Below are 57,671 nucleotides of genomic sequence, written 5' to 3'. Positions count from 1 at the left end.
GGAACGGGGGTGCAGAATGATGTTGAGCTTACCGGCCGGTTTCCGCTGTAGCTGCTCCATCACAGATACTGCTAACGCTTCGGAAGCCTGCAGTTTTCCCAGGGGCACCAGTTCTTCCAGGGCTGGCACAGCCTGCAAACCCAATGGGCGCAGCAGCAGCATGTTGAGCTGCGCTTCGTGCCAGGGCGAGTGGCGGCGGCTCAGGCTCACCAGTCGGTTGCACGTGAGCCAGTGAAACCATCGGTTACGGGTTCCTATCCGGACGGGTATTTCAACCTCCTTGGCTAGCCGGGCCAGCCTTCGACTGGGAAATACGTGCAGAATAACATCGGCCTTGACTGCCTGCATGCGGGCTTCCTGAGCTTGGCTGGGCAGCACCATCAGGTCGTCGTCACTCAGAAAACCATCGACAAAAGGACTGGCGGTAGCTACTTCCCGGGTGTAGTTGCGGCCCAATACCACCACTCGGCAGCCCGGGAACTGTTGCTTTAGCCAGCCGGCCATAGGCAGCGTCAACACTAGGTCGCCGATGGCATCAGTGCGGCTGATCAGAAAAGTCTTCATGCCGACAGATTTTTGTTGAGTGCCCGCAGCTTGGCGTATTTCAAAAATACGCCCCAGGCCGATAACGCGGCGATGCACAAGCCGGCAAAGCCATCCTGCCAAGCTCCCCGCAGCAAGTACAGGTGCCAGAACTTGCCAACCGGTTTCAGCGTGAGGTGCCACCACTTAGCATTGCGGCCTTTGTTTGCTAGTTCCTGCGCGCCAATAGTAGTGAAGCGGTTGAGCTGGTGCACGTGGCTTTCGACAGAGGGGTAAGAATAATGCAGCAGGTCGCCGGCCAAAGGCAGCGGCGTGGGCTGGCCGGGTGCTAACTCGTACCGCTCGTGCAGCAGCTCACCCTGCCACTGGCCCAGGCGTCGGTCGTAAAGCCGAAGCTTTCGGTCGGGGTACCAGCCGCCGTGGCGCACCCAGTGGCCGCAGTAGTTGGTGAGGCGGGCCAGCGTGTACCCACCACCCTGCCAGTTGGCTTTGGCTTGGAGCAGGCTCTGCTGCAGCGCTGCCGTGAGTACTTCGTCGGCATCCAGCTGCAGCACGTGCGGATGCCGGGCCTGCGCCGTGGCAAAGTTCTTTTGCTGCACGTAGCCCTCAAAAGCGTGCTGCACGACCCGGGCGCCCATTGCCTGGCTGATAGCCACCGTCTGGTCTGTCGAAAAACTATCGACTACCACCACATCATCGGCCACACCGCGCACTGCTTCCAGGCAGCGGGCAATGTTGGCTTCTTCGTTGAAAGTGATGATGACGACGGACAGCGGAACGGACGGCATAGCGGGGCAAATATCCGCATTTTGGCGCGCCGCACCATACTGGGTTACGTTTGGCCAGTTGGGTGCATTCAGGATAAGCCCTTAGTGTTTCACCTAGCCTGCTTAGCTCTATGCAATTATCAGCACTTCTTGGCCTGTCAACGCTTGCGTTGCTGAGCAGCTGCGACGGCACAATGCCCACCGCGCGCTTTGATGCCTTTCCTATCAGTCGGCCGCAAAATCTAACGCGGTTGCTGGGCTCCAGGGTTACGCTCATCAGCCCGCAGGACACGCTGGCTCTGGAAATCACCTTCGACCCGCATACGGGCCTGAACACGCTGCGGCAAGGCGCTACCGATACTATGCTGACCGCTGATGTCTTTCGTTTCAGGGGGCTTTACTACTTCGTCGAGAGCTTAGGGGACTCCAGCTGCTGGGTGCACGCAGTGCGTATTGAGCGCGGGCAGGTGCAGGGCCTGAACACCGGTTATTGGCAAATGGACAGCCTGACCTCCTTGGTTAAGCAGAACGCTTGGCCCGAACTGGTACGCTACCACAGCGCTGCCCGGGACAGTTTCCGCCTGCGCTTTGACCGCCGCGTGTTACGCAAGTTTTACGCCGGCCAGCCCGGTATCTTCCCCATATACCGGGTGCAGCCGCAGAGTACGGCTCAACGGGCATTGGTAACGCAGCCTCACACCACCGCGCCCGACACTAGCATCAGCCTCTATCCCAACCCTGCTTCCCGGCAAGCCACGCTGGATTTCGGCACTGCTGCTGACCGTGAGGTGCAGGTATACACAACTCAGGGCGGGCTGATAAAAACTTATTCCGTTAAGGCCAGCCTCTTTGTGTTGCCCGTAGCAGAGCTACCCGCGGCAACTTATCTGGTACGCATTACTTCGATGAACTCATCTAAGCCCGGCCGTACGTTGCGTTTGCTCGTGCAGCATTAGGGTAGCGAACCTGAGCTTGACGAAGCAGGAGGTTATCTTAAAACCGCGCCCCCACTACCACCGTGCGCTTGTACTCGCGCTTGTCGCCGCCGCTGGGCCGGAACAGCTCGATGTGCAGCACGTACACGCCCACGCCGGCTTTGCGGCCCTGGTCGGTGAGGCCGTCCCACTGCACAAAGCCGCTGGTGGCCAGCGTTTGGTTGCGCACCAGCTTGCGCACGGGGCGGCCCTGCGCGTCGTAAATGGTCACGCTGGCGGCGTAGCCGGTTTGGTCGAGGGTATAGTTGAGAGTGGTAAAATCCTGCTGGCCATCGGCATCGGGCGTGAAGACTTCGGGCTCCAGGCTGAAGAGCTTGGTGCCGGTGGGGTCTTCCTGCAGCTGGGAGTTGCGGCGACCCGGCGTGGCGTAGCCTACGCTGCCCGCTGCCGAGTGAAAATTGCTGGCCTCGTTGCCGCCCGCGGCCCGAATCCGCTCCAGCGACACGCCGTTCACATCATCGAGCAACGCCAAGTGTTGCTTGGCACTGTACGGAACACGCTCCAACGGGGCCCCGGTTCGGTCATATAGTGTTACAATACCAGCGTCATCGGGGAAAGTGGGCAGGTCGGCTAGCTCCAGGAAGGCAGCTGGCTCCGAACTGGTCGGATATTGGGCCTGCACCACATCGGGCCGCTCCGTGAGTGCCACCAACTGGCCGGGAGCCAGCACGTACGCCTCACTGCTGATAGAAGCCGCATCCACGCTGCCATCGGGCTTTTCGTTGCCGATCTGCCAGCCCTGCAGGTTGATGTACTTGGCGGAGCGGTTGAGCAGCTCCACAAAATCGTAGCCGCCGGTGCGGGGGTTGAACAGGATTTCGTTGACGACTACATCCCCGCTCACGGCCACCGACGGCAGTGCTACCGTAGCGGTAGCCGCCGCGCCGGTGGCATTGCCTACGCAGTCGGTGGCGCGCTGCACGCTCACGGTCACTGGCTGGCTGGGCTGCAGGGCCGTTCCCAGCGTCAGATCCACCACCCGAAAATCGGGGCTGACGGCAGCTACCCGCGTGATGGTGTTGCCCGCAATGGTGTAAAGCGCGGAGCTGCTGGCGGCCACACTGTCGAGCTTCTCGCTGAAATACAGACGTACCAACGTAGCACTTAGCGCCAACGCCCGTTGCAGGGCCGGGGGCCGACTGTCAGCGTTGGCAGTGCGCACGGCGTTGGCACGCCCGGGTGTGCCGCCGCTGGGGTCGGCGCTGGCCGTCCAGTTTTCGATGCCGCCGCAGGGGTTGGCCGGGTCAATCATTTCCAGGGACCAGCCTCCTTCCTTTTTCTCGGCGTCTTTGTACCACGTATCCGAGTAGCGGATTTCGTAGAGCGTCTGGCCGGCAGGCGCGCGCAGCACCAGCTGGTCGCCGCCGTTGCTGAGGCTGGGAAAGTTGCTCACCCCGAAGACTTTGTTCACGCCGGCAAACAACTCTACCCGCGTGCTACCGCACACTACGGCGTACTCCCCGGGCAATAATGTGGCCGTGGCCGGAAATACCGCCGGGTTGCCGCTGCTGCCGGGCTTAAGCAGCCGGACGCCGCCCAAATTCAGAATGTTGGTCGTGGGGTTGTAGATTTCCAGGTACTCCGAGGCTGGCAGGCCAATCACCGGCGTTTCATCGGCCAGAATTTCGGTGATGAGCAGTTGGTTGACGCCGGGCGAAATAGCAAAGCCGCTGTTGGTAAAGCCCAGGTTGAACGGCCCCGTCAGCACGTTGCCAAAAACGTCGGCCACCGAGCGGATGACCAGCGTGTTGGCGCCCGTGGGCAAATCGGCGGCCAGCGTGAGGTGCACTACGTTCTGGTTTTGCGCGTCGCGGGTAGCGCTGATGATGGCCGGGCCGCCGCTGAGCTGGTAGCTGCCCACGGCCTGGGTTTCGCTCACGGCCTCATCGAACACCACATTCAGCTGGCGGGCAGCAGTGGGCGTGGCCAGCACCAGACCGGGCGCCTGTTGGTCCGTCACTTTGAAATCATCAAACAGAAAGCTGCGGTTGTTGCTGGACGAGTACGTGACGATGACGCCCAGATAGCTGCTTTGCAGGTACGTGTTGTCTTCGCCGATGCCTTCGAGCTGGTAGCTTTGGCCGGTGCCGGTGTAGTCTACCTCCAGGGTCCAGCCATCGGCCAGGGAGCGGGTCACGCGCACGTGGGCCAGGTTATTGGTGGTGGAACTCAGGCTTTGGTCGCGGCCATTTACCACATACACGGGACTGCCGGTGGCATCTTTCCGGAACAGACTTACCTCGTCGGGGGTGCCGCCCAGGCGCACGAAGTAGCCGCGGTTACCGGCGCCTTTCAAATCAGCCTGCTCCGAGAGCAGCCACACGTCGGCGTAGTTGCCGGAACTGGTGGCCAGCTTCAGATTTGCATAGAACTCCCAGGTGGCGCCGTTGGCGGCGGTGCTGGCCGTAGCCAGCTGCAGCACGGTGCCGGTGGTGGCGGGCCCGTTGGTCTGGAGCTGGAGCTGCGCGTTTACTTCAAAGCCGGCCGCGTCGCCCGTCCAGGCGGGGTTTTGGGTGAAGTTGCCGTCGGCGAAGGTTTCGGTGAGCTGAGCAGCGGCGGGCAGCGCCAGAAGTGTGAGCAGGCAACAGATAAAGATGCGCACGGGACGGCAGTTAAGGGTAGCGGATGCGTCGTTAGAAATCGGAAACGGGAGAAATATACCGAGAAATCAATCCTGATGCTAGTGTACATTTACGGCCGACAAACCTTGTAACTCTTATGAAAGTAGCTGTCGTTGGTGCCACCGGCCTGGTCGGGGGTGAAATGCTGAAAGTACTGGCAGAGCGCCAGTTCCCCGTCACGGAATTGATTCCGGTGGCTTCCGAAAAATCGGTGGGCCAGGAAATTGAGTTTCTGGGCAAGAAATACAAGGTGGTAAGCATGGACGACGCCATTGCGGCCCGGCCGGCTGTGGCCATTTTCTCGGCCGGCGGCTCCACTTCCAAGGAGCACGCCCCGCGCTTTGCGGCCGTGGGCACCGTGGTTATCGACAACTCCTCGGCCTGGCGCATGGATCCTACCAAAAAGCTGGTGGTGCCTGAAATCAACGCCAAGGACCTCACGCCCGAAGATAAAATCATTGCCAATCCCAACTGTTCCACCATTCAGATGGTGGTGGCCCTCAACAAGCTGCACGACACCTACAAAGTGCAGCGCATTGTGGTGAGCACCTACCAGAGCGTAACGGGCACCGGCAAAAAGGCCGTGGATCAGCTTATGGAAGAGCGCGCCGGTCAGACGGCCAGCAACCCCGCCTACCCTCACCGCATCGACCTGAACGTGCTGCCCCACATCGACGTGTTCGAGGAAAACGGCTACACCAAGGAGGAAATGAAGATGGTGAAGGAAACCAAGAAAATCCTCGGCGACGACAACATCCGGGTGACGGCCACCACGGTGCGCATTCCCGTGATGGGCGGCCACTCGGAGTCGGTGAACGTGGAGTTTGAGCGGGAATTTGAGCTGGAAGACGTGGTGCGCATCCTGCGCGAAACTGAAGGCGTGGAAGTGGTGGACGATGTGAAAAACAACGTATACCCCATGCCCAAGGATGCCCACGGCAAGGACGCCGTGCTGGTGGGCCGCCTGCGCCGCGACGAAACCCAGCCCCGCACCCTCAACATGTGGGTGGTGGCCGACAACCTGCGCAAAGGCGCCGCTACCAATGCCGTGCAGATTGCCGAAAAGATGCAGGCCATGGGGCTGCTGGGGTAGAAATTACCTGGCTCCGCTTTATAGGCCCCGGGGCAGCTGCTCCGGGGCTTTTTTGTGTCTTTGTGCCAATTCCGGCATCTTTGCTGGCCTTATCACCTCACTCTCTATTCTGTAATGTATCATTTTCGTTGGCTGGTATTCGTAGCCTTATGCAGCGCCACAACTGTCCAGGCGCAAACCACCGCTCAGCCCGCCCATTTGCCCGTCTACACCTATGTGGAGCAAATGCCGGTATTTCCGGGTGGGCAGGCCGGCTTGCTTGAAACACTTGGCCAGACCATTTACTATCCCACGGCCGCCCTGGAGCAGGGCATCGAAGGCCAGGTGTTTGTGCAGTTTATAGTAGGCACGTCAGGCAGCGTTGAGGACGTGAAGGTGAGCAAAGGCACGCATCCGCTGCTGGATGCCGAAGCTGTGCGAGCCGTAGAAAAGTTACCCGCATTTACACCCGGTCGTCAGGTAGGCAAACCGGTGCCGGTGTCTTTTACTTTGCCTATCAAATTCCGGCTGCCCCCAAACGTGAAGGAAGTACTGGCGGCCCGCGCCGCTGGTACCGATACCAAAACGGAGTTAGCCCGTTTCAGCGGTGGGCCTGAGGCACTGAGTGCCTATCTGAGCAACCTCCCTCTCCCGACGGGCTACAACGCGCTACCAAATGCTACTCATCCGCCCCGCGTGTTTGTATCATTCGTGGTAGATAGTACCGGCGCTATTTCGAAAATAGAAGCTGTGCAGCAGCCCGCTGAAATCCGCCGTCGCCAGCGCTCTGCCATACCCGCTCCCGATGCAGCGCTGCTCGCCGCTGCTGTGGCCCACGTCAGCGCTATGCCGGCCTGGGAGCCAGCTATGCTTTATGGTAAGCATGTCAGCACGCAACACACCGTGCCAGTTACTTTCGGCCCGGCGGGTCCGGCACTTTCGTATGCCGACCAGCTACCGGTTTTTCCGCTACCGGGGGATGTGCTGAGCTTTACCGGCCGTCGGATCCGCTACCCGATAGCGGCTTTGCATAACAAGACGCAAGGGACCGTACTGGTGTATTACGAGGTAGCCGAGGATGGCCGCCTGGAAAATTCAGAAATCATCCGCTCCGTGTCGCCGGAAATTGATGCGGAAGCGCTACGGGTGTTTCGCACCGACTTCCCCAACTATAAGCCAGCCCGGCATCAGGGTAAGCCGGTTCGTGTGTTTTTCACTGTACCACTCACATTTAAGATGATGTAACCTGCCTCGGGTTTCAGGCAAGGTGCAGTCTGAACAGAGTAGGATCGGTAGGCGCACCTACACCCCAAACACCCCATTCGCAAAATCCACCACGGCACGGCGCGTCAGCTCCGGCTCCTCGAAGTAGCCGAGGTGGCCTACGCTATCCAGGAGCAGCGCGTGGCTTTGGGCCGGCAGCGCCAATTGAGGCAGCAGACTTTCCAGCGTAACGGCCACGTCGTCTTTGCCGGCAATGAATAAAACCGGAAACGCAGCCTCTTTGAGCACGTTGGTGCGGTCGGGGCGGGTTTTCATGGCTTCCAGGGCACCCAGCACCGTGGTTTCGGGGGTGGCGCGGCCAATATCCTCCAGCAACTGGCGCTGCTCCAGCATTCGCTCCCGGTTGGCCGGCGCAAACAAGGGCCGGATAAACGACTCCATGAATTTATCTACCCCGTGCCGGCGCACAAAGTCCATGTTTTTGTCGCGGTTGGCTTTCTTCTCGTCGGTATCCGGCAGAGCAGTGGAGTGGAAAAGCACGAGGCCCGCTACCATATCGGGGTAGCGCTCCGCGAAGGCCAGAGCCACGTAGCCGCCCATGCTGTGGCACACCAGCAGCGCCTTTTCCACCTGCTTTTGCCGCAGCTGCTCGGCCACGTAGCGGGCCTGGGCTTCCATTGAGTAGTCTCGGATGGCGTGTACGTTGGTACCGTGGCCGGGCAGATTGAGCGTGAGTAAGCGGTAGTGAGTCGGAACGCCGCGTGTGAAGTCTGTCCAGATTTCGCGAGATTCGGCGAAGCCGTGCAGAAATACAATAACCGGATGCGAAGAAGGCATAAGCAGAGGCAACACCAGGCCTAATCAGTTTCAGGCCCCGGCGGCCGCCAAATATAGAGGGCAAACCGCAGGCCAGGCCACGCATAGCAGCCGGGTCTGCCAATAAAGAGGGCTCAAGCTCTTAACGTCGGTTGATTTTTAGTATCTGCTGTTCGTTGCCCTGGCGCACGGTAAGGTAGTACACCCCGGCCCGTAGCGCGGCAGCTTCCGGTACGCTCACCTCCATAGCTTCCCCGCTGGCAGCGGTAGCCTGGCGCGTTGCCACGGTGCGGCCCAGCATATCCTGCACGGTAACCGTGAGGCCGCCCGCGCGCTGCCCAATGAGCGTCAGCGTGAGCGTCTGCTCAAACGGATTCGGGAAAGCCACTGCCCGCAGCGCGGCACTCCGGATGGCCGGGGTTACTTTGGCTACTTCAGAATACTTTACCGCACCCGAGAAGTCGGCTTGCCTGAGGCGGTAGTAGATGGTGTTCTGGCTCAGCGACCGGGCGCCGGCATCGGTGTAGCTATAGCGGCTTTCGGCCGTTGAGCTGCCTGCGGCCTTGCGGGCCCCAATTATCTGAAACTGCCTGCCATCCAGGCTGCGCTCAATACTGTATTCCTTGCTATTGCTTTCCGAAGCTGTAACCCAGAGCAGTTGCGTGCCGGCCTCGGTCCAGGTGGCGGCGAACTTGGTTAGCTCCACCGGCAAAAACTGGCTTACCGTTACAGTAACCCCCTGCGCATTGGTGCAACTCCCGGACGAGCTTACTATGGTGTAAGTGGTAGTGGTAGCCGGGGCTACCGCCAGGCTGGCAGTAGTGCCAATTACCGGTCCAGTCATGCCGCCGGTATGCCAGGTGTAGTCGGCGTTGGTCAGGTTGGAGGTAGCCGTTAGCGTGATGCTCTGGTTGGGTGTGATGGTACTAGCCGTGGGCGAAACAGCCAGCGTTTGGGCCGCCGCCGTCACCACAGCATCCGCCGACGTAGTGCAGCCGGTCGGATTGGTGCAAGTCACCCGGTAGGTTGTCGACACGCTGGGGTTCCTGGTCAGAGTTGGACTGGTTGCGCCCGAAATTTGGGTAGTCGTGCTGCCGCTTACCGTGTACCACTTATACGTGCCCCCTGGCAGATTGGAAGTTGCCGTCATGGTGATGGGCGTACCTGGGCAGATGGTATTAGCAGCGGGGGAAACGCTAAGCGTAGGCACTGTGATGGTAATGCTCTGGCTGCTTACGCCGCAGGTGGTGCCGGTGTTGGCCGTTACGGTATAGGTGGTGGTAGCCGTAGGCGACACAAGCAGGGTGCCCGCGTTGGTTACGGTAGTCATTCCCGGTGCCGACCAGGTATAGGAAGGAGACGTAGCCCCGGTAGCAGTCAACGTTGTCGAACTGCCAGAGCAGATAGTGGTGATGTTGTTGGTTGCTGAAACTTTGAGGGCTGGGTTGATGACAATAACGGCCAAAGTTGTTTTGTTGGGGCAGGTAGCGCCGTTTTGACCCGTCGTGACAACGCTCGTCAGCGTGTAAGTTGTCTGCTGGGCTGGATTAATCTGTAAGGTACTGACAGATAAACCACCTGTATCAATTGAGTTGGTGCCTGTAACAGCCTGCGCGGTCCCGGTCCCAACCTTCATAGTCCAGGTAAGTACCGCTCCTACGGTAGTGGACGTGCCCTGGATTTGAAAAGTGCTACCGGTAGGGCAGGTGGAAACAGTGTTGCTGTTACCATTGGTCCCCGTCACCGTTCCACCAGGGTAACTTATCGTTGATGCATTGTTGCATTGCCCGTGTGCCAGAACAGGCAACAGCAGTACAAGACTGAAAATCAGAAAGTAGGTGTGTTTCATAACTCGGTAGCGGTTGAGGGTGGACAATGGCAATTCCCTTGCTACCAAATATATATAGTAAATATATTATTGCATAATATCAATTATTAATTTAAATAAAATACTTTAATAACTCCTATAGCCGCGGATTAGTACCATGCTTTTTACGCAAAAGCCTTGACTTTATGGCTCAGTACACCAACAAAAAAGCTGCCCCGTAGTAGGGAGCAGCTTTTTTGTTGGTGTACTGAGCCAGTACCGTACTAGGCCTGCTTGGCAAACTGTACGCTGGCCAGCAGCTTCACTTCGTCGCTTACCACAATGGCGCCGGCTTCGGTAATACCATCCCAGGTAAGGCCAAACTCCTTGCGGCTGATCTTGCCGCTCACCTCAAAACCGGCCTTTTGGTTGCCGTAGAAATCGGTTGCTACCCCACCGTACTCCACGTTCAGCGTTACGGGCTTGGCGTTGCCGCGCAGCGTCAGAGTACCATGCAGCTTGTACTCGCCTTCACCGGTTTTCTGCATCGAGGTCGAGTCAAAAACGAGCTGCGGGTACGCTTCGGCGTCGAAGAAGTCGCCTGACTTCAGGTGTTGGTCGCGCTGCTCCTGGTTTGTGTCGATGCTGCTGATATCAGCTGTGAAATGCACCTTCGCCGTTTCAAAGTTGTCGTCTTCGGTTTCTACCTCCCCGGCAAACTGCTTGAACGAGCCCGTTACGGTTGAAATAACAAGGTGCTTCACTTTGAACTGAACTTCGGAGTGCGTGGGGTCAAGAACCCATTTAGTGGTAGCCATGGTGCTGGAAGTGAAAAGGAGAAGAAATGAAAGACTACGAGTGGTAAGCTGCAAAGGCGCTGCCTGATTGACGAGGCAAATATACAACTTATGTACATACATACATGTACCTACACAAATTAGTTTAATATTATTTTTCAACTTCCTTCTAACGCATAAACAGCTTCTTACAGTTACGAGCCCGGTACCTTACCACACGCATTCCGATTTTTTCCGGCTTCTTTCTTCAGCCAGCGCATAAATAGCCCGGCAAGTAGTACCTTACTTCTTACTACCCGCTCGTCTTGCCCCGCTCACTGCCTGCCCTGTTGCCTCGTGAATGCCCCTCCCCTCCTGTCTTCTGAGTCCTGGCAACGGGATTTTGCTCTTTTAGAAGAGGTCTTCGACGCCGTAGTGCTCCTGAACCAGGAAGGGCAGCTTACGTGGGCAAACGCCGGATTTGCTAACGTTTTCGGCTTTGGCAGCTTCCGGCAGGTGCCGGATTTACTTGTCAGCGCGCTGGCGGGCGCCGGGCTGGCCGACTTCCGGCAGCAACTGCAAGCCAGCCGGCCTGTGCGCGCTGAAGTTCCTTTTCAGCGGGCCGATGGCTCTTTGCGCTGGATGCGCCTGAAGCTGCAGCCGCTGGCCGCGCCTACCGCCGAAGCCGCCTTTATCGGGCTGCTGGAGGATATCAGCGAGTGGAAGCAGACGCTGCTGGAGCGCGAGGAGCAGATGCGCTACCTCACCGAGCATATCCCGGGTGTGCTGTTTCAATGGCGGGCCAATGATGACGGCACTTCGGGAGTCAGCTACATCGGACCCCAATTGCACAGTATCTTCGGCCTGACGCCGGAGCAGGCCCTCCATCTGGCCGATTTTGTGCACCCCGACGACCGGCCGCTGTGGTTTACGGCCCTGCGTCAGGCCCGCAAAGCCGGGGGCTCGTGGTCGTTTGAAGGCCGCCTGCAGGTGCCTGGCCAACCATTGCGCTGGTGCCGGGGCACGGCGGCCTGCTCGGTTTCGAATGCCAGCGGCCGGCTGTACAGTGGCATTCTGCTGGATATATCGGCGCTGAAAAAGGCCGAGGAAACCGTGCAGGCCAACGAGCACCGCTGGCGCTCGGCCATTGAGCGGTTTGGCGACGGAGCCTGGGAATTCAACTACCAGACGGGCGAGGAGTACTTCTCCGAAACCTACCGCACCATGCTGGGCTATAGTGAGGAGGAATTTGCCCTGCTGCCCACCTGGCAGCAACACGTACACCCCGACGACCAGCCGCTCAGCATACAAGCCTCCGATGCCTACCTGGCGGGCCGTACGCCCCTCTACACCGTGGAGCGCCGCCTGCTCTGCAAGGACGGCAGCCACAAGTGGGTGCTTACCCGGGGCCTCGTCACTACGCGCGACGAGCAGGGCCAGCCGCTCATCATGACGGGGATTCACACCGATATTTCGGCGGTGAAGCAGGCCACGGCCGATCTGGAAGCCAGCACCCTGCGCCTGTACACCACCATCTCCAACTTTCAGGAGGGTATTCTGCTGGAAGACGAGCAGCACCGTGTGGTGCTGGCCAACGAGGCCGTGTGCCGGATTTTCCAGCTCGCGGCCACGGCCGAGCAGCTCGTCGGCTACGATACCAGCCAGCTGGGCCAGGATATTGAGCACCGGTTCCGGCATCCGCAGGAGTTTCTGCAGCGCTACCACGCTATTGTGAATGCCCGGCAGCCGGTAACAGGGGAGCTGTTTGTGCTGGCAGACGGCCGCACCCTGCAGTGCGACTTTGCCCCGATTTTCGTGGAGAACCGCTACATCGGCCACCTCTGGAAGTTTCAGGACATTACGGCGCGCAAAACCAGCGAGGATTCCCTGCGCCGACGGGAAGAAAAATACCGGGGCATCATCGAGAACATGAACCTGGGTTTGGTGGAAATGGACCTGGACCTGCGCGTGACGTACGTAAACCAGGCGTTCTGCGACATTGCCGAGTACTCCCGGGAGGAGTTCGATGCCCAGCCCGTGATGTCGTACATGCTCAGCCCCACGGACCTGGCTCTGATGCGGGAGAAAGACCAGCGCCGGCAGGAAGGCGAGTCAGAAACGTACGAGCTGGCTATTACCAGCAAATCGGGCGAAGTAAAGTGGCTGCTGGTAAGCGCCGCCCCGCTCTACGACGACCACCGGCGCGTGCACGGCACCATCGGCATCACCCTCGACATTACGCCCCAGAAGCGCCTGGAAAACCACCTGCGGGCCGCCAAGGAGCAGGCCGAGGAGTCGGCACGGGCCAAGGAGCTGTTTCTGGCCAACATGAGCCACGAAATCCGCACACCCATGAACGCCATTCTGGGCATGGGGCAGCTGCTGGCCAAAACGCCCCTGAACGCCGAGCAGCAGAACTACCTGCGCGCCATTGCCACCTCCGGCGAAAACCTGCTGGTGATTCTCAACGACATCCTCGACCTCTCCAAGATCGGGGCCAGCCAGCTGCTGATTGAGCGCATTGGCTTCAGCGTGACAACGCTGCTGAAGCAGGTGGAAAAAAGCCTCCACTTCCGGGCCGAGGAAAAGGGCCTCAGCTTTGGCGTAGTACCCGATGAGCGGCTGCCCGCCGTGCTGCTCGGCGACCCTTACCGCATCACCCAGGTGCTGCTGAATCTGGCCAACAACGCCATCAAATTCACCGAGAAAGGCGCCGTGGCCATTACCTGCGAGCTGCTGGAAGCCACCGCCGAAGACGTGCTGCTGCGCTTTGAGGTGGCCGACACCGGCATTGGTATCGACGCCGACTACCTGGTGGATATTTTCAAGGAGTTCAGCCAGGAAGACTCCTCTGTGACGCGTAAATTCGGGGGCACCGGGCTGGGGCTAAGCATCAGCCGGCGGCTGGTGACGCTCATGGGCGGGCAGATCGAAATCGACAGCCTCAAGCACGTGGGCACCCGCAGCCAGTTTACGTTGCGCCTGCCCGTGGGCTCAGCCGCCGATCTGCCGCAGAAGGCCTTTATCACCTCAGCTACCCGCGAGAAGCTGCGCGGCCAGCACATCCTGCTGGTGGAAGACAACCACTTCAACCGCCAGATTGCCAAAGGCTTTCTGCAGAACGCGGGCCTGGAGGTGGTGGAAGCCGAAAACGGAGCCGCCGCCGTGGAGCTGGCCCGCACGCAGGTGTTCGACGCCATTCTGATGGACGTGCAGATGCCCATTATGAACGGGCTGGAAGCCACCAGCTACCTGCGCCAGCAGCTGGGCCTCGTCACCCCCATCATTGCCCTCACGGCCAACGCCATCAAGGGGGAGCGGGAAAAGTGCCTGAAGGCGGGCATGAACGACTACCTAGCCAAGCCCTTCCAGGAAGATGAGCTGCTGAAGCTGCTCTGCCTCTGGACCCTGGGCGACGACACGCTGGAAACCGCTGTGGCCGTGGAAGCGCCCGCCCCGTCCCCGGTCGAGCCGCCGCTCTATAACCTGAGCATTGTGCACCAGATCGGGCAGGGCGACGCCTCGTTTACGGTACTGATGCTGGAGTCCTTCATCGAAAGCTGCCAGGAGGCCATTACGGAATTGCAGGCCGCCGCTGTTGCCCAAAGCTCCGATGAAATGCGCGCCGCCACCCACAAGCTCAAGCCCAGCCTGGAGCACTTGGAGGTATACCGCCTGCTGCCCACCGTGCAGGCCCTCGACGTGTGGCGCCAGCCCTTCGACGCGGCCTTGCTGCTGCCCCGGATTGCGGAGACTGTGGCAGGCCTGGAAGAGTTGATAACCCACATGACGCGGGAGCTGCGCGCTTTGCGGGCGGAGCTGGAAGAGGAATAAGCGAGCCGACGCTTCAGCAGCCGTTAGCGTAGAATAGTACCTTTGTTTCCCGCCCGTTTGGCGGTCAGACTTCGCATAGCTATGAACGAGCAACTAAGCGTCAAAAACTTCGGCCCCATCAAAGACGCCACCGTGGACTTCAAGAAAGTGACGGTATTTATTGGCCCGACAGGTGGGGGGAAAAGTACGCTGGCGAAGCTGGCGGCGGTGTTTCGGGATTCTTCATACTCTAGCCAAGTCACGAATTCTTCTATTAGGGATGCTTGCTTTAATGACTATCTATTAAATAGTCACAAAAAAATAGACTCCGAAGTATTTTATAAAGATCAGGATCAACTCAAAATTTTGTCCTTCGAGCAAGGCTCTGTTCTCGTCTCACTATCCGACAAAATTTATAGTGTGCATAAAAGCAAAATATATGAAGCTTCATCTATTATCAAAACAACAAAGTCTTTATTAGATAAAGCTAAAATAGAAGACGACGAAATTAGAAGAAAGGCGCTTTTGGACCAAGTTGAGGACTTAATAAAGCGAGCTGAAGATAATCATAGCTTTACTCGAAAAGATATAATGGAAAAAGGTTATAATATTTCCGTATTGTATGCGCCATCTGACCGCTCGTTTGTCGCATCCATTATGTCGTCTTGGCCCGGTCTCATGCGTGACGACATTGGATTACCCAAGACACTTCTTAAATTTTCAAATATTTTTTTTCAAGCACGAGATAAAATAAATGATATTTCAATCCCTTTTCTGGGCGTACAATATTTTAGACATGATAAAAAAGATTATATAAGCTACTCAAATGAAGAATCTGCTATCCACTTATACGAAGCAGCTAGCGGCATTCAATCAGTTACGCCGCTGCTGGTGTTGCTGGAGCATCTGAGCCGCAACACGGAGCAGGCACAAAGCTTCATCATTGAAGAGCCCGAATTAAACCTCTACCCTACCGCGCAACAAGGCTTGTTGAACTGGCTGGTGGAGAAATGCACCACCGGCGAAAATGATTTAACCATCACCACGCACAGCCCCTACATTCTCTCCCATCTCAACCTCCTGCTCTACGCCTATCAGGTAGCCGAAAAGCATCCCGACCGCGCAGAGGATGTGGCGAAGATTGTACCGCGGGCCAGCTGGATAAACCCTCAGGAGTTTGCGTGCTACCAGGTGGAGAATGGCGGCGTGCAGTCGTTGGTAAATGCAGAGCTAGGTTTGATCGACAACAATGAGCTGGATGCGCTATCTGGTGATGCCGCCGATGCCTTCGATAACCTGATTCGCTTATCCAAAGGAGTAGCCGTTCGATGATAGCCCTGATTCAGGAGAAATTCCCGTCGCGGATAGCCGCGTCCTGCATCAGCAGCCACACCGATACCGTGTTTCACGTCTACGACCCACCTTTGCCCGAGGCAGTAGAAGGTATGCCCATAAAAAGGCAACCCTGTGCCCGTCGCATCGGCGAACCTGCAGCAAATGATTTAAAAGTCAGCAACCCGCAGGCGCACACGATTCACTTGGTGGCTATTGACTGTTGCAGCTACCTGTCCGATGATGCTACGCGCTGTGACTGCGCGTTGGTTCGCGAGCAGGACATTCGGTTTGTGGAGTTTAAGCACGGCACTAAAACACGCCGCTCCGAGCGGGTCAAGGACTGTATTCCCCAGTTGGCGGCTACTATTAATGATTACTTTAAGGCTGGCATTATCGCGCCGAAATCCATAGTCTTAGCCATTGCCTGCGTTGGGTTCCAGGAAGAATTTCCACCCCGTTCGGCTCAGCTTGAAGCACGTCTTGTACAACTCAACATCCTTGTAGATGCTGACATAGTAGTTGAGTTGCTGGTTACAGACTCAATCACTTTTTCCTGAAAGTAAAAAGCCCCGCCAGACGAATCTGGCGGGGCTTTTCTACTCTGATAATCACCTTAAAGCAGCACCGTTTCTTTTGGTGCAGAGGCGGCTACTTTGCCGGCCATAGCTCGCAGGGCAGCAGCAATGCCGTCGGCGTCGAAGCCGCATTCCTTGTAGAGCTCATCCTGGGTGCCGTGCTCCACTATCCGGTCGGGGATGCCGAGGCGCTGCAGGGGCAGGGAGTAGCCGTGGTCGGCCATAAACTCCAGCACCGCCGCGCCGAAGCCGCCGGGCAGGCAGCCATCTTCCACCGTCACCAGGGCCTTGTACTGCCGGCAGATGTGGTGGAGCATTTCCTCGTCCAGGGGCTTGCAGAAGCGCATGTCGTAGTGGCCGGGGTTGAGGCCTTCGGCCAGCAGCTGCCGGGTAGCCTTCACGGCGTAGTTGCCGATGTGGCCGATGCTGAGCACCGCCACGCCTTCGCCCTCGCGCACTACGCGGCCCGTGCCTACCGTGATTTTACGGAGCGGCTTGCGCCACTCGGGCATCACCCCCTCGCCGCGCGGGTAGCGGATACTGAACGGCCCCGCGTTTTCGGGCAGGGTCGCCGTATACATTAGGTTGCGCAGCTCCTCCTCGTTCATGGGCGCCGATACCACCATGTTGGGGATGCAGCGCATGAAAGCCAGGTCGTAGCAGCCGTGGTGAGTGGGCCCATCGGCACCGGCGAAACCGGCACGGTCGAGGCAGAAGACTACGTGCAGGTTCTGCAGGGCCACATCATGCACCACCTGGTCGTAGGCGCGCTGCATGAAGGAGGAGTAGATATTGCAGAACGGCACCAGGCCCTGCGTAGCCAAGCCGGCCGAGAACGTGACGGCGTGCTGCTCGGCAATACCCACGTCGAAGGCGCGGTCAGGCATCTGCTTCATCATGATGTTCAGCGACGAGCCCGAGGGCATAGCCGGCGTCACGCCCATGATTTTGTCGTTCTGCTCAGCCAGCTCCACCAGCGTGTGCCCGAATACATCCTGGTACTTGGGGGCTTGGGGTGTGGTATGGGTTTTCTTGTGGATTTCGCCGGTTACTTTGTCAAACAAGCCCGGTGCGTGCCACAGGGTCTGGTCCTTTTCGGCCAGAGCGTAGCCTTTGCCCTTCACTGTGACGCAGTGCAGCAGCTTAGGGCCGGGAATGTGCTTGAGGTCGGCCAGGATGGTGGCCAAGTGCTGCACGTCGTGGCCATCCACGGGGCCGAAGTAGCGGAAGTTTAGCGCCTCAAACAGGTTGCCCTGCTTGAGCAGCGTAGCCTTCATGGCCTGCTCCACGCGCTTGGCAATCTGCTGGGGGTTGGGGCCGAACTTGCTGAGCTTGCCCAGCACGTTCCAGAGCTCGTCGCGCACCTTGTTGTAGGTGCGGGAGGTGGTGATGTCGGTGAGGTATTCTTTGAGCGCGCCCACGTTGGGGTCGATGCTCATGCAGTTGTCGTTGAGAATAACCAGCAGGTTGGATTTCTCCACTCCGGCATGGTTGAGGGCCTCGAAGGCCATACCGGCCGTCATGGCGCCGTCACCGATTACGGCAATGTGCTGGCGGTTGAACTCTTTTTTATAATCGGAAGCCACCGCCATACCCAGCGCCGCGCCGATGCTGGTGGAGCTGTGGCCCACGCCAAAGGCATCGTACGGACTTTCGCTGCGCTTCGGGAAACCCGACATGCCGTGGTAGCGGCGGTTGGTGGGGAATTTGTCGCGGCGGCCGGTCAGGATTTTGTGCCCGTAGGCCTGGTGGCCCACATCCCACACCAGTTGGTCGTAGGGCGTATTGAAGACGTAGTGCAAGGCTACCGTCAGCTCCACAACGCCCAGGGAGGCGCCGAAGTGGCCGCCGTAAATGGAAACCGAATCGATGATGAACTGCCGCAGCTCCTGGCTTACCTGCACCAATTGGTCGGGGCTCAGCTTTTTCAGGTCGTCGGGCGAGTTGATAGCCGCCAGCAGGGCACCAGGTTCAACAATCATCTGCAGGAAAATAAATAAAGCGAAACTAACGAAGCAACAGGGAGTTAGCCCAAAAGGTTGGCACGGCCTTGCGCCGCACGCTCCGGTAGCTGGCAAAGGTACGAGTTTTCCGAGCTACCGGTTGAGGCTAAACGACATTACAGCCAGCCCGTAAGCCTATCTGCCCACAGCCTTTTTAATGGCTACCTTTGTGTATCACCCTTCGCTTCGCTTATGCCCGTGACGCAGCCCACCCAGGAACAGCAACTGCTCGACAAGCTCCGGCCTTCGCGCATTGTGCTGCCGGTACTGCTGGGGCTGAGCGTGGTGGGCTTTATGTTCTGGCGCAGCTACAAGCCGGGCGACCTGGCCCCGCTTGCCAATGCCAGCCCGCTCTGGCTGCTGGTTTCCCTGCTGGTGCTGGTAGCCCGCGACGCCGGCTACGTGTACCGCATCCGCCATATTTCGGAGCGGGTGCTCAGCTGGCGGGCCTCGCTGGATGTGATTATGATCTGGGAGTTTTCGTCGTGCATTCTGCCCTCGGCGGTGGGTGGCACGTCGGTAGCGCCGTTTCTGCTCAACAAGGAGGGCATCACGCTGGGTAAGTCCCTGGCCTACGTGATGGTGACGGCCCTGCTCGACAACCTCTACTACGTGGTGATGGTGCCGCTGGTAGTGTGGCTGGCGCACGAGGGCCTCTACCCGGACGAGAACCTGAACAGCGGCTTTATGACCACGCTGAAAGTGGCGTTTGGGCTAAGCTACGTGATGGTATCGGCCTACTCCGCCCTGATGCTGTATGCGCTGTTCATCAACCCGCTGTCGGTGAAGCGGGTACTGGTGCGGCTGTTTTCGTGGCGGGTGCTGCGGCGCTGGCGCTCCAAAGCCTACCAGCATGCCAACGAGATGGTATGGGCCTCCACTCAGATCCGGGGCAATGGCGCAGGCTACTGGCTGCGCGCCGTGCTCAGCACCGTATTTGTGTGGACGGCGCGCTACCTCGTCATTGGCTGCCTGATTGCGGCCTTCGTGCCCACCACGCCCAGTGAGTTTACGATGATGTTTGCCCGTAACATCACCTACAAAGTGATTCTGCTGGTAGCCATTACGCCGGGTGGTGCGGGCATTGCAGAGGGCGCATTTCCCACGTTCTTCGGCAAGTTCATCGGCACGCCTACCATGACGAACTTCATCGTGCTGCTGTACCGCATCGTCACGTACTACCTGTACCTGGTGCTGGGCGCCATCTTCCTGCCGCGCTGGATTACGCGCGTGTTCGGGCGGCGCCCCGAAGCCGCAACCCAGGTTTCTTAGAAGCTGTTTAAGTTAGCGAGTAGCTTTGGGGATGCAGCAAAAGCGTTACAGTTCGGATCTAACGGAGCGTCAGTGGGCAAAGCTGGCGCCGTTGCTGGTGGTGCAGCGCACGAGCAAGTGGCCGTTGCGAGCGGTAGTAAACGGCATTTTCTACGTGCTCAAGAACGGCTGCGTGTGGCGCGACGTGCCGGCGGACTTTCCACCCTGGCCGACGGTGTACTACTATTTCACCAAGTGGACAGCGGATGGCAGCTGGCAACGGGTCAGTGCTTGTTTGACGATTGAGGCCCGGGAGCGGGCAAAAAAAATGCCCAGCCCACCGAGGCCATCCTCGACAGCCAAAGCGTGAAAAACACGGCCACCAGTACGCGTTGCGTGGGCTACGACGCGGGCAAATGCATCAAGGGCCGCAAGCGCTTTTTCCTGGTGGATACGCTGGGCAACCTGCTCGCCTGCTGCGTGGTCGCCGCCCACTGCCACGACGGCGCCAGCACGGCCCGCTTCTGGGACGCACTGGCGCTGGACAACGAACTACTTGACCGGCTGCAGATCGTGTTCGTGGACGGCGGCTTTGGCCGCTGCTTTCGCCAGCACCTGGCGGGCCGGGGTGTACTGGCGCAGGTACCCAAGGGCGTAGTGGCCGACAAAGGCCGTTTTTTTATCCACACCAAGCGCTGGGTGGTGGAGCGCAGCATTGCCTGGGCCGGCAACAACCGCCGCTTGGCCAAAGACTACGAACGGAAAACGCAGCATGCCAACGCCTGGCTCTACCTAGCCAACATCCGACGACTCACCAAGCTAACTTAAACAGCTTCTTAAGCATTTGTCATTTCGAACAGGGTGAGGAATCTGGGGAATCTTAAGTGAAAACCCTCCCGGATTACTCTTTATCACTCGAAATGACAGCTCACTTTTTGGTAGCTTCCAACTCCGGTGCCGACTCGGTGGGCACCGGGCGCTGGTAGCTCCCCCAGAACTCAGGGCGGTAAGGCGTATGCTGTAGCTGCACATGCACGAACTCGGCAATCCGGGGGTCAATCTTAGGATTCACAGGCAGGAGTTGGGTGCCTACAGGCAGGCTGGTAAAATGCTCTTCGCCGCTGCCCTGGTAGTAGAAAGGCTTTCCACCCAGCTTGCGACCAATAGCCAGGCTCTGAAATAAGCTGACCGCCGTATGGTAGCGCCCATTGCTGCCTTTTTCGTACAGCACAATATTCGCCGACCGGTTATCGGTGAATACCTCTGTGTACAGCCGGGAAATCTGATTGTTCCGTCCGTAGTATTTGCGGGAAACAGAATTGTAGCGCACGGTATCGAACTGCCACAGCGCCTCATAGCGCACTACCGCGTAGTCATCCTGGCGCACATACACCTTACCAGAGTAGCTTTTCTCCAAGTAATTACCCGTACTGCGGTGCGTGGCGCGCTTCACGGCAAAGTTGATGACGTACACTGTGACGCCGGCGTACTGCTGAATAGTATCCAGGCGCAAAACATATTTACCTAACGTAGCCGACTTAAACAGTGGAGACGTACGGACGGGGTCGGCGGTTTCGGCCCCACTGCCGATGGGCAGACCGGCTGGCTTGGTAGAATCCGCCGGCTGAATGGCAACATGCTTTTCCTGTACTCGGCGCTTGGTTAAGGGACCGGCCATCAGAAATCCGCCGTCCCGGTGCCTATACCCGGCGGGCTCAAGCATCTGGCTTACATACTCCAATTCGGTTTGCACGGTGTCGAAGTTGCTGATCCGGCGGTGCGAGTACACCTGCGCCAGATAGTCTTCCTGCTCATAGTTGGTTTCAGCGGCCTGGATTACCTTTTTCATGATGCGCTTCGGGTCCTGCGACTGGGCACTTACGCGCACGTTGGCCAGGGCAAAGGCCGCCGGCGCCAGGCGTAGCGTGAGTTTTCCCGCTGAGGGCTGCGCGGCCAGGGCTATGGGCTCGTAGCCAATGCTGCTCACCTGCACCATCTCCCCCGGCGTACTTCCAGCCGGAACTGCCCCTGCGCATTGGCCGTGGCGCCAGCACTCCGGGCGGGTACGGCTACAGTGGCAAATGGCACCGACAGGCCGGTTTTGCGGTCGAGCACGGTGCCACTAAGCGTCAGGGCGGCGCCAACCCTTCCCGTAGGCCTGAACGCGGGGTTCAGCCGGCCGGGAGCAGCGGGGGCTTGGGCAGGTTGTTCCAGGGCTTCGGTTGGAGAAGCCGCTACCGGAGCAACAGCCCCATACGGCGGATTCACCGATTTCAGGTATAGAAACCCATCCACAACTTCGCTCCACGGGCCGGTTTGGGGCTTGTATTCGAAAGCGTACGTAGTCAGGTTTTTGCGGAGGGCATCGTGCTTTAGACTCACAAAAGCATACTCCTGACCTTGCGCCAGCAGCTCGGCTTCCAGCGTGCCATCGGCCGGCACTGGCACCGTCTGATAGCCGCCCATGCCCGCAAAGCCGTGGGTGCCGCTGCCGGCCAGCGTACCCAGCACATAAACCGCGTCTTCCCCCAAAGCCGCTTTCACAGCCCGGCCCATCGGCTTGTAGGTTCTGATTTCGTCATCATTCAGCACTTCCACTTTGTTGGCCAAATGCGGCAGCGCGCCCCAGCAAACCACTTTTTCCTGCGGGTGCTGGCGCAGATACCACAGCAGGTTGGCGGCCATCTGCGCGTCGCGGGGGTTGCTGTCGGTGGCCCGGAACTCGGTCGAGTCCTTTACGCCCGGGTCGTTGGTGGCGTAGTCGTGGGCCGCGGCTTGCAGGCTGCGTAGGTTCTGAAGCCAGAAATCCGCCCGTTTCCGCCGCTTGGCATCGGGGCCGGCAGCCACTTTCTCCAGCAGCCTGCGCGCCTTGCCTAGCTGCAGATCGAAGAGTTGAATCTGATGAGAAGGAGGAAACAGGAAATGCTCCCCCATCATGCTGAAACACTCGTCGAGGTAGTCGTAGGCAATACCGTCGGCCCCTTTTTCGGGCTTGAGCAGTGTTTCCAGCTCTTCCAGCAGTTCCTCCTGGTAGGCTCCGCTCAGCTGGTAGTCGAACCCGGTTACTTTCAGCTTGCCCGGCCCCAGCAGCAGAAGCACCTCCCGGAACTCGCGGGTGCTGGTCCACACGCCAAACACGCTGTTGTCGATGGCCTCGGCGGCCGGAGTGCCCGCCTGCATGGCGCGCTGGGCTTTGTCTAGCTCATAAAAGCCGCTTTCGAAAGCTACAGTAGTGAAACCCATACGCTCCTGCAAAAACCGCAACAACCGGATTTTGGCCTCGAACACGTTGCCTTCACCGTGGGTGGGCTCGCCCAGCATCACCACCCGGGCACCGCCTATTTCCTGGCGCAGAAATTCCAGGTCGGAGAAATCCGTATCGGCAGAGTTGATACTGCGGATAGCATGAACCGGCAACGTAGCGGTTGGGGCGGCAGATTGCGCCAGGCAAAACGTGCTGGCCGTAATCCACCCCAAAAAGGCCAGCATCCAGCGGCACGTAAATGTATTCAGCATATAAAGCGTAATGAATGAAGCACTCGTACTGCAAGCTACTGATGGCAGGTCACCGACCTTAGTATCCCGAGCTGATTTCGGCGAAAAAGGCTGCATTCCTTTGGAAGCAAACATCAAAAAAGCCCTTCTGCGCGGGGCAAAAGGGCTTCTTCGAGTTTTTCAGACTGCTTTTTTCGAACCTGGCAGCGAAGGTTATTCTTTTTCGAGACGGATTTCGGATCCATCTGTACCCTTAAACGTCAGTTTATCGTCCGTCATGGTTACTACGTCAACGGTCATAGACTGGCTGGCGCCATCCGGCATGAACGTGAGTTTGTTAGCCGTTTGGTCGAAGGTGTATTTACCAGCCATATTTCGGGTAGGGCTTGCCAAGCTAAACTGGCCATTGGCGTAAAACGTGTAACGTTCGTCTTCCTGGGCGTCGGTCTGGGCCACTTTATCGCCGGTGGAACTAAGCTCTTTATCGGTTTTCCAGACTTTGCTGTCGGTACCGTAGAGCATGTTTACGCCTTCAACTTTGCCTTCTTTGCTGCCGCAGGACGAGGCGAACAATGCGACCAGCACCAGCAGAGTGGCCAGGTAGCGAAATGGGTTGGTTTGATTTTTCATCGGAAAGAATAGGGAGTTGGTGAACGGAGAGAGTTCAGGGAGAGAAGGCAGCCAGCGCTATATAGTCGAGCCGCCAACTATGCGCCTCTTACGGCGGGCTGGTAAAAGATGTTCCCTTATGCTACCAACAAAAACCTATTGGGCAGGGCGGCGTATGAAAGCTCAACCCTACGGGCATCTGCCTGATAGTCGGCTACTTCTCCCTACACCTTTTAACGATTCGTACTGCCATGGGACTTTTTGATTTTCTTTCCGACAAAGGCGAAAAAAAGCCTGTTGCCCCCGCCGCCAACCCTGTTCCTGCTGCCAATACCGACTTCTTCGGTAATACCAACCAGGCTGCCACCACTGCTGGTGACTCCTATACTGTAGTAAGTGGCGACTCCCTTTCCAAGATTGCCAAGCACCACTACGGTGACGCTGCCAAGTGGCATCAGATCTACGACGCCAACAAAGCCACTATTGGCGCTAACCCCGACCATATTGAAGTAGGCCAGGTACTGACGCTGCCCAAGCTCTAGACAGCCCTGTTTCTCGATAATATCCTAAAAAAGCCACTCGTCCAAGGGTGGCTTTTTTGTTGTCGAATCAGCTTTCTGACTCCCGACTTATGATACTTTAGCGGTGAAAGAAGCTGAAAAAATATTCCTGGCCAACGGCTTACTTCATAAAAACCGATAGTTATTCCGCCTGCGTTTTTCGTCTCATTTTGCTTATAAACAGTAGGTTAATCAACATTTATACCTACTAATATGACCTACTAACATGGGCAGACAAACTCTGTAAAATATTTTCAATAGCTATTGCATATATCAAAATCATGGCTATACCTTTGCAACACCAACCCGGTACTCCCCCGCTCGCGGCGGGGTAGTTTTCATAGGATTTATACAGAAGCGGCGAGAGAACAGGCTCCGTGACCCGCTGGCAACCTTCGACCGCGCGAAAGGTGCCAATTCCTGCCCGACCAGCCTTCCGGCGGCGGGGCATATAACCTTCGAGTACCATGGAAAACTCCTTCGCTTTCGCCTCTACTAACCCTACCGCTCCGGCCGCATCTTTGCTCGCCGTTCAGCCGTGGGGTTTCCGCGTGGCTGCTCTTAGCCCGGTTGCGGAGCGAATGCGAATGCGCCCCTGTTGCGGCGCGTGTTGTTGCTGTTGCTAGCCATTTCGGCTCCAGCCTCCCTTTCCCCGCCTGCCCAGCTTTGTCCGGTGTTGCCGCTTTTCAACGCACCGGGCGGTATCGGCTAACCTGACCCGCTCATTTTCGGCGGCTTTTCGGGCCCGATACGGGCTCGGCTACGCTTCTTCGTAGCCGGTTTTCCTTTCCATTCGCCTTCGGTTTCTCTTCCAACTTCCTTTCCATCAGCCCCATTATGTCTACTCAGAACCTGCGCTTCGAAACCCTCCAACTCCACGCCGGCCAGCAGCCCGACCCCACTACCGGTGCCCGCGCCGTACCGCTGTACCAGACTACCAGCTACGTGTTCAAGAACGCGGAGCACGGCGCCAACCTGTTTGCCCTCAAGGAGTTCGGCAACATCTACACCCGCCTGATGAACCCTACCACCGACGTGTTCGAGCAGCGTGTGGCGGCGCTGGAAGGCGGGGTGGCAGCGCTGGCTGTTTCCTCGGGGCAGGCGGCTCAGTTCATTGCCCTCAACAACATTCTGCAGGCTGGCGACAACTTCGTTTCGACCTCGTTTCTGTACGGCGGCACCTACAACCAATTCAAAGTGGCCTTCAAGCGCCTGGGTATAGAGGTGCGCTTCGCCGACGGCGACAAGGCCGAAAGCTTTGAGGCCCTGATTGACGAAAACACCAAGGCCCTCTACCTCGAAACCATCGGTAACCCCGGCTTCAACGTGCCTGATTTCGAGGCTATTGCTGCCATTGCTGAGAAGCACGACCTGCCGCTTATCGTGGACAACACCTTCGGGGCGGGTGGCTACCTGTTCCGGCCCCTGGAGCACGGCGCCCACATCGTGGTGGAGTCGGCTACGAAGTGGATTGGCGGCCACGGCACCTCCATTGGCGGGGTGATTGTGGACGGCGGCAAGTATGATTTCGGCAACGGCAAGTACCCGCAGTTTACCGAGCCCTCGGAGGGCTACCATGGGCTGGTGTTCAACGACGTATTCGGCAAAAATGGGCCGTTTGGCAACATTGCCTTCATCATTCGGGCCCGGGTGGAAGGCCTGCGCGACTTCGGTCCTTCGCAGAGCCCGTTCAACTCCTGGCAGCTGCTGATCGGCCTGGAAACCCTGAGTTTGCGCGTGGAGCGCACCGTAGAAAACGCGCTGAAGCTGGCGGAGTGGCTGGAGCAGCACCCGCAGGTGGAGGCCGTGAACTACCCCGGCCTTAAGAGCAGCCCTTACCACGCGCTGGCCCAGAAATACCTCACGCGGGGCTTTGGCGGCGTGCTCACGTTCGCCATCAAAGGCTCCAAGGATACGGCCACGCAGTTTATCGACAACCTGAAGCTGGTAAGCCACCTGGCCAACGTGGGCGACGCTAAAACGCTCATCATCCAGCCCTCGGCCACCACGCACCAGCAGCTTTCCGAAGAGGAGCAGCAGGCCGCCGGCGTTACGCCCACACTGCTGCGTATTTCGGTGGGCATCGAGCATTTTGAGGACATCCGCGCCGATCTGCAGCAGGCCTTCGACGCGGTGCAGAACGCCGCCCCCATCGAAACCCAGGACGGCGACCTGCTGCCTGAGCCCGAAATCGAACACGCCGCTCCACTGGAAGTCTGATAACCGGAGAGGGGTTGAGAGCCCGGCCGTCCTGAGAGAGCGGCCGGGCGTCAACTTCCAGTGTACGCCGCAGGCAGATGACCGGAAGGCCCCGTGCCGCCCGGCTCATCTTGCCCTGGTCTGGGGCTGGATCAACTGTACGGCACCGAGTTTGGTGGATGGCCTTTTACCGCTTTGGTGCCTGCTGATTCAGCCCCTTCCCGGGGCTTTTTGTTTTTGACGCATCTATGACCGCTGAACCGCACTTATACCGCTTACCTGCTGCCCTTCCGCTGGAAAACGGGGCCGTACTACCGCACGCGCAGCTAGCCTACCACACCTACGGCACCCTCAATGCGGCCCGCGACAACGTGGTGTGGGTGTGCCACGCCCTCACGGCCAACTCCGATGTGCTGGCCTGGTGGCCCGGCCTGTTTGGCACGGGCTGCTACTTCAATCCCGAGGAGCATTTTATTGTGTGTGCCAATATCCTGGGTTCCTGCTACGGCTCTACCGGCCCGCTCAGCCCCCACCCTGACACGGAAACCCCGTGGTTTCAGGCGTTTCCGCTCCTCACCATCCGCGACCTGGTGGCGGCCCACGAGCAGCTACGCCGGCACCTGGGCATCGAGCGGATCCATACGCTGATCGGGGGCTCGATGGGCGGGCAGCAGGCGCTGGAATGGGCCGTACAGCAGCCCACGCTGTTCGAAAACCTGGTAGTGCTGGCCACCAACGCCCGGCACTCGCCCTGGGGTATTGCCTTCAATGAAGCGCAGCGTCTGGCCATCTTTGCCGACGATACCTACTACGCGGCCACGCCCGATGGCGGCGCGGCTGGTATGCGGGCAGCCCGGGCTACGGCCCTGCTCAGCTACCGCAGCTACGGCGCCTACCAGCAAACCCAGGCTGAGCCCACCGACGACCAGTTAACCGATTTCCGGGCCAGCGCCTACCAGCAATACCAGGGCGACAAGCTGGTGGCTCGCTTTAACGCGTACACGTACGTGGCTTTGTCGCGCACGATGGACACGCACCACCTGGGGCGAGGGCGCGGCGGCGAGCTGGCCCCGGTGCTGGCCGGCATTCAGGCCCGCACGCTGGTTGTCAGCATCAGCTCGGATGTGCTGTTTCCGCCCGCCGAGCAGCGGCTTTTGGCCCGGCACATTCCCGGCGCTATGTACGCCGAAATGGAGTCCGGCTTCGGACACGACGGCTTTCTGATTGAAACCGCCCAAATCACGCACTTCCTGGAGCGCTTCTTTGCTCGGGCATTCGTGTAGTACAGATAGGCACGTACCATAGGAGAATTTGGCGGGGCGGACGTGTATCTTTAGCTGCTCTACTTCCCAGCCCGCTGCCCGCCCATGTTCCTGCCTCTGCTTATTCCGCTATTGGGTCTGCTAACCAGCTGGCCATCCGCCACGCCCAAACCCGACAAGACCGTAAAAACCGACTTTCAGCAGATGGTAGCTGCCGAAGTAACGTTTGCCGCTTATGGCAGTCAGCACAGCGTACAGGATGCGTTTGGGAGGTTTCTCAGCCGGGCGTGGATGTTCAGTGAAGGACGATTTCAGACGGGAGCGGCCTTGTATGCCAACCAACCCGAGAAGCCCGGACGCCTGCTGTGGCGGCCCGTACACGCCGGTATTGCGGCCTCCGGCGACCTGGGTTTTACTACTGGCCCCTGGGAGTTCCACCCCGTTTCAACCGATGATAAACCGGTTGATTTCGGTGATTTTTTCACCCTCTGGCAGAAGAATTCGGCTGGCGCCTGGGAAGCCATATATGATGGCGGCGTGTCGCACGCGGCCTACGTCAAGCCAACTAAGGCCGTCTGGCCCACGAAATACCCTACTAAGCTGCCTGCCTCCGTCGATACGGCCCGCTTTCACCAGACGCTCCTGGCTGCCGAATCCGCTTTTGCCCAGCGTAGCCGCCTGAGTTTGCGCCAGGCCTACAAGCCAGTGCTGGGCGCTACGGAAGATCTGCGGTTATTGCGCGAAGGGCAGCTGCCTTATATCGGCAATGGGGCCCGGGCACTAATAGAAACCTCACCCCGCCCGGTTCAATTCTCGCTTCTGCGCTCTGGTATATCAGCGGCCGGCGACCTGGGCTACACCCTCGGGTACCAGGAAACCACACCGAAGCGCGGCTTCTACCTGCACGTCTGGCGCCGCACCGACGCCAGATGGCTGCTCATCGTGGAAGTACTGAGCCCTAACCCGGCAGGCTAATGGGAGCGAAGAGTTAGCTCTTTATTATCCCGCTTCCTCATTCCGCGTAGCTTTGCGCTATGCCTACCATCAGCCCCGCTCCGCTTCGTTCCGGCGACCAGGTTGCCATTGTTTGTACTGCCCGTAAGGCCTCGCACGAGGAGTTGGCTGCTGCCGTGGCTACCCTGGAAAGCTGGGGGCTGCGCGTGGTACTGGGCGAATCCACCAACGTGGCGCACCACCAGTTTGGGGGCGACGATGAAGTACGCCGCCGCGACCTGCAGGAGCAGCTCGACAACCCCGCCATCCGGGCCATACTGGTAGCACGCGGGGGGTACGGCACTCCCCGCATTATCGACCAGATTGACTTTTCGCGCTTTGGGCAAGACCCCAAGTGGGTGGCAGGCTTCTCCGATGTAACCACTCTCCACTGCCACCTGCTGCGGCTGGGCTACCAGAGCATTCACGGGGTAATGCCCATCTTCTTTCATCAAGAAGGCAGCACTGAGTCGGTGGACAGCCTGCGCCGGACGCTTTTTGGGGAGGGGGTGCGCTACGAGGTGCCCGCGCACCAACAAAACCAATTGGGCACTGCTACCGGTGAACTGGTGGGCGGCAACCTGAGCATGCTGCAAACGCTCACCGGCACCGCCTCCGACGTATCCACCGCCGGGCGTATTCTCTTCCTGGAAGACATCGACGAATACCTCTACGCCATCGACCGGATGCTGGTGCACCTGGACCGAACCGGCAAGCTGCACGACCTGGCCGGCATGGTTGTAGGGCACTTCACCAACCCCCAGGACAATGCCACGCCCTACGGCCAGACGCCCAACGAAATCATTGGGCAGTACGCCGCCATGTATGGTTTTCCGGTGGCGCATGGCTTTCCGGTAGGCCACGAGGCCCGCAATATGGCGCTGGTAGTAGGGCGCGAGGCACGGCTTACTGTAGAAGACACCGGCGCCGTGCTGGAATATGTGTAGCCGCTAGTTGGTTGGCCGGACGCTTCTATCCCCGCCTGCTCCTGCCACCAAATAAAGCCCTGGCAACTTACGCAGCCGGGGCTTTATTTGGTGGCAGGAGCAGGGCCTTTACTCCCCATACAGCACCTGCAGTAGCGTCTGGCCCACAGCCTTCAGGGTGCGCCGGTCGATGACGCTCATGTTGTCCTGGGTGGTATGGTGATAGGCCGGGAAGGTTTCGTCGCCGAAGGGCAGCGTGTCGATGATGTCGATGGTGGGCACGCCGGCCTGGTTGGTGTACACGTGGTCGTCGGTTATGCCACCCATATCCCTGAAGATAAACACGTCGGAGTAGCCGATACGGGCCGCCGTGTCCCACACCTTAGCCACGGTGCTAAAGGCATTCTGGCGGGAAATCTGCTCCCGGCTGAACTTGGCATTTTTGGCGCCCACCATATCGAGCAGGATGCCATACTGCGCCTTATAGCCGGCTGGCAGCAGGTTTTTGGCCCAGTACTGAGAACCCAGGCACCAGCTGTCCTTGCCCAGGGCTTCGAGCTGGTTGGTCAACTCCCCCTGGCTGGTGTCGTCGTGCCCGTAGTCCTCGGCGTCAAACAGGATGAAGTCCACGCCCACGTTGGGCTGTAGGCTGTCGGGCTGGGCGGCCAGCACTCGGGCCACCTCCAGGGCCACGCCCACGCCGCTGGCTCCGTCGGAAGCACCATCGAGCGGTGCATTTTTGTGCTCCTTGTCTTTGTCGGCAAAAGGGCGCGTATCCCAGTGCGCGAAGATGGCCACGCGGCGGGCAGCCTGCGGATTGAACTGGGCCACGATGTTGCGTGACTTCAGCATCTTGCCATCGAAAGCCATGGCCTCAAAGGGCTGCTCCCGCACCGTAAGGCCGTACTTTTTAAACTCCCGCACCAGCCAGTCGCCGGTTTTCACGTGGGCTTTGGAGTTAGGCACGCGCGGCCCGAAAGCCACCTGCCGGGCCACGTAGGCGTAGGCCGAGTCGGCGCTGAAGGCGGGGGCTTTGGGCAGGGGCTTCTCCGTCGGCTCGGTGGCAGTTTCGGGAGTTTTCTGCTGGTCCCGGCATCCGGCAATCAGCAGACCAGCGGCCAGCAACGTGGGGGCCAGACGGAAAAGGCGAAAGTTCATAGCGGTAAAAAGGCCGTCGTGCAAAGGCAAAGCCGCAGTGCATGACAGAGGAGGTAAAATTTAGTCTTCGCTGTAGGCCCAGTCGACGCCGGCTTTGGTATCCTTCACCACGATGCCCTGCTCCTTGAGCGCTGCCCGGATGTCGTCGACCTTGCTGTAGTCCTTGGCGGCTTTGGCTTCCTGGTAGAAGCGCAGCGTGAGGCCCAGCAGGTCTTCCACGCTGGCGCGGGGCTCATCCTGCAACCCCAGCACATCCTGCACCAGGGCCCGGTACACCGTGGCGGCCTCCGTGAGGGCCGCCTCACCTACCTGAGCCAGCGTGGCCGGGTTGGCGGCAAAGCCGTTGAGCTTGCGCAGCAGGTTGAATAGCGAGGCTACGCAGCGGGCCGTATTGAGGTCGTCGTTGAGGCCCATGAAGCAGTCCTGCACCAGCTTGCTTAGCTCGGCGTCGGCAGCTGCGGTATCGGCGGCGCGCTCGTTGCCTTCGGTCAGGACTAGCTTGTCCAGCATGCGCAGGCCGTTCATAAGCTTGCGGTAGCCTTTGCGGGCTGCCTGCAGGGCGTCGTCGGTCACATCCACGGTGCTGCGGTAGTGGGCCTGCAGCAGGAAGAAGCGCGCCGTCATGGGCGAGTAGGGCTGGGCGAGGATGGAGCTGCCGCCCTGAAACAGGTCGGTGATGGTGATGAAGTTGCCGAGCGACTTGCTCATTTTCTGGCCGTTCACCGTAATCATGTTGTTGTGCATCCACACCCGGGCCTCGTCGGAGTGGGAATGGCTGGCCTGGCTCTGGGCAATTTCGCACTCGTGGTGCGGAAACATCAGATCCAGCCCGCCGCCGTGGATGTCGAACTCGGCGCCCAGGTACTTGCGGCTCATGGCCGAGCACTCGAGGTGCCAGCCGGGAAATCCTTCGCCCCAGGGCGAGGGCCAGCGCATGAGGTGGCGGGCATCGGCCTTTTTCCAGAGGGCAAAATCCAGGGGGCTGCGCTTTTCCTCCTGCCCGGCGAGGTTGTCGCGGGAGCCAGCCAGCAGCTCCTCCACCACGCGGTTGGACAGCTTGCCGTAACCGCGCCCGGCGGCGTTGTAGGCTGGTACATCAAAGTACACCGAGCCGTTGACTTCATAGCCGAAGCCGTTGCCGATAATTTCCTGAATCAGCTGAATCTGCTCGGTGATGTGGCCGCTGGCGCGGGGCTCGATATCGGGCGGCAGGCAGCCCAGTACTTCCATGTGGCGGTGGTAGAGGTTGGCAAACTGCTCAGCCACCTGCATGGGCTCCAGCTGCCGTGCCCGCGCCATCCGGCTGATCTTATCCTCGCCCTCGTCGGCGTCGCCCGCCAGGTGGCCTACGTCGGTGATGTTGCGCACGTAGCGCACGGTATAGCCTAGGTAGCGAAGGTAGCGCGTCAGCACATCAAATACCACCGGCCCCCGAGCATTGCCCAAGTGCGCCTCGCTGTAGACGGTAGGGCCGCACAAGTATACGCCCACGAAAGGCGCGTGTAGCGGTTGGAAAGCGTCTTTGCGGCGGGTGAGCGTGTTGTAGAGCGAAAGTGGGTGCTGCATGGGAGCAAAAGTAACCGCAGATTTTGCAGATTAAGAGGAAGGCACCGATTTTATAATCGGGCGCTGGCTTCACCGGCTAGGTGGTTTGCTTTAACAACTTTGCCCTGAAAATGGCTGATTTCGCCTCAATTTTGTCCCAATTGAGTCTAAAATCCCGCCTTGGCAGTACAAAAGTCCAGCTCGGGAGTCTATAAAGTTCAATCTTGGGTACATACTCCGGGCTGGCTGGTATAAATCCCGTTACTGGGTTTGCTTCGGAGCTAGACGGTAGGTAGCGGAGGTAGGGAAATGATCGGAGTAGGGAATTTCGTAGTGCACCCGGAAGTCCTGAACCTGCCACTGCGGGCCGGCAAACTGATTGTCGATGCGCACGAAGGGCAGGCGGCCGTTGTAGGTAGCGCCCACGCCATTACCCGCCGTAGCGTGGGCATTCTGCAGGCGGTCGGCCAGCTGGTCGTACGTATAGCTGTAGGGTAAATCGTTGAGGTCGGCGCAGAACAGCACGGGGTAGCGGCACTCGTCCATATGGCGGCGCAGGGTGTCTACCTGCCGGGCCCGGGCCACCAAGCCGCGCTTGAAGCGGCGCAGCAAGCCCAGCCCCTTGGCTTTCAGACCGGCCTTGCTGGAGTAGCTGTCCACAATGTCCTGCTCGGCCATGCTCATGCTCTGCAGGTGGGCGTTGTAGACGCGAATGGTGTCGCCCTGGGGCAGGCGCACGTCGGCAAACATGGCGTGGTTCTGGGTGAGCCGCCCAAACGGAATGGTTCCCCGGCGCACAATGGGGTAGCGTGAGAAAATAGCCAGCCCAAACTGCGCCCCAATGCGGTTTTCAAGCGTGACGGATACAAACGGCTGCCGCCCTTGCTCCTGCCCGATGCGGCGCACACTCTGAAACACCCGTCCGTTTTCCTGCGTGGGCTGAGGCTCGTTGTAGAATTCCTGCAGGCAAATGATGTCGGCCGGGTTTTCGGCCACCCACTTGATCATAGCCTTCGAAGACACGAAGTCCTTCCCGCGCAGCTGCCTATATACATTGAAGATGCGCACGTTGGAGCTAAGCACCCGCACGGGCTCATAATCGGAGTTGACATCAGGACTCAGCGGGTGCAGAGCCAGCCCACGCTGCACGTGCGGCCAGGTAAGCACCAACACGGCCAGCGGCAGCAGTGCCACCGGCCAGCGCCGCAGCAGCCAGTACAACAGCCAGCCCGCATTGAGGAACAGCGCCACCGGCAGGCTCATGCCCACGAAGGCGGCCGGCCACAGCTGGTAAGGCGGAATCTGCAGGGCGCCGATGGCCAGCAGCACCCAGGCTACCGTCAGCACAGTGCACTTGAAGGCAAAAGAACGACGCACGAAATCAGACACGAATGAGGCCGCAAAATACGATATCCAGGGGTTTCCGGCGCACCATGCCACCAATCAGGCCGAAGCGGTATCTTTCGAATCTGTTAGACTTTACTCTTACACAGAGATGAACCGTTTTTACTGTTGGCTGCTGGCGTTGGCATGCGTTTCCTTAGGCTCTTCTTCCGTGCACGCGGCCCTGCCGGGACCGGAAAAGACCCTGGAATTCATTGAGAACCGGGGCCAGTGGCCCGCGCCCGTGCGCTACGCCGCTAGTCTGCCGGCCGGGCGGCTGTTTCTGCGGCCTACGGGCTTCACCTATTCCCTGTTCTCGCCCGAAGACCTGGGCAGCCACGGCCACGGGCAGGCGGGCGCGCTCCAGGCTCCGAAAGCCGAGCTGCGCGGCCACGCCTACACCGTTACGTTTGAAGGCGGCAACGCTGCCCCTACCCTGACCGGGACCGAGGCCACAACCGAGCAGCGCAGCTACTTCCGGGGGCCCGACCCGCGCCAGTGGGCTACCGGCGTACGGGGCTTCCGGCAGGTGCAGTACCAGGGCGTGTACGCCAAAACCGACGTGCAACTCTACGAAAACGCCGCCGGTCACCTGGAGTACGACTTCGTGGTGGCACCGGGCGGGCGCCCCGCCGCCATCCGGCTGCGCTACCAGGGCGCCAACACGCTGCGCCTGGAAGAAGGCAACCTGATGGTAGGCACCTCGGTGGGCACCGTGACGGAGTTGGCCCCCCGGGCCTGGCAGTACGTGAATGGGAAAGTCGTGCCGGTGCCGTGCTCTTTTGAGCTGCGCGGCCAGACGGTGTCGTTCCAGTTTCCGCAGGGTTACCGTAAAGACCTGGCCCTGACCATCGACCCCACGGTGGTTTTTTCCTCCTACACCGGCTCCACGGCCGACAACTGGGGCAACACGGCCACCTACGATGAGGAAGGCCACCTGTACTCGGCTGGCGTGGTTTTCGACCCCGGCTACCCCGTGTCGGCCGGCGCTTTCAGCACTTCCTTCAGCGGCGTCATGGACGTGGGCATTATCAAGTATGACACGCGGGCAAATGGCCCGGCCGCCCGCCTGTATGCCACTTACCTGGGCGGCGAGAATACCGAAACCCCGCACAGCCTGGTGGTGAATGCCCAGGGTGAGCTGCTGATTTTCGGCTCCACGTCGTCCCGGCAGTTCCCCACTACGAGCGGCGCCGTGAGCCGCACGCTGCAGCCCGGCCAGTCCTACCAGGTGTTCAACAGCTACAGCTATTTAAATGGCGCCGACCTGTTCGTGGCCAAGCTCTCGGCCAACGGCAGCACGCTGCTGGCTTCCACCCTGCTGGGCGGTTCCGGCTGGGACGGCCTGAACGTGGACACTGGCAACAGCGCCAGCAACTTCCTGGCCCGTAACTACGGCGACACATTCCGGGGCGACATTATCACCGACTCGGAGGGCAACGTGTACGTGGCCTCCTGCACCGGCAGCACCAACTTTCCGGTGAAGAATGGCCTGAAGCGTGCCTACGGCGGCGGCAAGCTGGATGGCCTGGTGCTGAAACTCTCGCCCAAGCTCGACCAGCTGTACTGGGCCAGCTACCTGGGGGGCAGCGGCGCCGATGCGGCGTACTCCATCAAGCTGGCTTCCGATGGCTCGGTGTACGTGGCTGGTGGCACCACGGGAGGCAACTTCCCCGGCACCACGGGCGCGCTACAGTCGGGTTCGGCCGGCAACACCGACGGCTTCGTGGCTCACATTTCGGCCGATGGCAATTCCCTGCTTCAGGCCACTTACCGGGGCACCGACCAGTACGATCAAGTGTATTTTCTGCAGCTCGACGCGGCCGACAATGTGTACATCCTGGGTCAGAGCTTCGGCAACTTTCCCATTACGGCGGGCCTCTACGACAACCGGAAACGGCGCGGTGGACAGTTTATTCAGAAGCTTGGCCCCCAGCTCAATTCCCTTAACTACTCCACCGTGTTTGGCAGCGGCCGGGGCGGCACTGACCTGTCTTTGACGGCCTTTCTGGTAGATGACTGTGAGCGGATTTACGCCTGCGGCTGGGGCGGCAACATCAACAACGGCTACACCGGCGGCTCCACCAACGACCTGCCCACCAGCAGCAACGCCGTGCAGCCGAGCACCGACGGCTCCGATTTTTACGTCGTGCAGTTCGGGGCCGGGGCCAGAGCCATTGAGTACGCCACGTTCTTCGGGGAGCAGGGAGGCAGCGGGGAACACGTGGATGGGGGTACCAGTCGGTTTGATAAGCGCGGCGTGGTGTACCATGCCGTGTGCGGCGGCTGCCGGGGCTCGTCGCGCTTTCCGGTGCCGCCGGGAGCCAACACCTATTCCCGCGTCAACAACAGCTCGAACTGCAACAACGCCGCCTTCAAAATCGACTTCGAGCTGCGGATTGCCAACGCCGGTCGTCCCCAGGCCGTGTGCGCCGATGCCGGCCCCATCCGGCTGGGTGGCTCTCCGGCGGGCGGCGTGTGGGCCGGCCCCGGCATAAGCCGGCAGGCCGATGGCAGCTACATTTTCACGCCCAGCGTTGCCCTGGTGGGCGAGCAGGCGCTCAGCTACACAGCCCAGTCTACCGGCACGTGCTTTACCAACAGCAGCCTCCGCATGACAGTCCGGCCTGTGGTGTCGGTTGATTTCTCCCTGCCCGCCCAGCGCTGTACCAACGAAGACCTCGTGCCCCTGACGGCCACGCCCGCGGGTGGCACCTGGAGTGGCCCCGGCGTGCGCGGCAGCCAGTTCGACCCGGCCGCCGCTGGCCCCGGCACGCACACCATCACCTACACGCTGCCGGTCGACCAATGCGGGGAAGCCAGCCGGCAGATTGTAGTACTGCTGCCGCCAGCCGTTGAGGCCGGCCGGGATACAGCCCTGTGCAGCTTCCAGAACACGCCTTACCAGTTGCTGGGCGCTACCCCGGCGGGCGGCACGTGGAGCGGTTCGGGCGTTACGCCGGAAGGCTGGTTTACGCCCCCGGTTGCCGCCGACTCGGCCCAGCGCCTTCGCCTCACTTACACCTACCAGGCCTCCAATGGCTGCCCGGAATATGACGTGCGGCAGGTGGTTATGGCGCCGCTGAACACCAACGTGCAGCCGCTACCCGTACCGGAGTGTGCATCATATTCGGGTAAGACTGGCTTAGCGCCATTCACTATCCGATTCGTGTCGCCGGCGCAGTATGCCAGCCAGTACGACTGGGATTTTGGCGACGGCACGCCCCACGGCACCACGGCCAGCGTGGAGCACACCTACGACCGCGCCGGTACCTACACCGTAGCCATGACGGCCGCCTACAACAGCACCTGCCAGGTGCAGACGCGCTACCTGCAGATTGAAGTGGCTGACCCACTGGTTCCCAACATCATCACGCCCAACAACGGCGACAACCTAAACCAGGTGTTTGTGCAGCACTACACCTGCCTGCCCGCTGCCCTGAAGGTATTTTCGCGCTGGGGACAGGAAGTGTACAGCTCGGCCGACTACCGCAACGACTGGGACGGGGGCAAGCTGCCCGGCGGCGTGTACTACTTTCTGCTGCGCGATACCGAAGGCCGCCAGTACAAAGGCTGGCTGGATATTCACCGCTAAGGTCCGCCCGGCGCGGCTGGTTGCGTTGCGGCATAATTCGTTGTATCTTTGCACCAGCAAGTAACGAATCAGAGAGGGGACGGGTAGTCCCCTCTTTCTTTATCCCCTGGCTCGACCGTATGAAATTTGACCGCGCCCAGATTGCCCAGATGCTGGAGGAAAGCCTGCCCGGCCCCGAGCTGTTCGTTGTTGGGCTTACCGTTTCTGACGCCATCCGGCCCAAGGTAACCGCCATTCTGGACGGGGAGCAGGGCATGGGCATTGACGAGTGCGCCCTGGTAAGCCGTCGTCTGGCTCGCCGCATCGAGGAAGCCTACGGAGAGGAAGCCAGCTACACGCTGGAAGTAACCTCGCCCGGCGCCGACCAGCCGCTGGTAGATGCCCGCCAGTACCACCGCCACGTGGGCCGCACCTTCAGCCTCAAGCTTAAGGACGGTACCGAGAAAACCGGCACGCTCGAAGCCGTGGAAGCTACCGGCGTGCAGCTGGCGGAGGAAGTGAAAGAGAAAAACAAGAAAAAAACCCTGCCTGCCGCCCTGGTGCCCTTCGACACCATTCAGGAAGCGAAAGTGGTTATTTCATTTAAGTAAATACCTTAATGGTTAACTAGTTAAATGGTTGCTGGTTCGATTCGCGAGGCCTAAACAATCTGCCATTCGACCAACAGCCATTCAGCAGCTCAACCATTCAACCATTCAACAATTTAAATCAGATGAACAGCCACGTCCTGATTGAATCGTTTGCCGAGTTTGCCCGGTCCAAGAACATCGACCGGCCCACGATGATGAGCATCCTGGAAGACGTGTTCCGGACCATGATTCGCAAGAAGTACACCACCGACGAGAACTTCGACGTCATTCTCAACGTGGACAAGGGCGACCTGGAAATCTGGCGCAACCGCGAAATCGTGGACGACGACTCGGAGGACATCTGGGACTTCGATAAGATTCCGCTGTCCGAGGCGCAGAAGATTGAGCCCGACTTCGAGATTGGCGAATCGGTAGCCGAGGAAGTGAAGCTGGAGGATTTCGGCCGTCGCGCCGTGCTCATGGCCCGCCAGACGCTGATTCAGCGCGTGAAGGACCTGGAGCGTGACCACCTCTACCAGACCTACAAAGATCAGGTGGGTGAAATCATTGCCGGCGAAGTGTACCAGGTGTGGAGCCGCGAGGCCCTGATCCTGGACAAGGACGAAAACGAGCTGGTACTGCCCAAGTCGGAGCAGATCCCCAAGGACCGCTACCGCAAGGGCGACACCGTGCGCGCCGTGGTGCACCGCGTGGAAATTCTCAACGGTACGCCCAAAATCATCCTTTCGCGCGCTGCGCCGGCCTTTTTGGAGCGTTTGTTTGAACAGGAAGTGCCCGAAATCTACGATGGCCTCATCACCATCAAGAACATCGTGCGCGAGCCGGGCGAGCGGGCCAAAGTAGCCGTCGAAAGCTACGACGACCGTATCGATCCGGTGGGTGCCTGCGTAGGCATGAAAGGCTCACGTATCCATGCCGTGGTGCGGGAGCTGGAAAACGAGAACATCGACGTCATAAACTACACCAACAACCTGGAGCTGTACATCCAGCGCGCCTTGTCGCCGGCTAAAATCGGCTCGATGAAAATAAACGAACAAACCGGCCGGGTTTCGGTGTTCCTGAAACCCGACCAGGTGTCACTGGCCATTGGCCGGGGCGGCGCCAATATCAAACTGGCTTCCCGTCTCGTAGGCATGGAAATCGACGTGTTCCGCGAAGCCGGCGACTACGAAGAAGATATTGCCCTCGACGAATTCCGGGATGAAATTGACGCCTGGGTGCTCGACGAGCTCAAGAAAATCGGCCTCGACACGGGCCGCGCCGTATTAGCCGTCAGCAAAGAAGACCTCGTGCGCCGGACGGAACTGGAAGAAGAAAGCGTGGAAGAAGTATTCCGCGTAATTCGCCAGGAGTTCGAAGACGAGGAAGAATCCGAAACCCCTTCAGCCGACGCCGCCCAATGAGGGCGCCGCGGCCGGTACGGCAAAGGCAGTAAATCGAGCCGGGTGGCTTGATTTACTGCCGCCCGGCAAAATTTAAAATAGTACCTTTGCAACTGATTAAGAGTATCGTTCGCGAGCATAGAATGGCGGAAGCAGCACCTAAACGGCTACAGCAGGCGGCCAAAGACCTGAATATTGGAATGGCCACGGTGGTAGAAACCCTGGCTAAAAAAGGGCATCAGGTAGAAAACAAGCCTACCACGAAGCTAACTGCCGACCAGGTAGGGTTGCTGGAGAAGGAGTTTGCTTCTTCGGCTCAGGATAAAATTGAAGCGGTAAAGCTCACCCAGGCCAAGCGCCAGAGTGAGCTTGAGGCGCATCCGCCCAAGCCTGAGCCCGTAGTGCCGAAGCCTACCCCGGCCCCCGTAGCGGCCCCGGCTCCGGCCCCTAAACCGGCTGAGGAAGCCAAGCCTGCACCGGTAGCTCCCGCGCCAGCACCTGCCCCGGTTGCTGCTGAAGCGCCTAAAGCTCCCGGGCTGAAGGTACTGGGCAAGATTGAGCTGGATGCCAAGGGCCGCCCTGTGCCGCCCCGTCCCACTCCGGCGCCTGCCGCCCCGGCCCCGGCACCAATAGCTGCCGCACCCCAGCCAGCCCCTCCAGTCGCGGCGCCTGTGGCTCCTGTAGCCCCCACGCCGCAGCCTGCTCCGGCTCCAAAACCAGAGCCTGCTCCCGCGCCGGTAGCTGCCGCCCCCCAGCCGCCCGTTGCGGCTCCGGTGGAAGCTCCCCAGCCGCAGGCTCCTGCGCCGGCTGCTCCCGCTCCGGCGGCCCCGGCTGCTGAGCAGCGTCCAGCGGCTCCGGCTCCCGTGCAAGCTCCAGCCGCTCAGCCCGAAGCTGAAGCACCGGCCGGGGAAGACGCTGGTACTATCGTAGCCAAAGCCGACCAGCTGAAAGGCCTCACGGTACTGGGTAAGATTGAGCTGCCCCTCGATTCGTCGCGGCGCGGCGGTGGGCGAGGTGCCCGTCCCGTAGCCTCGTCCGATGTGCGCAAGAGCGGCCTCGGCGGTGCCGATGCCAAGAAAAAGCGGCAGCGCCTGCCCGTGCCCGGCACGCCCGGCGGCAACAACCAGAATACAAACCCGAACACCGGTCCGAACCGCCCGGTGGTTCCAAGCCAGGGTGGCCGTCCTGGTCAGGGCGGCGGTGGCCGTCCCGGCGACCAGCGGGGTCCGCGCCCCGGTCAGGGAGGCGGACAAGGTGCTCCACGTCAGCCAAACCCGGCTCTCACGCCCGAGCAAAACGAAAAGCAGATTCAGGAGCAGATCAAGGCTACGCTGGCCAAGCTCAGCGGCGGCCGGGGTCAGCAGCAGAACCGCGCCAAGTACCGCCGCGACAAGCGGGCCGGGGTAGCCGAAGCCAGCGAGCTGGCCCGTCAGCAAAACGAGCTTGACTCGAAAACGCTGAAAGTAACCGAGTTCATTTCGGCCAACGACCTGGCGTCGCTCATGGACGTGTCGGTGAACGAGATTATCAAAGTGTGCCTGAACATGGGCATGTTCGTATCCATCAACCAGCGCCTCGACGCCGAAGCCATTACCGTTATTGCGGATGAGTTTGGCTACGACGTTGAATTCCTGAGCGCCGAGGAAGAGGATACGGTTATTGAAATCGAGGATAGCCCCGAAGACCTGCAGCCGCGGGCGCCCATTGTTACCATCATGGGTCACGTCGACCACGGTAAAACGTCGTTGCTTGACTATATCCGGAGTGCCAGCGTGGCCAAAGGCGAAGCCGGCGGCATCACCCAGCACATCGGGGCTTACGACGTAATGACCAAATCGGGCAAGCGCGTAACCTTCCTTGATACTCCCGGTCACGAAGCCTTTACGGCCATGCGTGCCCGGGGTGCCAAAGTCACCGACATTGCCATCATTGTGGTAGCGGCCGACGACTCGGTAATGCCCCAGACGAAGGAAGCCATCAACCACGCGCAAGCGGCGGGAGTACCCATCGTTATTGCCCTGAACAAGATTGACAAGCCCGGTGCCAACCCCGATAAAGTCCGCGAAGAGCTGTCGGTTATCAACGTGCTGGTAGAAGAATGGGGCGGTAAGTACCAAAGCCAAGAAGTATCGGCTAAAACCGGCCTGGGCATCGACGACCTGCTGGAGAAAGTTTTGCTGGAAGCCGAGATTCTGGAGCTGAAAGCCAACCCTGACCGTAACGCTGTGGGTACGGTTATCGAAGCCTCGCTCGACAAAGGCCGGGGCTACGTAACCACCATCCTGGTGCAAACCGGCACGATGAAAGTGGGCGACATGGTACTGGCCGGCCCGCACTTTGGCCGCGTGAAAGCCATGACCGACCACCGGGGCAAGAAGATGAAAACGGCTGGCCCAGCTACTCCGGTACAGGTACTTGGCCTCACGGGTGCTCCACAGGCTGGCGACAAGATTCAGGTGATGGAAACGGAGCGCGAAGCCCGCGAACTGGCTACGCAGCGTCAGCAGCTGGCCCGTGAGCAGAGCATGCGCACCAAAAAGCACATTACCCTAGACGAAATTGGTCGTCGTCTGGCTATTGGTTCGTTCAAAGAACTCAACGTCATTGTGAAAGGCGACGTGGACGGTTCGGTAGAAGCCCTGGCCGACTCACTGCTGAAGCTGAGCACACCGGAAGTGGCCGTAAACATCCTCTCGAAGGGTGTGGGTGCCATTTCGGAATCCGACGTACTGCTGGCTTCGGCATCCGACGCCATCATCATCGGCTTCCAGGTGCGGCCTTCGCTCAGCGCCCGCAAGCTGGCCGAGCAGGAGCAAATCGATATCCGCCTCTACTCGATTATCTACAACGCCATCAACGAGGTGAAGGATGCTATGGAAGGCATGCTGGCACCTACGGTGAAGGAAGTAGTAGTAGCCAACGCCGAGATTCGCCAGGTATTCAACATCACCAAGGTGGGCACTATTGCCGGCTGTATGGTGACGGATGGTACTTTCACCCGCAAAACCAAGGTGCGCCTCGTCCGCGACGGCATCGTGGTGCACTCGGGCGACATTCAGGACCTAAAGCGCTACAAAGACGACGTGTCGGAAGTACGCCAGGGCTACGAGTGCGGTATCTCGCTGAAAGGCTTCAATGACCTGCGCGAAGGCGACAACATTGAAGGCTTCGAGGAACAGGAAGTGAAACGCACGCTGTAAGCTCCGGTTTACGGCCTAACACCCAGCCCCGATCTGCGCGCAGATCGGGGCTTTTTGTTTTCGGCAGGCTGGCCCGGCATCACATATAAAGCCAGCAGCCTACAATGAAAAGCTGAAAACGAGCAGATGACGCGCATTTATGGCGGCTGTTAGAGGACAGACAGCGGGTCGGTTCACATCATCATGCGATTGACGCCGGAAGTAGCATCCGGTACTTTTGTATCACAACCCGAACGAATTGCACTCGTCGTGGTCGTACCTAGTCTGCTGCTGCCTCACCATTCAACCGCTATGAAAGCTTTTACCCTTTGCCTGGCCGTATCGTGCCTCGCTTCCACCGCTCTGGCCCAAACGAAACCGGCCGCCAAACCAGCAGCCAAGCCGGCCGCTACCCGTACCACTACGGCTGCCAAGCCCGCCGCGAAACCAGCGGCCAAACCCGTAGCTACTACCAAGCCGGCAACCACGGCCCGCCCTACGGCAACGGAAACTGCGGCTGCTCCCGTTGCCCCCAAGCCGGCTCCGGCTACTAAGTCCGCTCCGGCCGCCAAAACGAGCATGGCCGCCTCTACCTCGACCTTTGGCAAAGGCACAACGGTAGCCAACCTGGGCGTAGGTCTGGGGCTGGGTTACGGCTACGGCTTGCTGGGTGGCACGGGCAAATCGATGCCGGCACTGAGTTTGTCGGTTGAGCACGGCATGTACGATGGCCTCGGCCCCGGCGTGATTGGCGTAGGCGGTCTGGTAGGCTACAAGTCTTACACCTGGCGCTCCGGCGACTACAACGCTTCGTGGCGCAACATCTACGTGGGTGTGCGCGGCACTTACCACTACAACTTCACTGACAACGAAAAGCTGGATACCTACGCCGGCCTGGCGCTGGGCGCCCGCATCGAAAGCTACTCCGACAACGGCTACTATGGCGACAACAACTCCTGGGGCGGCACCTACGTCACGAGCGGCCTGTTTTTGGGCGCGCGCTACTATGTGACGGACAAGATTGGCGGGTTTGCAGAGGTAGGTTATGATATGTCGTTGCTGAAGCTGGGGGTTTCGGCCCGCTTCTAAGCCTCCTTTCAATTGTCTTTGCCTGTCGTACTATGAAACCTGTGCGTTGCGGCCTGCTGGCGCTGCCACTGATGCTCTCGGGCTTTACGGCCGAAGGGCAAGGAGAAAGCAGTGAGTCTGCAAGAGAGGCCGGCCCTGCTGGTTGACCGGGACTGGGAGCTGACCAATATTGAGGTAACCACCACGGACGCCGCTGGCCCGGCTAGTGTGTTTGCGCTGCTGCCCGCCAACATGCAGGACGACTGCCTGCGGTTTGCCAAGAACGGCACGTTTGCCGAGCACGAAAGCGCCACTAAACACGTCAGAACCGGCTCAGGCTCCTGGCAGTTGCGCAACGAAAACTCCCAGCTCATCATGGTCAGCGGCCACGGCGTGCAGGTCTACGAAATCCAGCATATGTCCACGCAAGAGCTGCGCCTGCAATACCAGGTGCTCGAAAACGACCGGAACTACTCCGTCCTGACAACGCTTCGGCGCAAACAACCTCTCCTCTCCACCTTACCAGTGCCCTACCCTATGAAAACGCTCTTTACCCTCACCGCTCTGCTTATCCTGCTGCATTTTGCCGCCGCGCCCGCCCAGGCCCAGCTTGGCTTACTCTGGCGGGTTGAGGACAAGCTGGCCGATAAGGCTTCGCAGAAAATTGCCGACCGCCTCAGCAAGAAAGCCGAAGCCGCCGTGCAGCGCAAAGCCAACGAGGTATCGACGGAATACTACAGCACGCTGCTGGCCGACGGCAAGATTGTGTGCCACGGCATTCAGTTTGAGCCCGGCACGGCTACCATCACCGAGGCTTCACAGCCGGTAGTGCGGGCACTGGTGAATACGCTGGCCGCCAACCCCGAGGTTAAGGTGCGCATTGAGGCCCACACTCTCCGGGAAGGCAACGCCGCTACCAACCTGGCCTTGTCGCAACGGCGGGCCGATGCGGTACGGGCGGCGCTGGTGCGCGGCGGCGTGGAGGCAGCCCGCCTCACCACCAAAGGCTACGGCGGCACCAAGCCCCTGGATATCGATTCGTCATCGGGCCTCGACAGCCTCAACCAGCGCACGGAGTTCGTGAAGCTGTAATCCTGTCACACGCTGGCATCTGTAGCAGCAAGCTCAACTACGCCGGCCAGCAACCCTATCTATTTGATATTCTCGGCCATCCTTGCTCGGGTGGCTAAGGCAAAAAGCGAGGCAAGTTGATTTCAATTTGCCGGAGCTGCTCTTTCGGGGCTCGGTGGAGGCGAACGGTGGCTTCATCCTGACCTGAAAGCAAAAAGCCCCGAAACGATGTTTCGGGGCTTTTTTATGTGGTCTTTGTTATGTGGCCAGCAGTCTTTACACTTTGAAGAACAGAAAGCGCTTGGTTTTCTTGTGCTTGAGGGGCTTGCCCTTGGGGTTGATGCCGGGAGCGGGGCGGGTCTGGCCGCGCTTTTGAGTGGCTGAGCCGGTTTTGTCGCGGAAGCGGCGCACCGTAAAGCCTCCATTGCCGCTTTCGTACTGCCGCGACGTGCCCCGGCCCATGCTGGTGCTGCCGCCAGCGCGGGCTTCCAGCACTTCTATCTGCTGGTCGCGCTTGGCTTCGTCGGGGTTCATAGCCATGCGGCGCTGCATGCGGGCAATATCTGTGGCCGAGGCTTTGCGCTTGCGCGGCGCCTTCTGCGGGGCAGCCGGCTGCTCAAATGCCGGGCCGGCCGGACCCTGCGGGCCGGCGGCCTGCGCATCGGCTTCGCTTACTGCTCCCATTATACCCAGCCCTACTGCCAAAGCCGCTACCAGAATTTTCATGCAGTTACTGTAAAAGAGAAGTTGTTGAATACGTGAGGTGATGGGGCACCACGCTTAGCGCAATGCGTGGCTGTAACGGTCTGACTGCGAAGGTAGTTCAAATTATGCTTCCTCTGCGCGGGTGCAGCCCGGGTGCTCCTTTGAAATGTACATATTTCCTGCCAAAACCATGTTGATGGAAGCTCCATTACGGTTATTTCTCTGGTCAGGCTAAAAAAAAGCCGGCTTATCCCCCAGAGGATAAGCCGGCCAACACTTGCCCGGTAGGTTTAGCGCGTACGCAGGGCGTCCCGGATTTCCATCAGCAGCACCTGGTCTTTGGTAGGGCCGGGGTCGGCTACTACGACCTCCTGAGGCTTCTTGAAGCGGTTGGCCAGCTTCACCAGCCAGAAAATGGCAAAGGCCATGAGCAGGAAGGCCAGCACCGCGTTCAGAAACAAACCATAGTTAAGCGTGGCCGCGTTGGCAGCTTTGGCCGCCGCCAGGTCTTTGTAAGTACCGCCGTCGAGGGCCACAAACCAGTCCTTGAAGTCCAGACCTCCGGTCAGCAGCGTCAGGACCGGCATAAGGATGTCATCCGTCAACGACTTGACGATGCCCCCGAACGAGGCCCCGATGATAACCCCCACGGCTAAATCGAGGACGTTGCCTTTGGAAATAAACTCCTTGAATTCAGAAACGAAGCCCATACGCGAACAGTGGTTTGAGGTGAAGAAAAGAAAGGTTAGGGGTAAATATAGGATTTAATACATAAGCTCCGCTATAGCGCCGGAGTGGCCGGGCAGGCCCATTCCGGGCGCGGGCTTTTACTCTATCTTTGCGGGCTTGCCTTCCTCACCTGTTTTTGCGCTATGCCTGCTTTCACCAACCTGCTCTACGACCTCGACGCCGCCAGCGGCATCCTCACGCTCACCATCAACCGCCCTACCAAGCTCAACGCCCTGAGCCACGACACCATTCGGGAGCTACGTGAGGCGCTGCAGCTGGCCCTGGACGACGCGCAGGTGCGCGGCATCATCCTGACGGGCAGCGGAGAAAAAGCCTTCGTGGCCGGGGCTGATATTGCCGAGCTGACCGCGCTGGATGAAATTGAGGGTCGCCGCGCTGCCGAGTTCGGGCAGGAAGCCTTCTGCCTGTTTGAGGAAAGCTCCAAGCCTGTTATTGCGGCCGTGAATGGCTTTGCCCTGGGCGGCGGCTGCGAGCTGGCTATGGCCTGCCACCTGCGCATTGCCTCCGAGAATGCCCGCTTCGGCCAGCCCGAGGTGAACCTGGGCCTGGTGCCCGGCTACGGCGGTACCCAGCGCCTGCCCCAGCTTATCGGCAAAGGCAAGGCCCTGGAGCTGCTGCTGACGGCTGACATCATTAAAGCTGATGAGGCCCTGCGCCTGGGCCTCGTCAACCACGTGGTGCCGCTGCCGGAGCTGCTGGAGTTCAGCCGCCAGCTGCTGGGGCGGATTCTAAGCAAAGCGCCGCTGGCCGTGGGCCTGGTTATCGACTGCGTGAATGCGGCCTACGACAAAGAGCGGCACGGCTACCAGGCCGAGGCCAACGCCTTCAGCCGCTGCTTCGAGTCCGAGGACTTCCGCGAAGGCACCAGCGCCTTCCTCGAAAAGCGCCCGGCCGCCTTTACGGGTAAGTAAATTCTGAATTATGAATGCGGAATTATGGAGTATGAATACCGAGGCGCCCACCGGCAATTCATAATTCATAACTCATAATTCATAATTATTACCGCATGAGCGTCGCCAAAAAGCTGGCCGGTCAAACGGCCGTGTATGGCATCAGCAGCATTCTGGTCCGGGTCCTGAACTACCTGCTGGTGCCGGTGTACACGGGCCGGTTTGTAGCGGCCGAGTATGGCATTGTGACGGGTCTGTACGCGTACGTGTCGTTTCTGAACGTGGTGTTCACCTACGGCATGGAAACCACGTTTTTCCGCTTCGCCAACCGCCCCGGCACCGACCGGCGCCTGCTCTACGACCGGGTAATGAGCCAGCTGCTAGTCAGCACCGTGGCCCTCACGGCGCTGCTGGCCCTGCTGGCCCGCCCGCTGATGCAGCTGCTCGATGTGCCGCCCGGCCGGGAGCGGTACGCCATCTGGCTGGCTCTCATTCTGGGGCTCGATACGCTGGCGGCCATTCCCTTTGCGCGGCTGCGGCTCGAAAACCAGGCCCGGCGCTTTGCCACCATCCGCGTGGCCAACATCCTGCTCAACGTCGGGCTGAACCTGTTTTTTATCGTGCTCTGCCCCGATGTGCTGGCAGGCAAGTATCTGCCCATCCTGCAGCCGCTGGTGGCCCGCCTCTATGACCCCAGCATCGGCATCGGCTACGTGTTTTTGTCGAACCTGGCGGCCAGTGCCTTTACCCTGCTGCTGCTGGGCCGCGAGCTGCTGGACTTCCGGTTTCGGCTGGATGCCACGCCCTTGGCCGCTATGCTGCGCTACGCCTACCCGATTATGCTGATGGGCCTGGCGGGCATGGTAAATGAAACGCTGGACCGGATTCTGCTGCCCCTGTGGCTGCCCGAGGGCTACTACCCCGGCCAGAGCAGCCTCACGGCCGTGGGCATCTACGGGGCCTGCTACAAGCTCAGCATTTTCATGAGCCTCGTCATTCAGGCCTTCCGCTACGCCGCAGAGCCTTTTTTCTTCGCTCAGAGCTCCGAGAAGAACTCCCCGGCCACGTTTGCGCTGGTGCTGAAGTGGTTTACCTTATGCTGCGCGGTTATTTTCGTGTTCATCAGCCTGAACATTGAGGACTTTGCCTGGGCATTTCTACGCCGACCAGAGTACCGCGAGGGCGTGGCCGTGGTGCCGGTGCTGCTGCTGGCCAACCTGTTTCTGGGCGTGTACTGGAACCTCTCGGTGTGGTTTAAGCTCACCGACAAAACCTACTACGGCACCTACATTGGGGCGGCCGGCGCGGTGCTCACTATTGCCCTCAACTTCCTGCTGATTCCGGTGCTGGGCTACATGGGCTCGGCGGTGGCTACGCTGGCCTGCTACGCGGCTATGGCAGCCATGTGCTGGTGGCTGGGCGAGCGGCACTTCCCGGTACCCTACCCCGTAGCCCGCCTGCTGCTGTGGCTTCTGCTGGCGGTGGCGCTGGTGGCGCTGGGCTGGTGGGTGCAGCCCGATGGCTTCTGGCTGCGGCATGCCTGGCACCTGCTGCTCAGCCTAAGCTTTGTGGGGGCACTGGTGGCGGTGGAAAAGCCGCACAGACTGATACGGAGCTGAAGAGTTTGCGGAAGTAAGCTATTGAATGCTGGCTTTTTGGCGCCAATTTCCGGCCTGAACGCAAGAACCTTTTCTCTCCACTCAGAAACTACTGTCAGAAACTACCTTTGCCGCATGCACATCCCCGTTATCAACCGCTCTCACCACCCGCTGCCCGAGTACCAGACGGCCCACGCCGCCGGGCTTGATGTGCGGGCCAACCTCCAGGAGCCGGTTACGTTGAAGCCCCTGCAACGCGCCCTTATCCCTACAGGCCTTTTTCTGGAAATTCCGGTGGGCTACGAAATGCAGGTGCGTCCGCGCAGTGGCCTGGCTTACAAGCACGGCATCGGCATCGTCAACAGCCCCGGCACCATTGATGCCGACTACCGGGGCGAGCTGAAGGTGCTGCTGGTCAACCTCTCCGACACCGACTTCGTGGTGCAGGATGGGGAGCGAATAGCCCAGTTGGTGGTGGCCCGCCACGAAGTCGTTAGCTGGCAGCCCGCCGAGGAGCTCAGCCAGACGGCCCGCGGCGCCGGTGGCTACGGCAGTACCGGCGTACAATAAGGCCTGCCAGGGTCCTTCCCGGCGCAACTTTCCCTGGAAATTTCCGGATACGCTTCTTTCACAACCTTCCCTTTTAGCTTTTCTAACCCTCACTTCTCCCTATGAAAATCATCGTCCCGATGGCCGGTATGGGCAAACGCATGCGCCCCCACACGCTCACCGTTCCCAAACCGCTGATTCCGATTGCCGGCAAACCCATTGTGCAGCGCCTTGTGGAAGACATTGCCAAAGTATGCGGTGAGCCGGTTGATCAGGTAGCCTTTATCGTGGGCCGCTTCGGGGCAGAGGTAGAGAAAAGTCTGCTGGCTATTGCCGAGTCCATCGGTGCGAAAGGCACTATCCATTATCAGGATGAGCCCCTGGGCACGGCTCACGCCATTCTGTGCGCCAAGGAAGCTCTCGAAGGCCCAGTGGTGGTAGCCTTTGCCGATACGCTGTTCAAGGCCGACTTCACCCTCGACTCCTCGGTGCCCGGTACCATCTGGGTGCAGCGCGTCGACGACCCCAAGCCCTTCGGCGTAGTGAAGCTCGACGAGCAGGGCCGCATTACCGATTTCGTGGAAAAACCCCAGGAGTTCGTGTCGGATCTGGCCATTATTGGCATCTATTACTTCCAGGACGGCGCCTACCTCCGCGAGGAGCTGCAGTACCTGCTCGACAACGACATCAAGGACAAAGGCGAGTATCAGCTCACCAATGCCCTCGAAAACATGAAAAACAAGGGCACCACCTTCGTGCCCGGCCGCGTGACGGAGTGGCTCGACTGCGGCAACAAGGATGCTACCGTGTACACCAACCAGCGTTACCTGGAGTACCTGCAGGAGCGCGGCGAGGATTTGGTATCATCATCGGCCCAGCTACACAATTCCGTTGTCATTCCGCCCGTCTACATCGGCGAAGGCGTGGTGGTGCACAATTCGGTGATAGGGCCGCACGTTTCGCTGGGCAACCAGTCGACGGTGCGCGACTCGGTGCTGTCGAACTCCATCGTGCAGCAGTCGGCTACGGTGTTGCACGCCAACGTGACTAACTCCATGATTGGCAACCACGCCACGCTCACCGGCGCCCCGTCTGACCTCAGCCTGGGCGACTACAACAACCTGCGCGTCTGACGGAGCCTTTCCGGCCGCGGCGGTGTTTAAGGCTCAGGCCTGACCTGCCGCGGCCGTAGTGTTTCGTTGCTCTTTCCGCCTTCCTCATGTTTCGTTTTCGCGCCGTTGTTTTGCTGGTCTTCGCGTTGCTGGTGGCTGATGCAGCCTGGGCCCAGCTGCCCGCTGCCGCGCCCACGGCCGTGCCGCGCCGGAAGCTCACCCGCAAGGAGCGCCGCGAGCTGAAGCACCGCAAAGCCGTGTCGGACGCCCGCCTACAGATGCGCGAGCTGACGGAAAAAGAGCGGGAGCTGAGCGAGTCCTACTTTGTGGAAGGGGTGAAATTCACCCTGCTCGAAGACTACACCAAAGCCCTGGAGCGGCTGCTGGCGGCCTACCGAATCAACCCCAACAACGCGGCCATCAACTACAAGATTGCCGAAACCAACCTGCTCACCGGCAACCTCAAGGATGCCACCAACTTTGCCAACACCGCCATTCAGCTGGATGGCAAAAACGCATACTACTACCTACTGCTGGCCCAGATCTACGCCTCGCAAAAGCAGTTCGACCAGGCCGCGCAGGTGTATACCACGCTCATCAAGAACGTGCCCGACTCGGGGTACTACCTCTTCAACCTGGCCGACCTGTACCTGGCCCAGAACAAGCTGGATGATGCCCTGACTACGCTGAACCAAGCGGAAAAGCAGTTCGGCGCGCTGGATGAGGTAGCGTTCAAGCGCCAGCAGATCTACCTGCGCCAGAACAAGCTCGACCAGGCGCTGAAAGAAGGCGAAACGCTGATTTCCTCGAACCCCGACGAGGTGCGCTACGTGCTGGCCCAGGCCGAAATGTATGCGGCTAACAACCGCCTGCCCGACGCCATTCGGGTAGCTACGCAGGCCCTGCAGCAGGACCCTGACAACGCCCAGGCCAACATGATTCTGGCCGACGTGTACCGGCAGCAGAACAACCCAACTGAGTCGCAGCGCTACCTCCGGCAGGCGTTTGAAAGCCCTGGCCTCGACATCGACCAGAAAGTGCGCATCCTGGTCGACTTCATCAAGCAGCTGCCCAACCCAGCTTTGGAGAAAAACGCCTTGGAGTTAGCTTCTATTACCACGCGCGTACACCCCAAGGAAGCCAAGGCCTACGCCGTAGCCGGCGACATTCAGGCTCTGACGGAGCACCGCAAAGAAGCCCGCGACAACTACCTGCGGGCCCTCAAGCTCGACAACTCCAAGTTCCAGCTCTGGCAGCAGGTCGTGAGCATTGATGCGGAGCTTAGCCAGACGGATTCCCTGCTGGTGCACACCGACCGGGCCCTGGAGCTGTTCCCCAACCAGGCGGTGTTCTGGTACTTCAACGGGGCGGCGCAGCTCATCAATAAGAATGCGGCCAAGGGCGTAAAGTCCCTGGAATACGGCCGCAAGCTGGCTGCCGACAACCCCGAGCTGCAGGCGCAGTTTGACACCCAGTTGGGCGATGCGTACCACGAGCTCAAGGATTTTGTGAAGTCGGACGCGGCGTACGAGGCCGCGCTGGCCTTCGATGCCAACAACGCGCAGGTTCTCAACAACTACAGCTACTACCTCTCGTTGCGCGGCGAAAAGCTCGACAAAGCCAAAACCATGGCCGGCAAGCTGGTCAAGCAGTTCCCGGACAACGATACCTACCTCGACACGTACGCCTGGGTGCTGTACAAGCAGAAGGACTACGCCGGGGCCCGCGAAAGCCTGGAAAAAGCCCTGCGCACCACCAAGGACGGCACCGTGACCGAACATTACGGCGACGTTTTATATCAGCTCGGCGACGTCGCTGGGGCATATACCCAATGGCAGCAGGCCAAGCGCCAGGGCGGCGCCTCCAAGCTGATTGACCGCAAGATAAAAGACCGAAAATTGTATGAATAAACGCTGCGCACCGCTTCTATTGGGGCTATTGATGGCTGGGCTGGGTGCCTGTACCCGCAAAGCCCTGCCAACCCAGGCGCGGGCGGAAGCGCCGAAGGCGGAAAGCCTGGTGAATGCCTCAAACCTCGATTTCCGATACCTGGCGGCGAAAGGCAAGGCGCAGATTGAAACCGGCGGCGACAAGCTGCCCAACGTGACGCTGACGCTGCGCATCCGCAAAGACAGCCTGATCTGGCTGTCAATTGGGGCTCCGGTAATTGGCGAAGTCATGCGCGCCCACATCACCCCGGACTCGGTGCAGGTGATTGACCGGCTGCACCGCGAGTACTACGCCGGCAACTTTACCTATCTGCGGCAGCGTTTCAATCTGCCCGTTACCTTTCAGCAGGTGCAGGCGTTGCTTACCGGCAACTACGTGCCCGCTCCCACCGGCACCGAGCCTACGGTGACCACGGAGCCGCCCATGCAGAAAGTAGTGTACCGGCAGCAGGCTCTGCTGGTAGAGCAGCTGCTGGAAACCACCCGCCGCCGTGTGCAGAAGCTGGCCGTGCAGGATGACAGCTCGCACCTACGCTTCACGGTCGACTTCTCGGACTTTAAGCCTCTGGAGCGCGTACCGCAGGAATTCGCTAATGCACTGCTGGTTGTAGTCGAGCAGCCTAAAAACAAGCCGTCGTCGGCTTCCATTAATTTCCGCAGTGTGGAGGTCGACAAAGAGCGGCTGGACTTCCCGTTCTCGGTGCCCCCAGGTTATGCGCGGAAAAAGTAAGGGCTGGCTGGCGGCAACGCTGGCCTTCCTCCTGTTGATGATGGTGAGCGAAATAGGCTGGGCGCAGCGCAACCGGGCGCGTCCAAGCAAGTCGCGCACGCAGCTGGAGCGCGAAAAGCGCCTAGCACTCAAACGCATCAAGGAAACCAGCCGCATTCTGCAGCAAACCCAGCAGCGCAAGGAGGCCACCATCGGGCAGCTGAATGCCCTGAAGGAAAAGATTACCGTCCAGAAAAACGTTATTCAGACAATATCCTCGGAGCTGAAGTACCTCGACTCCGACGTGCGCCAGACGGAAACGCAGGTGCAGCAAACCCAACAAACCCTGGCGCAGCTGCGGGCCGAGTATGCGCGGCTGATTTATGCCTCCTCGAAAACGGCCAACAGCTACAACCGCATCATGTTCCTGTTTGCGGCCGAGTCCTTCAACCAGTTTGTGCGCCGGCTGCAGTACGTACGCCAGTACTCGGAGGTGCGCAAGGCCCAGGCCGCCCAGATTACCCAAACGCAAACCCGGCTTAGTCAGCAGCTAACGGGCCTCACGGCCAAGCGGCAGCAGAAATCCAGCCTGCTCAGCACCCAGCTCAGCGAAAACCGTAACCTGCTTTCCATCAAAACCCAGCAGGACCAGGTCGTGACGCAGCTCAGCCGCCAGGAGCAACAGCTTCAGGAAGAGCTGACGCGGCGGCAGCAGTCGGTACGGCGGCTGGATGACCTGATTGCCCAGCGCGTACGCGAGGAAATTGCGCGGGCCGCCCGGGCCGCGGCCAATAAAGCAGCCCGCTCTTCGGCCGCCAGCGGCAACACCTCCCGTAGTCCCGCCGCCACCCGCCGCACCGAAGCCGCCGAAGAAGCGGCGGTGGAGCGTACCGACCGCGTAACGCTGACGCCGGAAGCGGCTATCCTATCCTCGTCCTTTGCTGATCACCGGGGGCGCCTGCTGTGGCCGGTGGGGCGTGGCTTTATCTCGCAGCGCTTCGGCAAGCATCCTCACCCGGTACTCAAGCACGTGGTACTGGAAAACCGGGGCGTAGATATTCAAACCAACGCGGGCGAAGCCGTACGGGCCGTGTTCGATGGCAAGGTGCTGACGGTAGCCAGCGTACCGGGTATGAACACCATTGTGATGGTGCAGCACGGGGAGTACTTCACGGTGTACGCCAAGCTGCGGAACGTATCGGTGAGCGAAGGCCAGACGGTGGAGGCCCGCCAGCAGCTCGGCACCGTGTACACCGACTCGGAAGGCACCAGCGAAGTGCAGTTCCAGCTCTGGCGCAACAGCGCTAACCTGAACCCGGAAAACTGGTTGGGCCGCAAATAAGCTTGGCAAACCTGGAGCGCTAAACTTGTCAAAATCCTGTTTGTCGCATTGCCCTTACCGGCAGCTCGGCCGCCAGGAGCAAAAAAAACACCGTACAGCGCACGGTGCCTTTCTGAGCTATGAAAACAAACTTAGCTATCAGTCTATCCTTCCAGCCGGCGGCAGCTAGCAAAGAAGGGAGCCCCCGATAACAGGCGAAAGATAGGAAAATTCCGGCGTTTCGGAAGCTCACTATTCGCCAAATGTTGATAAATCCTCGGTGAATGAGTGTTTTTTACGGTACCTGCCTAGCAAAGGTTTGGCATTAATCAAATAAGATTTAGCCTGTTCATCAGCGCCGTCTTGTACGAATTTCCGATTGGAATGTACACAGCGCCTTTCGGACCGTCTACCTGCACCAATTCTCCCTCAATAGCCCGCAGGCAGTCGAGCCGGATAATATATTTCCGCTGAATCCGCGTAAAGTCCTTTGTGGGCAGTTTGGCTTCCATGTCTTTCATGGTGGTGCACACCGTCAAACGCTCGGAGCAGGTATAAATGTTCACGTAGTCGCCCAGCGCCTCAATGTAGCAGATATCGGCCATCCGCACCCGCATCAGCCGCTGCTCGTGCTTCACGAAGATTTCGTTGCGGCCACTGGCATACAGCGCCTGCGTTTCGTCGTTGGCCAGTTGCAGTAGGCCATGCATCTTTAGCTTTTCCTGCTCCAGCAGCAGTTTGGTCCGGCGCAGCTCCAGGTGGGTGGTTACCTGCCGCGCCAGCAGCAACAAAGCTTCACGCTGCTCGCTGGTAAGCGTACGAGGCTTGGTGTCGATGGCGCACAGCGCGCCCAGCGTGTAGCCCTCGGGATTTACCAGCGGAGCGCCGGCATAAAAACGGATATTGGGCTGATTTAAAACCAGCGGGTTGTTTTGAAAACGAGGGTCCAGCGTAGCGTCGGATACCTCCAGCAGGTCGTTAGGCTTCTGCACCACGTACCGGCAAAAGGAAACACTCAGCGGGGTTTCGGTCACGCCCTCCAGGCCCAGGTTGGCTTTAAACCACTGGCGCTCGGCATCCACCAGGGAAACCAGCGAAATAGGCGTATTGCAGATGATGGAAGCCAAGCGCGTGAGGTCGTTCAGCGCGTCATCGTCGGGCGCTGAGTCCAGCACCTGGTAGCTTTCCAATGCTTCCAATCGTTTCTGCTCTTCCGTGGGTAGCAGCAGGCGGGAACCCTCGGAAGTTGCGTTGACTGGCAAAGCGGATTTGGCTGGCATAGATAAACAGACAGGGTTGGAGCACGAAGACCGGTGCGGGCTTTTGAGTAAGAGGCTGTTACTAAACCAAGATGGGTATCATCTGGTTGCAGATACACTAAAATATAATCGATGGTGCCAATTAGGCCTTAGCGGGCCGCCCCCCAGCCGGGCCGGGCATGCTGCTTCCCAAAATAAAAAATTATGGGGTACCTTTACCAATCCCAAGCAGCGCCGCCGTGCGTATAAGGGACTTTCCACATCAAACGCGCCCTTTTGGGCTTTTTCTTATGGTGTTTGCTTCATTGTTTTTGGGTATCGGCGGCCTCGGTGGCACCGAGCTCCTGCTGATTGGGTTGGCTATTATTCTGTTGTTTGGGGCTAAGCGTATTCCGGAGCTGTTCCGTGGTATGGGCCAGGGCATCCGCGAGTTCAAGGATGCCTCCAAGGAAGAAAAGCCGGAGTTCCGGGACCGTCCCGTGAACCCCAACGACCCTAATCAGCCCCGTTACTAAGCTTTCCGGCCATGCATACTCCTCTGTTCCTCTTTCTGGGTGACCTTGGCGGTGGTGAGATTATGCTCATCATGGTGGTTATCCTGATTTTCTTCGGTGCCAACAAGATTCCCGAGTTGGCGCGCGGCCTGGGCAAAGGCATCCGCGAGTTCAAAGATGCCTCCCGCGAAATCCGGAGCGAGTTTGAAAACGCCGGCCAGCCTCAGCAGCAGCCGTACCAGCAGCAGTTTCAGCAACCCCAGTTTCCGCAGCCGCAGTACGCGGCCCCGGTAACGTCCGAAGCACCAACTGCCCCAGTAGTGCCCGTAGCCGAAACCCCGCTCGCGCCGCCCATGGATGGTGGTATTACCCCGCCCGTACAGCCCGCCGCTGAGCGCCCCCGCCTCGACCAAGTGAACTAAACCCTTTTCGTCTTGAGACGCTTCAACTCCCTCACGGAAGTTCGCCACGAGCTGACGGCAGGCACTACGACCTGCCGTCAGCTCGTGGAGTATTATCTGGATAACATCCAGCAGAAAAATGCCCGGCTCAATGCCTTCCTGGAAGTGTGGCCCGAAGAAGCCCGCGCCCAGGCCGAGGCCGTAGACGCCAAGCTGGCCGACGGTACGGCTGGTAAGCTGGCCGGTATGGTCATCGGCCTGAAGGACGTGCTGGCTTACAAGGGGCACGCGCTCCAGAGCAGCAGCCATATCCTCGACGGTTTCCGCTCGTTGTTCACGGCTTCGGCGGTGCAGCGTTTGCTGGATGAGGACGCCATCCTCATCGGCCGCCAGAACTGCGACGAGTTTGCCATGGGTGCTTCCAATGAAACGTCGTACTTCGGACCGGCCCGCAACGAAATCGATACGGACCGCGTGCCCGGGGGCTCCTCCGGCGGCTCGGCCGTGGCGGTGCAGGCGGATATGTGTCTGGCCTCCATCGGCTCCGACACGGGCGGCTCCGTGCGCCAGCCGGCGGCTTTCTGCGGGATTATCGGGTTTAAGCCTACGTACTCGCGCATTTCCCGCTACGGTCTGGTGGCCTATGCCTCCTCGTTCGACCAGATTGGCACGCTCACGCGCTCCGTGGACGATGCGGCCCTGCTGCTAGAGGTAATGGCCGGTCCCGACAACTTCGACAGTACGGCCAGCCAGCGCGAGGTGCCCGCCTACAGCCAGCAGCTGGAGCCCGCCCCGCACTACCGCATCGGCTACATTAAGGACTGCCTGGAGCGGCCGGGCCTGAATGCGGAAATCAAGCAGGCCACCGAAAACGCGCTGGAGCAGTTTCGCGCCCAGGGCCACGTGGTAGAAGCCGTGGATTTCCCCTACCTCGACTTTATTGTGCCCACGTACTACATTCTGACCACTGCCGAAGCCAGCTCCAACCTGAGCCGCTTCGACGGGGTGAAGTACGGCTACCGCGCCCCTGATGCTACCGATCTGGAGTCGCTCTACAAGAAAACCCGCGCCCAGGGCTTCGGACCCGAAGTGCAGCGCCGCATCCTGCTGGGAACCTTCGTGCTCAGCGCCAGCTACTACGACGCTTACTACACCAAGGCCCAGCGCGTACGGCGGCTTATAAAGGATACCACCGACGAGCTGTTGCGCCAGTATGACTTCCTGGTGCTGCCGGCTACGCCTACCACGGCTTTTCGCATCGGTGATGTAAACAAAGACACGCTGGCTATGTATCTTGCTGATATCTTTACCGTTCAGGCAT

Annotated in this window: 46 protein-coding genes and 1 riboswitch (2 of these 47 only partly in view); of the genes, 30 read left to right on the top strand and 16 right to left on the bottom strand. The window is 59.6% G+C overall.

From position 1 onward, the window contains the following. On the bottom strand, positions 1-564 hold the 5' portion of the coding sequence (locus tag LRS06_RS12395; protein ID WP_257871784.1) for a glycosyltransferase family 9 protein. Its footprint begins 492 nt before the window's first position; the window shows 564 of its 1,056 coding nt (coding positions 1-564); its start codon is at positions 562-564; its stop codon lies off the left edge, out of view. Next, a complete protein-coding gene (locus LRS06_RS12390; protein WP_257871783.1) occupies positions 561-1,331 on the bottom strand; it encodes a glycosyltransferase family 2 protein in 771 nt (256 codons plus the stop codon). The genes LRS06_RS12395 and LRS06_RS12390 overlap by 4 nt, the downstream gene beginning before the upstream one ends. Positions 1,332-1,504: 173 nt before the next feature. Between LRS06_RS12390 and LRS06_RS12385 the strand changes: the two genes are divergently transcribed. Then, positions 1,505-2,266, top strand: coding sequence for a T9SS type A sorting domain-containing protein (locus tag LRS06_RS12385; protein ID WP_257871782.1), 762 nt, complete (start codon positions 1,505-1,507; stop codon positions 2,264-2,266). 37 nt (positions 2,267-2,303) lie between these two features. On the opposite strand, the gene LRS06_RS12380 is transcribed toward LRS06_RS12385, so the two are convergent. Further along, a complete protein-coding gene (locus LRS06_RS12380; RefSeq protein WP_257871781.1) occupies positions 2,304-4,907 on the bottom strand; it encodes a lamin tail domain-containing protein in 2,604 nt (867 codons plus the stop codon). A 116-nt stretch (positions 4,908-5,023) separates the two neighbouring features. Here LRS06_RS12380 and LRS06_RS12375 point away from each other — a divergent pair, with 116 nt between their 5' ends. Then, on the top strand, positions 5,024-6,019 hold the full coding sequence (locus LRS06_RS12375) for an aspartate-semialdehyde dehydrogenase (protein WP_257871780.1): 996 nt from the start codon (positions 5,024-5,026) through the stop codon (positions 6,017-6,019). 114 nt (positions 6,020-6,133) lie between these two features. Further along, on the top strand, positions 6,134-7,243 hold the full coding sequence (locus tag LRS06_RS12370; RefSeq protein WP_257871779.1) for an energy transducer TonB: 1,110 nt from the start codon (positions 6,134-6,136) through the stop codon (positions 7,241-7,243). Positions 7,244-7,300: 57 nt separating this feature from the next. On the opposite strand, the gene LRS06_RS12365 is transcribed toward LRS06_RS12370, so the two are convergent. The 3 genes from LRS06_RS12365 to LRS06_RS12355 all read right to left on the bottom strand — a co-directional run bounded on the left by LRS06_RS12365 (position 7,301) and on the right by LRS06_RS12355 (position 10,663). Beyond that, entirely contained in the window at positions 7,301-8,059 is a 759-nt protein-coding gene (locus tag LRS06_RS12365) for an alpha/beta fold hydrolase (RefSeq protein ID WP_257871778.1), read from the bottom strand. Positions 8,060-8,180: 121 nt separating this feature from the next. Beyond that, the gene (locus tag LRS06_RS12360) at positions 8,181-9,368 is read right to left on the bottom strand and encodes a T9SS type A sorting domain-containing protein (protein ID WP_257871777.1); all 1,188 of its coding nucleotides are present in this window, start codon (positions 9,366-9,368) and stop codon (positions 8,181-8,183) included. Between the two features lie 761 nt (positions 9,369-10,129). Further along, entirely contained in the window at positions 10,130-10,663 is a 534-nt protein-coding gene (locus LRS06_RS12355; RefSeq protein ID WP_257871776.1) for a YceI family protein, read from the bottom strand. Positions 10,664-10,978: 315 nt separating this feature from the next. On the opposite strand from LRS06_RS12355, the gene LRS06_RS12350 reads away from it, so the two are divergent. The 3 genes from LRS06_RS12350 (at position 10,979) to LRS06_RS12340 (ending at position 16,326) form a co-directional block, all read left to right on the top strand. Beyond that, positions 10,979-14,455: a PAS domain S-box protein gene (locus LRS06_RS12350; protein ID WP_257871775.1), complete on the top strand. Its 3,477-nt coding sequence runs from the start codon at positions 10,979-10,981 to the stop codon at positions 14,453-14,455. An 81-nt stretch (positions 14,456-14,536) separates the two neighbouring features. Next, positions 14,537-15,766: an AAA family ATPase gene (locus tag LRS06_RS12345; RefSeq protein WP_257871774.1), complete on the top strand. Its 1,230-nt coding sequence runs from the start codon at positions 14,537-14,539 to the stop codon at positions 15,764-15,766. After that, positions 15,763-16,326: a hypothetical protein gene (locus LRS06_RS12340; protein WP_257871773.1), complete on the top strand. Its 564-nt coding sequence runs from the start codon at positions 15,763-15,765 to the stop codon at positions 16,324-16,326. Before LRS06_RS12345 ends, LRS06_RS12340 begins: the two co-directional genes overlap by 4 nt. A gap of 56 nt (positions 16,327-16,382) precedes the next feature. Here the strand turns inward: LRS06_RS12340 and dxs are convergent, their stop codons facing one another. Beyond that, on the bottom strand, positions 16,383-18,326 hold the full coding sequence (gene dxs / locus LRS06_RS12335; protein WP_257871772.1) for a 1-deoxy-D-xylulose-5-phosphate synthase: 1,944 nt from the start codon (positions 18,324-18,326) through the stop codon (positions 16,383-16,385). A 213-nt stretch (positions 18,327-18,539) separates the two neighbouring features. Here dxs and LRS06_RS12330 point away from each other — a divergent pair, with 213 nt between their 5' ends. The 3 genes from LRS06_RS12330 to LRS06_RS12320 are packed head-to-tail and all read left to right on the top strand — an operon-like array spanning position 18,540 to position 20,426. Further along, positions 18,540-19,619: a lysylphosphatidylglycerol synthase transmembrane domain-containing protein gene (locus LRS06_RS12330; protein ID WP_257871771.1), complete on the top strand. Its 1,080-nt coding sequence runs from the start codon at positions 18,540-18,542 to the stop codon at positions 19,617-19,619. A 31-nt stretch (positions 19,620-19,650) separates the two neighbouring features. Next, the gene (locus LRS06_RS12325; RefSeq protein ID WP_257869900.1) at positions 19,651-19,968 is read left to right on the top strand and encodes a transposase; all 318 of its coding nucleotides are present in this window, start codon (positions 19,651-19,653) and stop codon (positions 19,966-19,968) included. Then, entirely contained in the window at positions 19,965-20,426 is a 462-nt protein-coding gene (locus LRS06_RS12320; RefSeq protein ID WP_257869901.1) for a transposase, read from the top strand. Before LRS06_RS12325 ends, LRS06_RS12320 begins: the two co-directional genes overlap by 4 nt. Before the next feature lie 100 nt (positions 20,427-20,526). Here LRS06_RS12320 and LRS06_RS12315 read toward each other — a convergent pair whose 3' ends face one another. From LRS06_RS12315 to LRS06_RS12305, 3 genes are all read right to left on the bottom strand, one after another. Then, positions 20,527-21,594, bottom strand: coding sequence for a hypothetical protein (locus LRS06_RS12315; protein ID WP_257871770.1), 1,068 nt, complete (start codon positions 21,592-21,594; stop codon positions 20,527-20,529). Further along, positions 21,582-23,114, bottom strand: a complete 1,533-nt coding sequence (locus LRS06_RS12310; protein WP_257871769.1) for an erythromycin esterase family protein — start codon at positions 23,112-23,114, stop codon at positions 21,582-21,584. Before LRS06_RS12310 ends, LRS06_RS12315 begins: the two co-directional genes overlap by 13 nt. A gap of 192 nt (positions 23,115-23,306) precedes the next feature. Beyond that, a complete protein-coding gene (locus tag LRS06_RS12305) occupies positions 23,307-23,723 on the bottom strand; it encodes a hypothetical protein (protein ID WP_257871768.1) in 417 nt (138 codons plus the stop codon). Positions 23,724-23,953: 230 nt separating this feature from the next. Here LRS06_RS12305 and LRS06_RS12300 point away from each other — a divergent pair, with 230 nt between their 5' ends. From LRS06_RS12300 to LRS06_RS12280, 5 genes are all read left to right on the top strand, one after another. Beyond that, positions 23,954-24,244: a LysM peptidoglycan-binding domain-containing protein gene (locus LRS06_RS12300; RefSeq protein WP_257871767.1), complete on the top strand. Its 291-nt coding sequence runs from the start codon at positions 23,954-23,956 to the stop codon at positions 24,242-24,244. A 362-nt stretch (positions 24,245-24,606) separates the two neighbouring features. Beyond that, positions 24,607-24,720: riboswitch (SAM riboswitch) on the top strand. 379 nt (positions 24,721-25,099) lie between these two features. After that, positions 25,100-26,482 carry an O-acetylhomoserine aminocarboxypropyltransferase/cysteine synthase family protein gene (locus LRS06_RS12295; protein ID WP_257871766.1) on the top strand — a complete coding sequence of 461 codons (1,383 nt, stop codon included), beginning with the start codon at positions 25,100-25,102 and terminating at the stop codon, positions 26,480-26,482. A 227-nt stretch (positions 26,483-26,709) separates the two neighbouring features. After that, entirely contained in the window at positions 26,710-27,744 is a 1,035-nt protein-coding gene (gene metX / locus LRS06_RS12290; protein WP_257871765.1) for a homoserine O-acetyltransferase, read from the top strand. 84 nt (positions 27,745-27,828) lie between these two features. Then, entirely contained in the window at positions 27,829-28,698 is an 870-nt protein-coding gene (locus LRS06_RS12285) for a hypothetical protein (protein WP_257871764.1), read from the top strand. 59 nt (positions 28,699-28,757) lie between these two features. Next, positions 28,758-29,663 (top strand): LD-carboxypeptidase, encoded by a 906-nt coding sequence (locus LRS06_RS12280; protein WP_257871763.1) that lies wholly within the window; start codon positions 28,758-28,760, stop codon positions 29,661-29,663. A gap of 108 nt (positions 29,664-29,771) precedes the next feature. Here the strand turns inward: LRS06_RS12280 and LRS06_RS12275 are convergent, their stop codons facing one another. From LRS06_RS12275 to LRS06_RS12265, 3 genes are all read right to left on the bottom strand, one after another. Beyond that, positions 29,772-30,800 (bottom strand): M28 family peptidase, encoded by a 1,029-nt coding sequence (locus LRS06_RS12275; protein ID WP_257871762.1) that lies wholly within the window; start codon positions 30,798-30,800, stop codon positions 29,772-29,774. Positions 30,801-30,860: 60 nt separating this feature from the next. Next, positions 30,861-32,366: a cysteine--tRNA ligase gene (cysS, locus tag LRS06_RS12270; protein ID WP_257871761.1), complete on the bottom strand. Its 1,506-nt coding sequence runs from the start codon at positions 32,364-32,366 to the stop codon at positions 30,861-30,863. 240 nt (positions 32,367-32,606) lie between these two features. Beyond that, positions 32,607-33,734 carry an endonuclease/exonuclease/phosphatase family protein gene (locus tag LRS06_RS12265; protein ID WP_257871760.1) on the bottom strand — a complete coding sequence of 376 codons (1,128 nt, stop codon included), beginning with the start codon at positions 33,732-33,734 and terminating at the stop codon, positions 32,607-32,609. 106 nt (positions 33,735-33,840) lie between these two features. On the opposite strand from LRS06_RS12265, the gene LRS06_RS12260 reads away from it, so the two are divergent. From LRS06_RS12260 to LRS06_RS12235, 6 genes are all read left to right on the top strand, one after another. Continuing rightward, entirely contained in the window at positions 33,841-37,323 is a 3,483-nt protein-coding gene (locus LRS06_RS12260; RefSeq protein ID WP_257871759.1) for a gliding motility-associated C-terminal domain-containing protein, read from the top strand. A 119-nt stretch (positions 37,324-37,442) separates the two neighbouring features. Further along, positions 37,443-37,913, top strand: a complete 471-nt coding sequence (gene rimP / locus LRS06_RS12255) for a ribosome maturation factor RimP (protein ID WP_257871758.1) — start codon at positions 37,443-37,445, stop codon at positions 37,911-37,913. Between the two features lie 122 nt (positions 37,914-38,035). After that, the gene (gene nusA / locus LRS06_RS12250; protein ID WP_257871757.1) at positions 38,036-39,316 is read left to right on the top strand and encodes a transcription termination factor NusA; all 1,281 of its coding nucleotides are present in this window, start codon (positions 38,036-38,038) and stop codon (positions 39,314-39,316) included. A 122-nt stretch (positions 39,317-39,438) separates the two neighbouring features. After that, positions 39,439-42,495, top strand: coding sequence for a translation initiation factor IF-2 (infB, locus tag LRS06_RS12245; protein WP_257871756.1), 3,057 nt, complete (start codon positions 39,439-39,441; stop codon positions 42,493-42,495). A 291-nt stretch (positions 42,496-42,786) separates the two neighbouring features. Next, complete coding sequence (locus LRS06_RS12240; RefSeq protein ID WP_257871755.1) at positions 42,787-43,563, top strand: hypothetical protein; 777 nt, start codon at positions 42,787-42,789, stop codon at positions 43,561-43,563. Between the two features lie 111 nt (positions 43,564-43,674). Next, the gene (locus tag LRS06_RS12235) at positions 43,675-44,634 is read left to right on the top strand and encodes an OmpA family protein (protein WP_257871754.1); all 960 of its coding nucleotides are present in this window, start codon (positions 43,675-43,677) and stop codon (positions 44,632-44,634) included. A gap of 255 nt (positions 44,635-44,889) precedes the next feature. On the opposite strand, the gene LRS06_RS12230 is transcribed toward LRS06_RS12235, so the two are convergent. Beyond that, positions 44,890-45,339, bottom strand: coding sequence for a hypothetical protein (locus LRS06_RS12230; RefSeq protein ID WP_257871753.1), 450 nt, complete (start codon positions 45,337-45,339; stop codon positions 44,890-44,892). 269 nt (positions 45,340-45,608) lie between these two features. Further along, complete coding sequence (gene mscL / locus LRS06_RS12225) at positions 45,609-46,028, bottom strand: large conductance mechanosensitive channel protein MscL (RefSeq protein WP_257871752.1); 420 nt, start codon at positions 46,026-46,028, stop codon at positions 45,609-45,611. Positions 46,029-46,190: 162 nt separating this feature from the next. Between mscL and LRS06_RS12220 the strand changes: the two genes are divergently transcribed. The 7 genes from LRS06_RS12220 (at position 46,191) to LRS06_RS12190 (ending at position 54,217) form a co-directional block, all read left to right on the top strand. Further along, positions 46,191-46,979 carry an enoyl-CoA hydratase/isomerase family protein gene (locus tag LRS06_RS12220; RefSeq protein ID WP_257871751.1) on the top strand — a complete coding sequence of 263 codons (789 nt, stop codon included), beginning with the start codon at positions 46,191-46,193 and terminating at the stop codon, positions 46,977-46,979. Between the two features lie 95 nt (positions 46,980-47,074). After that, positions 47,075-48,577 (top strand): lipopolysaccharide biosynthesis protein, encoded by a 1,503-nt coding sequence (locus LRS06_RS12215; protein ID WP_257871750.1) that lies wholly within the window; start codon positions 47,075-47,077, stop codon positions 48,575-48,577. 114 nt (positions 48,578-48,691) lie between these two features. Beyond that, a complete protein-coding gene (dut, locus tag LRS06_RS12210; RefSeq protein WP_257871749.1) occupies positions 48,692-49,126 on the top strand; it encodes a dUTP diphosphatase in 435 nt (144 codons plus the stop codon). 101 nt (positions 49,127-49,227) lie between these two features. Next, positions 49,228-50,238, top strand: coding sequence for a sugar nucleotidyltransferase (locus LRS06_RS12205; protein WP_257871748.1), 1,011 nt, complete (start codon positions 49,228-49,230; stop codon positions 50,236-50,238). A gap of 86 nt (positions 50,239-50,324) precedes the next feature. Further along, complete coding sequence (locus tag LRS06_RS12200) at positions 50,325-52,127, top strand: tetratricopeptide repeat protein (RefSeq protein WP_257871747.1); 1,803 nt, start codon at positions 50,325-50,327, stop codon at positions 52,125-52,127. Further along, positions 52,120-52,896 (top strand): DUF4292 domain-containing protein, encoded by a 777-nt coding sequence (locus LRS06_RS12195; RefSeq protein ID WP_257871746.1) that lies wholly within the window; start codon positions 52,120-52,122, stop codon positions 52,894-52,896. The genes LRS06_RS12200 and LRS06_RS12195 overlap by 8 nt, the downstream gene beginning before the upstream one ends. Then, positions 52,880-54,217, top strand: coding sequence for a murein hydrolase activator EnvC (locus LRS06_RS12190; RefSeq protein ID WP_257871745.1), 1,338 nt, complete (start codon positions 52,880-52,882; stop codon positions 54,215-54,217). The genes LRS06_RS12195 and LRS06_RS12190 overlap by 17 nt, the downstream gene beginning before the upstream one ends. 308 nt (positions 54,218-54,525) lie before the next feature. Here LRS06_RS12190 and LRS06_RS12185 read toward each other — a convergent pair whose 3' ends face one another. Further along, positions 54,526-55,476, bottom strand: a complete 951-nt coding sequence (locus LRS06_RS12185) for a GAF domain-containing DNA-binding protein (RefSeq protein ID WP_257871744.1) — start codon at positions 55,474-55,476, stop codon at positions 54,526-54,528. Positions 55,477-55,745: 269 nt separating this feature from the next. On the opposite strand from LRS06_RS12185, the gene LRS06_RS12180 reads away from it, so the two are divergent. The 3 genes in view from LRS06_RS12180 to gatA are tightly spaced (at most 12 nt apart) and all read left to right on the top strand, a layout consistent with a single transcriptional unit that may run on beyond the window. Beyond that, positions 55,746-55,970, top strand: coding sequence for a twin-arginine translocase TatA/TatE family subunit (locus LRS06_RS12180; RefSeq protein WP_257871743.1), 225 nt, complete (start codon positions 55,746-55,748; stop codon positions 55,968-55,970). 11 nt (positions 55,971-55,981) lie between these two features. After that, positions 55,982-56,371, top strand: coding sequence for a twin-arginine translocase TatA/TatE family subunit (locus LRS06_RS25390; protein WP_308239901.1), 390 nt, complete (start codon positions 55,982-55,984; stop codon positions 56,369-56,371). A gap of 12 nt (positions 56,372-56,383) precedes the next feature. After that, on the top strand, positions 56,384-57,671 hold the 5' portion of the coding sequence (gene gatA / locus LRS06_RS12170) for an Asp-tRNA(Asn)/Glu-tRNA(Gln) amidotransferase subunit GatA (RefSeq protein ID WP_257871742.1). The gene runs 155 nt beyond the window's last position; 1,288 of the gene's 1,443 nt are visible here — the first part of the coding sequence; the start codon lies at positions 56,384-56,386; its stop codon lies beyond the right edge, outside the window.

The organism is Hymenobacter sp. J193, from assembly GCF_024700075.1.
In the GTDB taxonomy this organism is placed as follows: domain Bacteria; phylum Bacteroidota; class Bacteroidia; order Cytophagales; family Hymenobacteraceae; genus Hymenobacter.
Note: the sequence above shows the minus strand (reverse complement) of the source record. Positions and strands in the feature narration are given on the sequence as shown.

Excerpts from the sequence above, each read along its gene's own strand:
- LRS06_RS12390 (WP_257871783.1), bottom strand. The coding sequence starts at position 1,331 with ATGCCGTCCGTTCCGCTGTCCGTCGTCATCATCACTTTCAACGAAGAA.
- LRS06_RS12385 (WP_257871782.1), top strand. The coding sequence starts at position 1,505 with ATGCCCACCGCGCGCTTTGATGCCTTTCCTATCAGTCGGCCGCAAAAT.
- LRS06_RS12375 (WP_257871780.1), top strand. The coding sequence starts at position 5,024 with ATGAAAGTAGCTGTCGTTGGTGCCACCGGCCTGGTCGGGGGTGAAATG.
- LRS06_RS12370 (WP_257871779.1), top strand. The coding sequence starts at position 6,134 with ATGTATCATTTTCGTTGGCTGGTATTCGTAGCCTTATGCAGCGCCACA.
- LRS06_RS12365 (WP_257871778.1), bottom strand. The coding sequence starts at position 8,059 with ATGCCTTCTTCGCATCCGGTTATTGTATTTCTGCACGGCTTCGCCGAA.
- LRS06_RS12360 (WP_257871777.1), bottom strand. The coding sequence starts at position 9,368 with ATGACTACCGTAACCAACGCGGGCACCCTGCTTGTGTCGCCTACGGCT.
- LRS06_RS12355 (WP_257871776.1), bottom strand. The coding sequence starts at position 10,663 with ATGGCTACCACTAAATGGGTTCTTGACCCCACGCACTCCGAAGTTCAG.
- LRS06_RS12345 (WP_257871774.1), top strand. The coding sequence starts at position 14,537 with ATGAACGAGCAACTAAGCGTCAAAAACTTCGGCCCCATCAAAGACGCC.
- LRS06_RS12340 (WP_257871773.1), top strand. The coding sequence starts at position 15,763 with ATGATAGCCCTGATTCAGGAGAAATTCCCGTCGCGGATAGCCGCGTCC.
- dxs (WP_257871772.1), bottom strand. The coding sequence starts at position 18,326 with ATGATTGTTGAACCTGGTGCCCTGCTGGCGGCTATCAACTCGCCCGAC.
- LRS06_RS12330 (WP_257871771.1), top strand. The coding sequence starts at position 18,540 with ATGCCCGTGACGCAGCCCACCCAGGAACAGCAACTGCTCGACAAGCTC.
- LRS06_RS12325 (WP_257869900.1), top strand. The coding sequence starts at position 19,651 with ATGCAGCAAAAGCGTTACAGTTCGGATCTAACGGAGCGTCAGTGGGCA.
- LRS06_RS12315 (WP_257871770.1), bottom strand. The coding sequence starts at position 21,594 with ATGGTGCAGGTGAGCAGCATTGGCTACGAGCCCATAGCCCTGGCCGCG.
- LRS06_RS12310 (WP_257871769.1), bottom strand. The coding sequence starts at position 23,114 with ATGCTGAATACATTTACGTGCCGCTGGATGCTGGCCTTTTTGGGGTGG.
- LRS06_RS12305 (WP_257871768.1), bottom strand. The coding sequence starts at position 23,723 with ATGAAAAATCAAACCAACCCATTTCGCTACCTGGCCACTCTGCTGGTG.
- LRS06_RS12300 (WP_257871767.1), top strand. The coding sequence starts at position 23,954 with ATGGGACTTTTTGATTTTCTTTCCGACAAAGGCGAAAAAAAGCCTGTT.
- LRS06_RS12295 (WP_257871766.1), top strand. The coding sequence starts at position 25,100 with ATGTCTACTCAGAACCTGCGCTTCGAAACCCTCCAACTCCACGCCGGC.
- metX (WP_257871765.1), top strand. The coding sequence starts at position 26,710 with ATGACCGCTGAACCGCACTTATACCGCTTACCTGCTGCCCTTCCGCTG.
- LRS06_RS12285 (WP_257871764.1), top strand. The coding sequence starts at position 27,829 with ATGTTCCTGCCTCTGCTTATTCCGCTATTGGGTCTGCTAACCAGCTGG.
- LRS06_RS12280 (WP_257871763.1), top strand. The coding sequence starts at position 28,758 with ATGCCTACCATCAGCCCCGCTCCGCTTCGTTCCGGCGACCAGGTTGCC.
- LRS06_RS12275 (WP_257871762.1), bottom strand. The coding sequence starts at position 30,800 with ATGAACTTTCGCCTTTTCCGTCTGGCCCCCACGTTGCTGGCCGCTGGT.
- cysS (WP_257871761.1), bottom strand. The coding sequence starts at position 32,366 with ATGCAGCACCCACTTTCGCTCTACAACACGCTCACCCGCCGCAAAGAC.
- LRS06_RS12260 (WP_257871759.1), top strand. The coding sequence starts at position 33,841 with ATGAACCGTTTTTACTGTTGGCTGCTGGCGTTGGCATGCGTTTCCTTA.
- rimP (WP_257871758.1), top strand. The coding sequence starts at position 37,443 with ATGAAATTTGACCGCGCCCAGATTGCCCAGATGCTGGAGGAAAGCCTG.
- nusA (WP_257871757.1), top strand. The coding sequence starts at position 38,036 with ATGAACAGCCACGTCCTGATTGAATCGTTTGCCGAGTTTGCCCGGTCC.
- infB (WP_257871756.1), top strand. The coding sequence starts at position 39,439 with ATGGCGGAAGCAGCACCTAAACGGCTACAGCAGGCGGCCAAAGACCTG.
- LRS06_RS12240 (WP_257871755.1), top strand. The coding sequence starts at position 42,787 with ATGAAAGCTTTTACCCTTTGCCTGGCCGTATCGTGCCTCGCTTCCACC.
- LRS06_RS12230 (WP_257871753.1), bottom strand. The coding sequence starts at position 45,339 with ATGAAAATTCTGGTAGCGGCTTTGGCAGTAGGGCTGGGTATAATGGGA.
- mscL (WP_257871752.1), bottom strand. The coding sequence starts at position 46,028 with ATGGGCTTCGTTTCTGAATTCAAGGAGTTTATTTCCAAAGGCAACGTC.
- LRS06_RS12220 (WP_257871751.1), top strand. The coding sequence starts at position 46,191 with ATGCCTGCTTTCACCAACCTGCTCTACGACCTCGACGCCGCCAGCGGC.
- LRS06_RS12215 (WP_257871750.1), top strand. The coding sequence starts at position 47,075 with ATGAGCGTCGCCAAAAAGCTGGCCGGTCAAACGGCCGTGTATGGCATC.
- dut (WP_257871749.1), top strand. The coding sequence starts at position 48,692 with ATGCACATCCCCGTTATCAACCGCTCTCACCACCCGCTGCCCGAGTAC.
- LRS06_RS12205 (WP_257871748.1), top strand. The coding sequence starts at position 49,228 with ATGAAAATCATCGTCCCGATGGCCGGTATGGGCAAACGCATGCGCCCC.
- LRS06_RS12200 (WP_257871747.1), top strand. The coding sequence starts at position 50,325 with ATGTTTCGTTTTCGCGCCGTTGTTTTGCTGGTCTTCGCGTTGCTGGTG.
- LRS06_RS12195 (WP_257871746.1), top strand. The coding sequence starts at position 52,120 with ATGAATAAACGCTGCGCACCGCTTCTATTGGGGCTATTGATGGCTGGG.
- LRS06_RS12190 (WP_257871745.1), top strand. The coding sequence starts at position 52,880 with ATGCGCGGAAAAAGTAAGGGCTGGCTGGCGGCAACGCTGGCCTTCCTC.
- LRS06_RS12185 (WP_257871744.1), bottom strand. The coding sequence starts at position 55,476 with ATGCCAGCCAAATCCGCTTTGCCAGTCAACGCAACTTCCGAGGGTTCC.
- LRS06_RS12180 (WP_257871743.1), top strand. The coding sequence starts at position 55,746 with ATGGTGTTTGCTTCATTGTTTTTGGGTATCGGCGGCCTCGGTGGCACC.
- LRS06_RS25390 (WP_308239901.1), top strand. The coding sequence starts at position 55,982 with ATGCATACTCCTCTGTTCCTCTTTCTGGGTGACCTTGGCGGTGGTGAG.